The following is a 56,147-nucleotide window of genomic DNA, read 5'->3' as shown; positions in this document are numbered from 1 at the left end:
GTAGTCGGTAAAGCTCTTCATCTCGATCTCGATGCCTTCCTTGGCAGCGAGCTCTTTGAGCACGCCCCACTCCGGAAGCTCGGCGTCGGTGGTGCCGATGATGATGGGATCCTCGGCGGTACCAGCGGCGAAATCGGAGCTTGCAGACGAGCAGGCGACCAAGCTGGTAGCGGCAGCGAGGCTAGCTACAGCGGCTGCTACGAGACGGCGGATGCGCATGATTCGTCCTTTGCTAGTTAGTCAGTGAAGGCTGCTTAAACCTGCTCCTCGAGGCGGTCCAGAATCTCCTGGAGCTCCTCCTGGGAGCGGTCCACGGCCACGGCGGTGTCGCCGGAGGACTTCAGGACCGCGTCGGTGACCTTCTGGTCCTTCCACAGCTTGGCCAGCTCGTGGAGGGTTTCGTTATCGGCGTCGTCGGCACGCACGGCCCAGACGTTGATGTAGGGCTCGGCCTCGGTGGAGTCCGGGTCATCCTGAGCAACGGCAGACTGCGGGTCAATGCCGGCGCGCTCGAGGAAGGAGTTGTTGATAACGGCAGGCTTGCCCTCGCCGTACGCGGCCGGGGTCTGGGCGGCGTCCACCGGGGTGACCTTGACCTTGGATTTCTTCTCATCGATGTCCAGCGGGGTCGGGGTCAGCGGGCTGCCCTCCTTGAGGGTGACCAGGCCTTCCTGGACCAGCAGGCCGATGGCGCGGCCCTGGTTGGTGGAGTCGTTCGGGATGGCGACTTCCTGGCCCTCGACGTCACCGAGGTCCTTGTGGTCCTTCCAGTAGATGGCCAGCGGGTAGATCTCGGTAGCTGCCAGCGGGACGAGGTCGGTGCCGTTGCCCTTGTTGTATTCAGCCAGGAACTTCAGGTGCTGGAACTTGTTGGTCGTCAGCTTGCCCTGGTCCAGAGCCTGGTTCGGGGTGTTGTAGTCGGCGAAGTTTTCCAGCTTGACGTCGAAGCCGGCCTCCTTGGCCAGGTCCTGGAATACGGCCCACTCTTCCATGTTGGCGTCGGTGGTGCCGATGGTGATGGTGGAGTCCTTGGTAATGGCCTCACCGGAGTTCTCGGACTCGGCGGAGTCCGAGGAGCAAGCAACCAGGCCAGTTGCAGCGATGACGGCTGCCGAGGTGGCAGCAAGTACGCGACGGATGCTCATAGTGGGTTCCTAGTGTCCCTTCTTGGTTTGTGCGGCAAGTCGTATCACCGCAGGAGTATGCACTGCACGAAAAACTAGCAACGATTGAACCGCTTTGTCTATCCGAGTATTTGTTCAACGAAAACCTTGACTGGAATACATGTTCGAATATAGTGTGTGGGGCTATGAGGTTCAATGGGGGTGAGGCGCTGCCGTGGTCCCGGGTGGAGAGGATTCTCTCTGGCCGCCCAGGGCCCGTCCCGGTGCCGGTGGACCACCTTCCGGGGGCGGCAGAGGAGCCGAAGGCTGGGCATTCCGCCGTGCCCTTCGCGGAGCTGCATGCGGTGAGCTCGTATAGCTTCCTTCATGGTGCCTCCGAGCCGGAGGAGCTCGTGGCGCGCGCCGTCGAGCTGGGCCTGCGGGGGATTGCGCTGGTAGATAGGGATGGATTCTATGGCCTCATGAAATTTGCGGAGGCTGCTGCCAAGGTGGGGCTGCCCGCCGTCTTTGGTGCGGAGCTCAGTCTGGATCCGGCCCCGCTGACGGTCTTGGCGCGCACACCGGAGGGTTATCGGCGGCTATCCCGACTCATCGCCCGCGCCCACATGGAGGCGGGGGAGAAAGGGGCGGTGTCCTATCCTCCTCTGCCGGAGATCGGTGCGCAGCTGCAGGATGAATGCCTCTTCCTGGTGGGCTGGGAGTGGGCGGAGTATTTCGATCTTTTGGTCGATGGAATAAAAATAGACAGCATGGTTCTGGAGTATGCATGTACCCAGCTTCCGGAAGACGCGGACCATCACCTATTGCTGGATTCCTTGCCGGTTCCTCGCGCCATCGCTACCGCGCGCCCAGCTGCCGCCACACGGCAACACGCGCGGCTGGCCGGCGCCAAACAAGCCTTGTCCAGACGCCTCGCGCTTGCCGACGCCTCCCCCAACTCCCACCCCATGGGCTCGTCCTGGCTGCGCTCCGGGGAACAGATGGCGCAGCTGTTTCCAGACCGCCCGGAACTCATCGCGGAAACCGTCCGCGTCCTCGAGGAATGCAGCTTCACCTGGGAGGCGCTGGCCCCGAACCTCCCTGACTTCGACGTGCCGGAAGGCCATACCGAGATGTCCTGGCTAGAACACCTCACCTTCGAGCGCGCGGCAGCGCGCTATGCCACGCGGCCTAAGGAGATTCGGGAGCGGGCGTGGGAGCAGATGCGGTATGAGCTGGGCGTCGTTAAGCAGCTGGGCTTTCCCGGTTACTTCCTCATCGTGTGTGATCTCGTGGATTTTTGTAAACGGGAGAACATCCTGTGCCAGGGGCGCGGATCGGCGGCGAATTCGGCGGTGTGTTTCGCGCTGGGGATTACGAATGCGGAGCCGATTTCCGCGGGCCTACTTTTTGAGCGCTTCCTCTCCCCGGACCGCGATGGCCCGCCGGATATCGACATCGATATTGAATCGGGGCGGCGCGAGGAGGTCATTCAGTACGTCTATGCCAAGCACGGCCGCGAGCGCGCCGCGCAGGTGGCGAACGTGATTACGTACCGCCGCAAAGGGGCGTTGCGGGATGCTGCCCGCGCGTTGGGCTACCCGCAGGGTTCGGCCGATGCCTGGTCGAAGGGGATTGCGCCCGCGCCTTCGGACGTCGAATCCTTGGCCGAGCAGTTTATAGGGCAGCCGCGGCACCTGGGCATTCACTCCGGCGGCATGGTGCTGTGCGACCGGCCAATTGCGGATGTCGTGCCCGTGGAATGGGCGCGCATGGAAAACCGCTCGGTGCTGCAGTGGGATAAGGATGATTGTGCCGCGGCCGGGCTGGTGAAGTTCGACCTGCTGGGCCTGGGCATGCTCGAAGCCCTGCATTACATGATGGACTTGGTGGAGGAAAGCACCGGCAGGGTGGTCAACCTGTGGGAGCTGGACCTGGCTGACCCGGAAGTCTATGACATGCTCTGCCGCGCGGATGCGGTGGGCGTGTTCCAGGTGGAATCGCGCGCGCAGCTGAGCACGCTGCCGAGGCTCAAGCCGCGGGTCTTCTTCGACCTCGTGGTGGAGGTCGCGCTCATCCGCCCGGGTCCCATTCAGGGCGGGTCGGTGCACCCCTACCTGCGCCGCCGCGATGGCAAGGAGCCGGTGACCTATGACCACCCGGTGCTGGAGAAGTCCCTGGGCAAGACGCTGGGGATTCCGCTTTTTCAGGAGCAGCTCATGCAGATTGCGGTCGATGCCGCCGGGTTCAGCGGCGCGGAGGCGGATGACTTGCGGCGCGCGATGGGTTCGAAGCGCTCGCCGGCCAAGATGGCGGCGCTCAAGCAGCGTTTTTATGAGGGTCTGGAGGAGGCCAACGGGATTGTCGGGGAAGTGGCGGACAAGTTGTGGGCCAAGATTGTGGCCTTCGCCGCGTACGGCTTTCCGGAGTCGCACTCGCAGTCTTTTGCCTCCTTGGTGTACTTTTCGGCGTGGTTTAAGCGCTATTACCCGGCGCAGTTTTGTGTGGGCCTGTTGCGCGCGCAGCCGATGGGTTTCTACTCGCCGCAGTCGCTTATTCAGGACGCCCGCCGCCACGGCGTGGAGGTGCTGCCGGTCAGTGTCAACGAGTCGGGCCGCGAGGCGCGCGTGGTGGTGGGCGCGGACGGTCAAGCGCGCATCCGCCTGGGGCTTAGCCTCATCAAGGGATTAGGGAACAAGGCCGCCGATCGCATTGAGGCGGCCGCGCCGTTTGGCGACGTCCCCGATCTCTCCCGCCGCGCCGACCTCACCGTCGATCACGTGGAGGCCCTCGCGGTGGCGGGGGCCTTGGATGTCTTTGGGGTGGACCGCCGCCAGGCATTGTGGCAGGCGGGCGTGGCCGCAACGGAACGGGCGGGGATGCTGCCGGGGCTGTCTGCGATTGAGGCGCCGTCCTTGCCGGGGATGAGCGCTTTCGAGCTCATGGCGGCGGACGTGGCCAGCACCGGCGTGACCCACGACCAGCAGCCGATGGAGCAGGTGCGTGGGGCATTGCAGGCCCGCGGCATCCTATCGGCGGCGGATTTGCCGGGCGTGGAGGATGGCACCCGCGTGCGCATCGCCGGGGTGGTCACACACCGCCAGCGCCCGCAGACCGCGGCCGGTGTGGTCTTCTTCGGCCTAGAGGATGAGACCGGGCTGATGAACGTGATGGTTACGCCCGGCCTGTGGGCTCGGGATAAGGTGACGGCTCGGACGGCGCCTGCGCTCATCGTGCGCGGCATCGTGCAGAATGCCTCCGGGGCGGTCACCGTTGCCGCGGACCAGCTGGAGCCGCTGGCCTTCGGCGAGGCCCTTTCGCGCGGCTCGCGGGATTTCCGCTAAGAGGTTTATTCTTTTGAGATGAGCTCGTCGCGGTTCATCTTTCCCGCCAGGGAACGGGCCACCGAGAATGGCACCCACACCATGAGCAGCAGGATGATCTTGAGGTAGAGCTGGGACACGAACACGCCGTCCATGATGGGCATGGTTCGGGCACCCCAGGCGATAAGGCCAGTCACTGGCAGCAAGATGACGAGTGCTGCGAGGGAGAACTTGAGGCCGTCGTCGCGGGCTTCGACGTGCTGCTGCATTTAGTACTCATCGAGCTCCGTCGTGGGCAGGTCTGCGGCACCTATCGCTCCGCGCAGGCGGGCGGTCAGCAGCGCGGTGAGCAGCGTTCCGAGGCAGGCCACCATGAGTGAGGTAAAGGAGTCCCAGAACTGCAGGGGGAGGGACAGGATGATGAGGCAGGAGGAGAGATCGGCCAGGGTGATGTAGCGCTTGCGGGTCTTAACGGAATCGGGAATGGTGACGGCGGACATGAGCGAGTTAGTCCTTTCGGTAGATTTCGGAGGACATGGGAGTGAATTCGGTCCGGGAGAACACGGCTTCCACGGGTAAGTCAAAGACCTCGCAGATATTGAAGGCGAGATCCAGGCTTGGGGAGTGGTCGCCGCGCTCAAGTGCGCCGATGGTTTGGGGGTTGACCCCGATGGTGTCGGCAAGCTGTGCGCGCGTCATGTCCCGTTCAACGCGAAGCACGCGGACCCGGTTAAATAGTGGGCGGGTTGGCTTTTTCTTTGGGGACATGCACCACAGTGTTGTATAAACCCAACAACTTGTCAAGGGTTCATGTTAGTGTGTTGGCATGAACCCCGTATCCCCGTCACTCACGAAAGCCCGCTACATCACGAATTTGAGCTGGGACATTATCCTCGCCGCCCTCGCTGCCGCCGCAGCGTATTTCTGGTGGGATTGGCTCTATTGGGTCGCCGGCACGTTTCTCGTGTGGGCGCTCTACGAACTGTGGCTCATCCCCGCACAGGTCAAAAACTTAGGCTGGCAGGAAACCGCCGACGAACTACTGGTCACCCGCGGAAAAATCTGGCACACCTTCACCGTCGTGCCCTACGGCCGCATCCAGTTCGTCGACGTCACCGCCGGCCCCGTCGAGCGGGCGATGGGGCTGAAAAAGGTGAAGCTGCACACGGCGTCGCCCAGCAGTGACGCCACCATCCCTGGCCTCCTTGCTGCCGACGCCGACGCCCTGCGCGAGCGCCTCGCCGTTAAGGCCCGCGAGAGGATGAGTGGGCTGTGAAGGACCACGCGCTTATCGACGCCGACGGCTACACCCGCGTCCACCGCTTTACCCCGCTGTTGCGTTTTTGGTCGCTGATTCTGGCCTTGGTGGCCGTTCTCGCGGTGAACGTCAACGCCTCCATGGTGTCGGACGTTCTGTCCTACGTGCAGGGTGGGCACTTGGGTGAGGTCGGCCGCGGCACCCTGCTGGGCATCGGTGCCTTCGTGCTGGTGTGCACGGTGATTTGGCTCGTCTCCGGAATTTGGTGGCGCAAGCTGGGCTACAAGCTCACCGAGGATGAAATCGCGCTGCGCCACGGTGTCATCTCAACGTCTTTCCGTTCCGCGCGCTATGAGCGCATCCAGGCGGTGGATGTCGTGGAATCCATCATCGCGCGCCTATTGGGCTTGGCCGCAGTCCGTGTGGAGACCGCGGGCGGCACCTCCTCCGTCATCAAAATCGAGTACCTGACCAAGGCGACAGCGGAGGAGCTGCGCGCGGAGCTGCTGCGGCGCACAAATAAGGGGTCTGCCAGTGAGCCAGCGCCGGAAACTCCCGCCGCCTTGATTCCGGAGATTCCCATCCTGCGCACGATTGCCGCTGAGGCTTTGCGCCTGCCCACGTTGGTTACCGCACTCGTCATCGGCGGCCTGCTCTTCCTCCCCGGGATGTGGACCGCGCTGCTGCCTATCATCGTGGGCTTCGTGGGGCGGGTGTGGAGTCTGGTGGATTCCTCGTGGACGTTCACCGCGCTTCACGACGCCCCCGCCAACGCCCTCAACGTCTCCTACGGTCTTGCCGACCGCCGCCGCCAAACCATCCGCATCAGCCGCATCCACGGCGTGCGGGTGAGCCAGCCTTTCCTGTGGCGGCGCTTCGGCTGGTACGAGGTGCACGTCTCGGTGGCCGGGTATGGCGCGAAGGGCGGCGGCAAGCAATCAGGTTCCACGCGCATCCTGCCGGTGGGCACCCGCGAGCAGGCGCTGGAGTTGCTAGCCCTCATCTCCGATCTAGACCGCGCGCAGATTGAGGACTATGCGCGCCCCGAAGGTCACACCCAGCCCACTTATACCTCCCCGCGCCGGGCGACGTGGATCAGCCCCATCGACCGCAAGCAGCAGTCGGTGACGCTGGTGGAATCGCCTCAGCCCGTGACCATCGTGCACCGCGGCCGCATCAACCGCCGCGTCATGGTGATTGGCACCCCGCACATCCAAGAGCTCACTCTCAAGGTGGGGCCGTTGGGTCACCTCGCGGGTGTGCGCACCGTGCGCTTCGACCTTGTGGCGGGCCCAGTCAAGATGGCCGGCCAGGACCTCACGCCTGCCGACGCCTCCGCGCTCCTCACCCGCTTGCGCTCCCGCCGCCTTCCTGCCATGGAAGCCGCGCTGGGGCCGAGCAGCCTCCAGCAGGACCTTAAGCCCGGCGACGAAGCTTAAGCAGCACCGGTCCGCGGGTGTTGCTGGGGCCGGCACACGCCGAGGCCGCCGAACAGGACCCGCATCCGCCCGCGGGGCAGGAGCCGAGTGGCTCCATATCGAGCACCCCGCTGGCGGTGAGGTGGTCCAGGATGAGGTCCACCGTGCCGGGTTCCAGCCCGGTCTGCGCCGCGATGGCTACGCGCGAGCGCACACCGGATTCGATGGCTTGCTGCACGGCGTGAATGGGCGAGGCGGACACTAGATAAACACCCTCAGAATCTGGAAGGCCGCCACTGCCAGCACCCACGCGGTGGCCAGCTGAATGCCGAAACCGAAGAGCGTCCAGCGCCAGCCAATCTCGCGGCGCTGCGCGGCAATCGTGGCCACGCAGGGTGTGTAGGCCAGCAGGAAGAGCATGTAGGCCCACACCGCGGCGAGGGGATGGCCACCGGAGGCGCGGTTGAAATCTTGACGCACATGGTCACTGAGCGCGCTGTGGGATTGTTCCTCCGCGGAGGCGTCGGTGACGTCGTCGACGGCGTAGGTCTGCGCCCATGTCGAAATCAGCGCCTCCTTGGCCACGAAACCCGTGACCAGCGGACCAGCCAGGGACCACGAGTCGAAACCAGCCGGGGCAAAGGCCGGGGCGATGGTGCGCGAGACCGCGCCGTAGGCGGAATCCTCCGGTGCTGGTGGCTCGCCCAAGGTAGTCTCGTGCACCGCGGCCCCAACCGGGATGGCCATGAGCAGCCACACCACGACCACGGTAGTCACGATGATGCCGCCGGCGGTCTGCAGGAAGCCCTTCAAACGCGTCCACATCACGCTCAGCGCCAGGCGCACGGTGGGCAGCTGGTACGTCGGCAAGTCAATAACCAGCGCTTCTTCAGGCACCGCGCGCCACAGCGTCTTTCGCAGCGCCAAGCCAACGAGCACGAGCAACGCGATGGAGATGACGTACATGAGAAACACCACGCTGCCGGCGTGCTCTGGGAAGAACGTGGCCGAGAGCATGACGAAGACCACCAAGCGCGCCGAGCACGAGGTAAACGGGATGAGCAGCGCCGTCATAATGCGATGCCGCGGGCTTCCCAGCACGCGCGTGGCCGAGATCGCCGGCACGTTACAGCCAAAGCCCACGACAATCGGGATGAAGGCCTTGCCCGGCAGGCCGATGGCCCGCATAAGGCGGTCGGTCACCACCGCCGCGCGCGCCATGTAGCCGGAATCCTCCAGCACCGCCAAACACAAAAACATCAGCGCCATGAGCGGGGCAAAGGTGAGGACCATGCCGACGCCACCGATGAGGCCGTCGACAAGCAAGCCCGTAACGAGGGGGTGACCTAAGCCGATGGCCTCAAGCCCCGCCCGCGCCCAATCGCTCAAGGGGCCGGAGACCAACGCCTCCAGGCCATCCTGGAGGGGAGCGGCCACCGTGGTGGTGATCTGAAAGACCAGCCACATCACGGCAAGAAACAGCAGCGGACCCACGACTGGGTGGAGGGCCACCGCGTCGAGGCGGTGGGACAGGGGCGTCGCGTGCTCGACCTCGCTCACCGAGGCCTTCGCCGCCGCATCCAGCTCCGCAAAGCGGCCCTCCAGGCCGGTGTCTTCGCGCAGTTGCACGGGCTCAGCCGCCAGAGAATCTACAACAACCTCTCGCAGCTTCTCGACGCCCTCCCGCTTACGCCCATCAACCTCCACCACCGGGATGGAGGTGGCCTCAGCGAGCGCAACGGGGTCCACCGTTTGCCCCTGGTTGAGGGCCACGTCGGTCTTCGTCAGCGCGATGATGAGGCGGTAGGGCTGCTCCGCCAACTGGAGGGCCACGTTGAGGCCGCGCGCGACGGCGCTGGCATCGACGACCACGACGACGGCGTCGGGGCGCTCATCATCGGGGCAATCGATGAGCATGGCGCGGGTGAGCGCCTCATCGGGGCTGAGCGGATCGAGCGAGTAGGTGCCGGGGAAGTCGATGAGATCGGCGGTGGATTCACGCAGCTTCCACGCACCGCGGCTGACCTCAACGGTGGTTCCCGGCCAATTGCCGGTCTGCGCCTTCGCGCCGGTCAGAGCATTAAAGAGCGTGGACTTGCCGGAATTCGGAGAGCCGACGAGCGCGATGATGGGTGCTCCGGCAGGGGCTAGCGCGCCGCCCGGATCGCCGTGGCAGCTGGGTTTCGTGGTGGCCATGGTTTAGACCTCGATGGCTTGCAGTGTTGCCTTGTCGATGGCATAGCGGCAGCTGCCCACCGAGACAACGCGCGCGCCGCCGGCCACGCGCGGGCCCATGGTCAGCGTGGCGCCGGGGCGGATGCCCAGCTCGCCGAGGCGCACTGCCAAGGCGGCGTCACAGGTGCAGGAAATGCACTCGTTTCCCAAGGTGATGGTGCATCCCATGGGGATGGCGTCGGCGGTTTGCCGTGGGCACCCAGACAACTTCACGGTGAGCTCTCTTTCTCTAAAGCATTACCGTTATAGGTTAACCTAAGTAAATATAGGTCTGTCTAGTTTTTCGCCGCTTTCGGTTAGGTGATCCTCACCACGCGGCGCTCGAGGGCGCCGCGTTTCGTATGCGTTGCCTGAATTAGTTTGTCCAGCTGCTCACCTGGCGCAGCTTTTGGCGGTTCTTCAGCCGCGACTGGCCCAGCTTGCGGGACATGCGGTCCAGAATCTCAATGGCCTCCGTGATGTGCGGGCCCTTGTTGAGCATGACGCACTCCGCGCGCAGCGCATAGCCCGCGTCCGTGATTTCCGCGCGGGAGGGAAGCCCCGTCTTGGCCAGGGTCTCCAGCACCTGCGTGGCCATGATGACCGGGATATGTGCCGCCTCCGCGACCTTCATGATCCGCCCCGGCACCTGGACCATCTCCTCGAATCCCAACTCCACGGCTAAGTCACCGCGCGCAATCATGATGCCGAACTTGGCATGGCGCATGCCTTCCAGCAACACGCTTCCCAGCTGCTCATAGGCCGGCACTGTTTCAATCTTGAGCACGATGCCCAGGTCACGCACGCGCTGCGCCATCTCCTCGGACTCCTGCTCGGCGGCAATCTCCTCGAGCGTGTCATAGAGGAAGGCCACATCAGCTGGCGTGCGGATGAAAGAGACCGCCGCGATATCGCAATGCGTGGCCACAAAACGCAGTGCCTCGATGTCCTCTTCGGTGAGGCTGGGCAGCGGGACCTCGGTATCTGGCAGGTTGATTCCCTTATAGGCGGCCAGGTTGGTGCCGGTGGGCCCGGCGTGCTCCACGGTGATGACAGCCTCGCGCTCAGCGCCGTTGCCCCGCACCTTGCGGACGCGGCCGGAGATTGCGCCATCATCGAAAATCACCCGGTGACCCACCTCCAGCGCACCGACCACCTCCGGCAGCGTGCAGCCAATTGTGGTCACCTTGCCCTCGATAATGCGCGCCGGCTCCTGCGAAGTGCTCAGCACCAACTCCTCGCCGCGGTGCAGGCGAATCTTCTGCTCCAGTGCCGGAACCCCATGCACCTGCGTGGTGTCCCCGCCGTGGCTCAACACCGTTCCCTCGGCGAGGTAGCAGTTGCGATCGCCGTGCAGCACCGCCACGCCTGCTTCCGCGCTCTCCACGGTGAACACACGCGAGCGCCCGCGCGCTTCCGTGAAGCGCACCTCGCTGCCGGGGTGCAGGCGCGCCAACCACTCGTCATCCACCTCCAGCGCTACCGCCGGGCGGGCCGCGCTTGGCGACGCCTCCCCCGCCACCCCCTGGGCGCGGGTAGAGGAGGGGGCGTCGTGAAGCACGAGCGTTGCCGGGCTCAGCAGCTCACCTGCCGCGGTGCGCTCGCCGCGCACGCGAATGACCTGCGGACCCGGCTCGATGCTGCCGGTGCGGACCTTGGGGCCAGCAATATCGCAGGAAATCAGGATCTCGCGCCCCACCTCCTCGGCGGCGCGGTGGACGTGTGCCACCATCTTCTGCCAGGCATCCTGGCCATCGTGGGCGCAGTTGATGCGGGCTAGTTCCATGCCCGCGCGGGCGAAACCGAGGACCAGCTCATAGTCATCTGCGGCCTCGGTGGGAAGGGTCACCATGATGCGCGCGTGGGTGTCCTCCTGGGTGGGGCCGAGGAGGGCTTCGGTGTTGGCATCGAGGATATCGTCCGCGTCCGCATAGGCCGTGGCAATCGGTTGCACGGGGTAGGTCGGTGCGTGGCCATCGAAGGCGTCGAGCACGTTGCGCGCGGCGTGGAGGCGCTCAAGCACTGCGGGCTCCGGGTGGCTGAGGCTCGTGGCGCCCAACGCGGTGAGGCCTTCCTGGATTTCGACGGCGTCCTGGGAGCGCAATTCCATGTAGCGCACGAGGTTGACCGCGCCGGGGCGGTGGACGGGATCCACGCGCGCGATCTGCGCGGCGTGCGCGGCAGACGAAGCTTCGACGCGGGTAGTGAGGGAATCAAGAAGTGGGCGCAGGCTAGGCAAGGTGTCTCCTTCGTTGTGAAAGTCCACCCACATTGTGCCGCGACTTGTTAGACCGCGCCACGGAAGCGTTAGAGCTATCCGTGGATGGTCAGCCCCCAGTGATTAATGGCGCTGCCGATCTCCATGGCACCGAGAAGAGTCTTGTTGCTATCGGAGACGTTGGAACTGACACCTAGTGCCCACACACCAGAGTTATCAATTGCGAAGACCGCGCCGCCAGAATCGCCGCGATCAGAGATATTTCGAAAGTAGAACAGGCCGCCGTTGCCAATACTTTCAAACTCACCGCACGAGTACCCAGTCGTTGCACCGAGCCGACAAATCATCATGTTTCTTCGCTGAGCTTCCTGTGGTGTGATCCACCCTTGCATTGGTAGATCAAGCGGGAGGGAGGAGGTATAGCGAGCGTCACCGAGGAGTTCAATGAGGCCGATGTCAGTGCCGTAGATGCCTCCGTGGGCGTCCTCTTGGAGGTAAGACTCGACCATTTCTCCTACATACTCCCAATTATTCTGGGCATCCTGAACGTAAAACTGGTCACCCAGTTTGCCGCAGTGTCCCGCGGTGATAATGAATAAACGCTCTCCTCGGGAAGCTAGAAAACCTGTCGAGCACGTGCCATTTCTGGTCTCGTTGACAATTCTTCCGCCGGGGACGATTCCACCTGGCTGTTTTAGCCATTCCCAGTCAACGGAGTTGTGATAGTAAATGCCTCTGTTGTCATCGCGGCCGCTCTGTCCGGAAGGATCGTTGCCTGGGTCGATCGCGGTCCGCTGAACTGGTGGCTCTGCCAAGGTTTGTTGCTGGCTGGTCGTTACGGTGCTAGTAGAAATTGAGCCGCTTGTCGTCGCGGATGTCGAAACAGGAGCTGCAAGAATCTCAGATATTTCTGCGCCAGCGGAGTTTTCCTTGGTGCTTTCCGAGTTCGCTGTGGGCCCGGCATCTGTGTCAGAACAGCTGGAAATCAGCACGGCGGCACTGAGGACCGCGAGCAGACGGCACCGGCGGCTAAGAGAAGGGGCGGTGGTGAAGAGAGACATACAGAAACTTTCGGTAGCGAGGGCAGGAAACAAGCAGGCTGTTCACAGCTAATGGCGGTGTAGGTCAGGCCCAATGTTCCTCGCGACTGAATTTGTCTACACCGCGCCACGGAAGCCGAGCTGGCGCCAGGCCTCGTACACGGCCGTCGATGCCGCGTTAGACAGGTTCATCGAGCGCCTGGCCGGCATCATGGGGATGCGCACGCGCTCCGTTACGCGCGGGTGGAAGGCGTGTTCCTCAGGCAGGCCGGTTGGCTCGGTGCCGAAGAGGAGGACGTCCCCCTCCTGGTAGTCGATGTCCGTGAACCACTTATCTGTGTGGGTGGTGAAGGCGAAGACCCGCGCACCGGGCAGGGCTTCCATGCAGGCGTCGAAGTCTTTGTGGATTTTGAGATCCGCCAGGTCGTGGTAGTCCAGGCCCGCGCGCTTGAGGTGTTTGTCCTCGAAGTTGAAGCCGAGCGGCTCGATGAGGTGCAGGCTCGCGCCCGTGACGGCGGCGGTGCGGATGGCGTTGCCGGTGTTGGTGGGGATCACGGGGTTGTCGAAGACGATGTGCAAGCTGCTCATAGGCATCAGTCTAGGATGGTGGGCATGAGCGCTACCAAACTAGATGGCAACTTGTACCGCGACGAGATTTTTGAGGACCTGGCCCAGCGCGTGGCCGTCCTCAAGAAGAAGGGGATTACCCCGGGACTGGCCACGGTCCTGGTGGGCGATGATCCGGGTTCGCATTCCTACGTGAAGATGAAGCACCGCGATTGCGAGAAGCTCGGAATCAATTCGATTCGCAAGGACCTGCCTGGCGACGTTACCCAGGAAGAACTCGAGCGCGTCATCGAAGAGCTCAACAATGACGATGCTTGCACCGGCTACATCGTGCAGCTGCCGCTGCCGAAGCACCTGGATGAAAACCGCGTGCTCGAGCTCATCGACCCAGCCAAGGACGCCGATGGCCTGCACCCGATCAACCTGGGCAAGCTGGTGCTCAACGAGGACGCCCCGCTGCCGTGCACGCCGAACGGTTGCATCCACCTGCTGCGCCGCTTCGGCGTGGAGCTCGATGGTGCCAAGGTCGTGGTCATCGGCCGCGGCGTGACCGTGGGCCGCCCGATTGGTCTGATGCTGACCCGCCGCAGCGAGAATTCCACGGTGACGCTGTGCCACACCGGCACCAAGGACTTGGCCGCGGAGACCCGTGAGGCCGATGTCATCATCGCGGCCGCTGGCAAGGCACACATGCTCACCGCCGATATGATTAAGGAAGGTGCCGCGGTTCTCGACGTCGGCGTGTCCCGCGTCGACGGCAAACTCGCCGGCGACGTGGCTGAGGACGTCTGGGAGAAGGCCGGCTACGTTTCCCCGAACCCGGGCGGCGTGGGCCCGCTGACGCGCGCGTTCCTGGTGAGCAACATCGTCGAGCGCGCCGAAAAGCTCGCCGCTCAGTAGCGTGTGAAGTCGAGCGCTCGAGTAGTGAGTATGTCTGAGCAACCAGCACAGCCGCGCGGGAAAACTGCGCCGCCGGTGTCTTTATCGAACCCGCACGATGTGCACCTGAAGCCCTCGGCGCTGCCGCCGGCTCTTCAGTGGTTGGCCATCGGCTTGTTCGTGGCGGCGGTTGTGGTGTCGGGCTTCTATGCCGTGTTCGAGCACTGGCGCCGCGCCACGCTGCTGCTGGGCGGGGCGCTGGTGTGGCTGACGGTGGTTCGTCTGACCTGCGATTCCTCGCGGGTTGGCGTGCTCGCGGTGCGCTCCCGGCGCTTCGATGCCTGCTTTACAGGCATCTTGGGCGCGGCGATGGTGTTCATGGCCTTTTCCATCGACGCGCTTGGATCGTAACGCGTTTGGCTCCCGGAAAGAGCCAAACGGCTTCTTAAATGTAATACTCGTCGCCCACGTACGCAGGGCCCACGTCTAAGCCATTTGGCGCCGAGAGCAGCAGGAAGTTGCGCAGGATACGGTTCATCTGCCGGGTCTCCGTCAGAAAAGCATCGTGTCCCACGGGGGAGACAATCTTGGCCATCGCCAGCAGCTGGTTGACGTTGCGGGAGATGTGCTCCTGCTGGTGATAGGGGTAGAGGATATCCGTGTCCACGCCCACCACCATCGTCGGCACCTGGGAGGCCGCCAACGCCTTGATGAGCCCGCCGCGCCCGCGGCCGACGTCATGCCGGTTCAGCGCCTCCGTGAGAACCACGTAGGAACCCGCATCGAAGCGCTCGGTGAGCTTAGCCCCCTGGTAATCCAGATAGGAGTTCACCGCGAAACGCTGGTTGAGCTGGCGGTGCGGCCCCAAGGGATTCTCGCCTTGCTGTGCGGTAGCGCCGAAGCGCTCGTCGATTTCCTGCTCGCCGCGATACGTCAAATGCGCGATGCGGCGCGCCGCCGCCAAACCATCCCGCGGAGTCTTGTCCGTGAGGTAGTAATTTCCGCCATGCCAAAACGGGTCGCGCTCGATCGCGGAAATCTGCGCGGATTGGATGCCAATCTGCCAGCCCGAAGCCCTGGCCGACACCGCAATCACACACACCGCCGACACGCTTTCCGGGTGCAGCAAGCTCCACTCCAGAGTCCGCGCCCCGCCCATCGAGCCGCCGAGTACCGCGTGCACACGCGAAATACCCAGCTTCTTCAAGCAGTCGTGCTCGGCCTCCACCAAGTCCCGAATCGACAGCGCCGGGAAACGCCCGCCCCACGGCTTTCCATCCGGGTGCAGCGACTTTGGCCCCGTCGAGCCGTTGCAGCCACCCAGCGCATTGGTCGCGATAACGCACCAGCGCGTGGTGTCCAGGGCCTTGCCCGGGCCCACCAGGTCGGACCACCAGTCCGCCACGTTGGAATCCCCGGTCAGCGCGTGCTCGACCACCAAGACATTGTTGACGCCGTCCGGGTCGCCGGCGAAAGCGCCCCAGCGTTGGTAGGCCACGTGGGCGTCGGCAAGCACGGCGCCTGCTTCGGTGGTGAAGTCACCGATGGGGACGACGGCGAGCTCGCCTTCGGGCGCGAGCTCCGGGATGGCGCTAACCAATGGCCGCGAACCCACGCTCGAGGTCGGCGATGATGTCGTTGACGTCCTCAATACCGACGGACAAGCGCACCGTGGCCTGCGTAATGCCCGCGGCCTTGAGCGCTGCCTCATCGGACTGGGAGTGCGTGGTGGTCGCCGGGTGCACCACCAATGAGCGGGTATCGCCGATGTTGGCCAGGTTCGAGTGCAGCTTCAGCGCATCGATAAACGCCCACGCCTCCTCGCGGCCGCCGTCGATGTCGAAGGAGAGCACGGAGCCGGTGTAGTCATAGCCCAGCTTCTCCTTGGTGGCCTTGTACGGCGAGGACTCCAGGCCGGCGTAGTTGACCTTCGTGACCTTGGCGTGGGACTCCAGGTACTCGGCCACGGCCTGGGCGTTGGCATTGTGCTTCTCGACGCGCAACTGCAACGTCTCAATGCCATTCAGCGTCAGCCAGGCGTTGAAGGGGGAGATGGCGGCACCCGTATCGCGCAGCAGGCCGGCGCGCGCCTTGACGGCGAAGGCCGGCGCGCCCAAGTCGGCGTACTTGAGGCCGTGGTAAGCCTCGTCTGGGGTGACGAAGTAGGGGAAGACGGGCTCGCCGCCGCGCTCGACGGTCCAGTCGAAGGAGCCACCGTCGATGATGGCACCACCGATGGCGGAGCCGTTGCCGCTGTAGAACTTGGTGGTGGAAACCACGACGATGTCTGCGCCCAGCTCCAGCGGGCGGGCCAGCGCGCCGGTGGCGATGGTGTTATCCACGATGAGCGGGACCTGGTTCTTGTGCGCTACCTCAGCGATGGCGGGGATGTCGAGGACATCGGCGACTGGGTTGCCGAAGGTCTCGCCGTAAAAAGCCTTCGTGTTCGGCTGGACGGCGTCCTGCCAGGATGCCGGGTCGTCGGGGTTCTCCACGAGGGTGACATCGATGCCGAGGCGCTTCAAGGTCACGGTAAAGAGGGTGGAGGTGCCACCGTAGAGGCGCGGGGAGGTGACAATGTGGTCGCCGGCGGAGGCCAGGTTCAAAATGGCCGCGGTTTCGGCGGCCTGGCCGGAGGCGAAAGCTACGGCGGCGACGCCGCCCTCGAGGGAAGCGAGGCGCTCCTCCAGCGCGTCCTGCGTGGGGTTGGTCAGGCGGGTATAAATCGGGCCGGCATCCGAGAGGTTGAAGCGGTTGGCGGCGTGCTCGGCGTCGTTGAAGACGTAGGAGGTGGTTTGGTAAATCGGCACGTTGCGTGCGTTGGTGGAGCCGTCCAGGTTCTGGCCGGCGTGGAGGGCGCGGGTGGCAAAGGACCACTCGTTTACTGCGGAATTATCGTATTTGGTGCTCATGTCAGGAAAGGCTAGACCAAGCGGTTCAGTGCCGTTAGTGGTTTTCTAGAAACCGCAGGCAAGCCCGAGAATAAAAATAGACCGAGCGGTTGGTTCGGCTTAAATTTCGATGCTTTCACCAACCCGCAGGCGCCGATAGCCGCTCACCCCGGCGCGTTGGAGCATGCCGTCGGTGATCTGCTTGCCGGCGTCGGAAAGCACGGCGTCATGGATGGGAACCGTAAGCCGCGCACCGATGCGCATGGCGTAATCCGCGGCATCCGCCCCGCGCACCCACGGGCCGGCGATGGGGAGCAGGAGCACGTCTACCGTGAGTCCTTCCGAGACAACCCACTGGTCGCCGGGGTGCAGCACGCCGCCGAAGAAATAACCCAGGTTCTCCGGGCGCGGGATATTGGCGTGGATCTCCTCGTGGAGGCCGCCCACCGCGTGAATCTCAAGGCCCAGAACTGTAAACGTCTCTCCAGCATGCACGATGGTGCCGGAGCCGAGGGCGTCGATAGCCTCCCGCGTTCCCCACACCGGCAGGCCGCTCCCGCGCACGGCATCGACGTCGAGGTGGTCACCGTGTGCGTGCGTGAGCAGCACCGCTTCGGCGCCTTCGAGGCAGCTCAGGTCAGAGAGGGGACCGGGGTCGATAACGATGCGACCCTGGGGTGCCTCGACGGCCACGGCGGATTGTCCATGCAGAGAAATCTTCATAAACCCCACGCTAGCCAAAAGTAAAGGAATACAGCGAGAGGCCTTCGCTTATCTCCAACTCGATTGTTTCGGTGTGATTGTCAGGTTCCCGGACGAGATCCACCGTGCCGTCGTGGGTGATGTCGAAGGTGCGGACCGAACCATCGGCGCGGTGCACGCGAACCGTTCCTTGCCCTGATGCCACGAGTTGTACCCAGGCGGCGCGGTAGTTCAGTCGCAGCCGCGCGTGAGGTCCGGCGGTGATGGGCTGGTCGGCCAGCGTCCACGTCCCGCCCAGCGAATACTGACCTAACGGTGGCTCGCTCGTGGTGAACTGGTGCGTGCCGTCGCGGTAATCGGGGTTGGTGAAATACTGTGCGCGTGCGGTGCCGAGGTACGTCTCCGGTGAGCGCGGCGCACTGTGAGCATCGGCGGTCTCGATTGGTTCGGGTAGCTCTATGCTGGGGTCGCGCTCGAGGAGAAGCTCACGAATGAGGCGCTCGGTCTCGGCGTAGTCGCCCTCGCCATGGTGGGATTGGCGCAGCATGCCGTGCTTGTCGACGACATAGTGCGCCGGCCAGTACCGATTCCCAAAGTTCTTCCACGTGGCGAAGTCATTGTCTTGCGCCACCGGGTATTCGATTCCTTGCTCGCGGGCCGCGCGGCGCACGTTGGCTGCCTCGTGCTCGAAGGCATACTCCGGCGCGTGGATGCCGATGATGTCGAGGCCGTAGTCCTTGTAGTGCGCATAGAGCTTGGTCAGGTGCGTGTTGTTGCGCTGGCAGTTGATGCAGGCATAAGCCCAAAAATCGATGAGGGTGACCTTGCCGGAGGTGCGCGGATCGACGGGAGCATCCGTGTTGAACCAGCCGGTCAAGCCCGCGAACGTGGGCACGGGGGTTCCTTCGGCTGTGCGGGCGGCCTGTTCAACGGGCGTGGCGTCGGCGTTGATGCTGGGGAGCTTTTGCTGCAGCCAGGCGGGCGCGCCAAGCGAAATCGCACCGGCCATAGCGATCACCACAATGCCCGCGGTGATGCGCACCCCGCGCTGGTGGGAGCGGAAAGCATCGACGCGTTTGCCCACCTCGTTGCCGCCCAAAGCGAAGGCCAGCAGCGGGATGGCTACGCCGAGGGCGAAGGAGAGGCAGAGGGCGAGGATGTGGGCGTCGACAGTCCCAGTGGCGCCCGCCACGGAGATGGCGGCGAGTACAGGGCCGGCGCAGGGGACGAAGACAACGCCCATGGCCAAGCCGACGACGAACCCGCCTTTGCCGCGGGCCTTGGATTGCAAGCTGCCGGCTTTCGGGAGTTTCTGGAAAGGCCACTCAAGGATTTCTTGCACGCGGGGAAACACCATTCCCAGGCCCACGAGAACGAGCAGCGCGATTCCCACTTTCCACAGGATGTCGGCGGGCAGGCCCAGGGAATTGAGCAGCGTTGTGGCAAACAGCGTGACGAGGCTGAAACTTGTGACGAGTCCGCCGACGACCTGCCACGGCCGCCACCGTGAGCCGCCGCTAACGGCGAGGACCAGCGGCAAGACCGGCAAGATGCAGGGCGAGATGCCCGTGATAAGGCCACCGGTAAACCCGATGAACAGCGTTGATAGCATGCTGTACTCCTTCGCTTGGTGTGCGGTGTGGGTATGCAACTAGTTCGGAGCACGAGTGAAAAACGGATTGGTTTTAAATCCATCCAATCCGCATCGCGGGGCGGCTCCGAATAGTCAGATACAGGGTCCGGAAAGGCCGGACCCGAAGACCTGAAGAAGGAGTACCGAAATGAAGAAGCTTGTTACTACCGCCGCTGCACTTGCTGTTGCCGCCAGCGGGTTGGTTGCCTGCAACGACAAGAAGGAAGACATGGACATGATGCCCAGCTCGGAGATGATGGCCCCGAGCGAGGAAATGACTAAGTAAAAGTGCCATGTCCGCCCCGCTGCTGGAGGTAAGCTCAACACCCGTGCCTGCGATGTCCCCCAATGAACACGAGCGGCTGAACCGCCTTTTGGTTCAGACCGCTACCGCAGACAAGCATGCCTTCAGCGCGCTTTACGACGCCCTCGCGCCCACCGTGTACAGCGTGTGCCTGAGCGTTCTGCGCAATCCTGCCTTAGCCGAAGAGGTTGCCCAAGACGTCTTCGTTGAGGTCTGGACCTCCGCCGCGAAGTTTGACCCGCGACGGGGGAATGCTCGCTCGTGGGTGGGCAGGTTGGCGCATGGGAGGGCCGTCGATAAGCTGCGCAGCCATGTGGCCGCAGTACAGCGCGATGACCGCGACTCGAAGCTTGAGCACGCCACTTTTGCTGAGCCGATCGAAGACGAAGCCCTGAACAATGTGGAGGCTCACCTCCTGCGCCGGGCCGTCGACGAGATTGGGGAGCCGCATTCCACGGCGGTGGCCCTCGCGTTTTTCGATGGTTTGACGCATGCTGAGCTGGCAGAATCAACGGGAGTACCGCTGGGTACGGCGAAGACGCGCGTGCGCGACGGTGTTAAGAAGCTAAAAGCGATTCTCGAAAGGGAGGGGCGATGAGCAATACACATGAGTTTTCTGATGAGACTTTCGATGACTTCCTCGATTCCCTCCCCGAGGTCGAACCGCCGGCGCGAATGAAAGATGCCGTCTTTGCGGAAATTGGCGGTGGCGAAGCTGCCGAGGTCATCGAGCTTCCGCGCCGCCGTTGGCGGACCTTCGTGGCGGTGCCGGCTGCCGCGGCGGTCCTCGTAGTAGGCATGGTTGCCGTGCCGCCCTTGTTGCAGTCCGATGACTCGCAGAATCAGACGAGCGATAGCGCGCGGGTAGAGGCTGAATCGCCCGGCGAGAAGTCGATGCACGCCATCATGGGGGCAGAGGATCTCATGCAGGGCAACGCCGATGCGTCGGGCGCACAGCTGGATATCGTGTCTTCGGCGTCGATGGAGAAATCCGGCGCGATGGTGGATGGCCAGCCGCAGCTCGCCGATGGCATGGGCGCCCAGGTATGGGCAGTCAGCGCCGATGGCGGCATGGCTTCGGCGGGGGTCATCGGCCAGGACCCACACGATGGGGTATGGATGCCTTTCGACGGCGCGGCAGTCAAAGTCATGGTCACCGAGGAACCCGCAGGCGGCAGCGAGCAACCGACGGGCCGCACTCTTGCTACCGTGACCTTGGCAAGCGCCGGTTAGGGCTCAGTCTGCTAAAGCCTGCTTGATCAGCTCCAGCGCGGCGGCGAGTTCGACGTCGCTCAAATGCCCAAAGCCCAAGACCACGCCTTCCTCGGCGGGCGCGCCGCCCCAATAATCGCGCAGCGGGGTCAGCGTGAGGCCCAGATCGGCCGCGCGCTGGACGACGCCCTCCTCACACAACAACACCGCGTGGAGCCCGCCGTGGATGGGCAGAAGGGTAGCTGGGGTGTCTTCCAGCGCGGCTTGGACGAGGTCGCGGCGGCGCTTGTAGGCGCGGCGCATCCGCCCGGTATGTCGCCGCAGCGCACCGCTGGCCAGGTAGTTCGCCAGCGCCGCCTGGGGGATAGCGCCGACAGGCTGGCCGAAGATCTCCCGCACCTGATCCACCGCCGAGCGCAAGCTCGGCGGCACGACCAGGTAGCCGCAGGCAATCGACGGCGAAATCACCGAGGAAAACGTGCCCAGCAACACCGTGTGTTCCGGAGCGAGCGCGGTCAGCGCGGGCAAGGGCTGGCCGACGTAGCGCAGCTCGGAATCGAAATCATCCTCGATGATGAGCACGTCATTGCCGCGCGCCCACTCGACGAGCTCCGCGCGCCGGGCAGCCGGCAGCGAACCGCCATAGGGGTGCTGGTGGGAGGGGGTGACGATGAGAACGTCGAGGTCAACGGTGGGGACGGTGACGCCGTGGGCGTCGGTGGGGACGTCGACAAGCGTGTGCCCCAAGGCCTGGGGGATGCGGCGCAGGCTGGGGTAGCCGGGGGATTCCACGCCCACACGCAAATGGCCGCCCAGCGCGCGCAGCAGCACCGACAGCCCGTCGCGGGCGCCGGCGGTGATGACGACATAGGCCGGGTCGACGGTCAGCCCGCGCATGTGGCGCAGGTGCGCGGCCACCTCGCGGGGGAGATCGCCGGAAGAATCTACGGCGGCCTTGCGCCACGCCGCCCTCCATTCGGGGGTGATGATTCCGGCCGTATCGGGCAAACCGGGGGTCAACTCCACGCGCGGTGGGGCAGGGGAGGGCCGTGGCGCAGGATGAGGCTGCGGGGCGCGCCCGTGGGGCAGGTGCGGGTTGATGACGGTGCCCGATCCAACCGCCGCGGTCAGGTAGCCCTCGGCGGTCAATTGCTCATAGGCGGTAACCACGCTGCCTCGGGAAATGCCCAAATCGCGGGCTAGTGAGCGCGTCGATGGAACCTGCTCGCCGGGCAGCAGAATGCCCGCCGCGACTTGGGCGCGGAGGGCTTCGGCGATCTGCACCGGCAGCGCGCGCGTATCAGATGGGTCGAGGCGGAAAGACACGGCCCCATCATAAGTGGTCTAATTCAACACTCGGGAAATGGCTCTTGTCTTGGACCAATTTTCTGCGCCACTATGTGAGCCATGACTGAACAGAAGAATGAACAGGGACGCGCCACGACGCGCGTCAAGCGTGGACTAGCTGACATGCTCAAGGGCGGCGTCATCATGGACGTCGTTACCCCGGAGCAGGCACGAATTGCTGAAGACGCGGGCGCTTCCGCCGTCATGGCGCTGGAGCGCGTGCCGGCCGATATCCGCGCCCAGGGCGGCGTGGCCCGCATGTCCGATCCGGACCTCATCGAGGGCATCGTCAACGCCGTGTCCATCCCGGTGATGGCGAAGGCCCGCATCGGCCACTTCGTGGAGGCGCAGATTCTCGGCGAGCTGGGTGTCGACTTCATCGACGAGTCCGAGGTGCTCAGCCCCGCCGATTACGTCAACCACATCAACAAGTGGGATTTCGATGTGCCCTTTGTCTGCGGTGCTACCAACCTGGGCGAGGCCCTGCGCCGCATCACCGAGGGCGCGGCCATGATCCGCTCCAAGGGGGAGGCCGGTACTGGCGACGTCTCCGAGGCTGTCAAGCACCTGCGCACCATCAAGGGCGAAATCGCGCGCCTCCAGAACCTCGACCGCGACGAGCTCTACGTTGCGGCCAAGGAGCTGCAGGCCCCGTATGACCTGGTTGCTGAGGTTGCGGAGACCGGCAAGCTTCCGGTCGTGCTGTTCGTTGCTGGTGGTGTGGCTACGCCTGCCGACGCCGCCCTCGTCCGCCAAATGGGCGCCGAAGGCGTCTTTGTCGGCTCCGGCATCTTCAAGTCCGGCGAGCCCGCGAAGCGCGCGGAGGCCATCGTGAAGGCAGCGACCCTCTACGACCAACCGGCCGAGCTGGCTAAGATTAGCCGCGGCCTGGGCGAGGCCATGGTGGGCATCAACGTCAACGACATCCCCGCCCCGCACCGCCTGGCTGAGCGCGGCTGGTAGGACCTGTGCCCGCAGTGAAGAAGTCGGCGGACACGGCGCGACCACTCGTCGGCGTGCTCGCGCTGCAAGGCGGAGTGGAAGAACACATCGCTGTGCTGGAGAGCCTCGGCGCTGCAACGCGCCGGGTGCGCCTGCAACAGGATCTCGACGGGCTGGACGGAATCATTCTGCCGGGCGGCGAGTCGAGCACTATCGATAAGCTGGCGCGCTCTTTTGGCGTCGCTGAGCCGTTGCGCCGCGCCGTCGATGGTGGGCTGCCGGTCCTGGCCACCTGCGCGGGGCTCATCTACAGCGCCCGCGAGCTGGAAAACCCCGCACCGGGCCAGCAGACGCTGGGGCTTATCGACGTCACCGTGCGCCGCAACGCCTTCGGAAACCAGCGCTTCTCTGAGGAGCGCACCGTGCCGGTCGCGATGGAAGGCCAGAGGTCCGGCGAGCCTCTAGCCATCGAGGCGAGCTTCATCCGCGCGCCCATCGTTACCCGCGCGGGCGAGGGCGTCGAGGTCATCGCCACCGTGCCCCTCCCTGCACCTGACATCGAGGTCAGTGGTGAGGGAAGTGGTGCCGGGGCGCGAACTCGTCCTGCCGCGGGGCGCGAGGTGATTGTGGGCGTGCGCCAAGGATGCGTCACGGCGTTGAGCTTCCATCCGGAAGAAAACGGCGACTCGCGCCTCCACGCCGCGTGGCTCGCTTCCCTCGTTCGCTAACTAATTCTGCCCGGAAGCTCTTTCCTTAAATAACTATCGCTCAATAGTGATCTGGGATACATTGAGATGTGCCAGCTGAACACATCACGCCCAGAAAGGCACTTTGCCGTGAGCACACCCGCCCCTGAACAAGTCCGCGAAGATATCCGCTTCCTCGGCCGGGTGCTCGGCCGGGTCATCGCGCAGCAGGAAGGCGAGGACGTCTTCGAGCTCGTCGAATCGACCCGCCGCATGGCCTTCGACGTGGCGCACGGCGATGCCAAGCCCGAAGACCTCGTCGCCATCTTCCGCGACCTCGACATCACCAAGGTCAACCTCGTGGCCCGTGCATTCAGCTATTTCGCGCTCATCGCCAACCTCATAGAGGATCTGGATGACGAGTCTGTTGAGGCGCCCGTCTCCCTGCGCAAGACATTCGCCAAGCTCAAGGAAGAAGGCGTCACGCCAACCGACGCCGCCACCGTCATCCGCGGCGCGCACGTCGCCCCCGTTCTCACCGCGCACCCCACCGAAACCCGCCGCCGCACCGTCTTTGATACGCAAACCCGCATCAAGACTCTCCTCAAGGAATCACACCGCGGCGGCGACATGGCGGCAATCGAGAAGGAAATGTATCTGCGCATGACGCTGCTTTGGCAGACGGCGCTGATTCGCATCGCCCGCCCCACCCTCGAAGACGAGATTGACGTCGGCCTGCGCTACTACAAGCTGTCGCTGCTTGATCAGGTCCCTGCCCTCAACCGCGCAATTCGCCACGCCATGCGTGAGACCTTTGGCCAGCAGCTTCCCGATTCCCCCGTCGTCCGCCCCGGCTCCTGGATTGGCGGCGACCATGACGGCAACCCGTACGTCGATGAGCACACCCTGACCTATGCCACCCGCAAGGCCGCGGCGACGGTGCTCCAGTACTACGCCGACGAGCTCGGGGAGCTGGAGCGCGAGCTCTCCCTATCAGACCGGTATTCCTCCAGCTCCAAAGAGCTGGGCGCGCTTGCCGACGCCTCCCACAACGACGAAAAATCCCGCGTCGACGAACCCTACCGCCGGGCGATCTTCGGCATCCGGAAGAAGGTGCTGGCGAGGTTGGAGGGGGAGACGTCGCCAAGCGCCTATGCGTCGCCGGAGGAACTCAAGCGGGACCTGGACGTGATCGACCGCTCGCTGCGCCAATTCAACGATGACATCATCGCCGATGACCGCCTCGCCCGGCTGCGCTCGGCGGTGACCACGTTTGGATTCCACCTCTCGACGCTGGATATGCGCCAGAATTCGGAGTCCTTTGAGAACGTCCTCACCGAGATTTTCGCCGCGGCCACCATCACCCCGGACTACCGCGCGCTGGGGGAGGAGGAGAAGGTCGCGGTGCTCGTGCGCGAGCTGCAGACCAATCGGCCGCTGCTTTTCCCCGACGCTGAGAAGGGATTCAGCGAGGATACCGCGAAGGAGCTGGGCATCTTCCGTGCGGCGGCGCGCGCTGTGCGGGACTTTGGGCCGGAGTCGGTGTCGCACTGCATTATTTCTATGACGGGAACCGTCTCCGACATTCTGGAGCCGATGGTGCTACTCAAGGAGGTGGGCCTGAGCGAGGTCGATGTGGTGCCGCTATTTGAGACCATCGAAGATCTGAAGGCCGGCGCCGGCATCCTGGAGAAGCTGTGGCAGGTGCCCGTGTACCGCGAGCATCTGCGCTCGCGCGGGGATATCCAAGAAGTCATGTTGGGGTACTCGGATTCCAACAAGGACGGCGGGTATTTGCAGGCGAACTGGGCGCTATACGACGCCGAACTGGCCCTCGTTGAGCTCTGCGCGCGCCACGGCGTGGAGTTGCGGCTGGCGCATGGCCGCGGTGGGGCGGTGGGCCGGGGTGGTGGCCCGACGTATGATGCGATTCTGGCGCAGCCGAAGGGCGCGGTGTCGGGTTCGGTGCGTATCACCGAGCAAGGAGAGGTGATTTCTGCGAAGTACGGTGCGCCGGAGACCGCGCGCCGCCACTTGGAGGCGTTTGTTTCCGGAGCGCTGGAGGCATCGTTGTTGGATACCGAGCCGATTGCGGATCCGGAGCGCGCCTACGAGATCATGCGCGAGCTGGCGGCGTTGAGTGGCGTGGCCTACCGCCAGCTTGTCGACGACCCCGGGTTTATCGCCTACTTCACCCAGTCCACTCCGCTGCACGAAATCGGCGAGCTTAACCTGGGCTCGCGCCCGACCTCGCGTAAGCAGACCACCGCGATTACGGATTTGCGAGCGATTCCCTGGGTGCTGTCGTGGTCACAGTCCCGCACCAACATTCCGGGCTGCTTCGGCGTGGGCAGTGCGGTGACAGCGTGGGTTAAGCAATCCTCCAGTGGTGAATGTGGAGTAGGACTGGCCAGCGTAGAAGAAGTAAATGCCACTGCGGATGGAGCAGAAACCGGAAAGGCCGGAGTAAAAAGCGGCGATGGAGAAGTGGAGAAGCGCTGGGAGGAGCTGCGTGAGCTGTACCGTACGTGGCCTTTCTTCCGCTCCGTGTTCGCCAACATGGCGCAGGTCATGGCCAAGGCGGAGATGCAGCTGGCACGCCTCTATGCCAACCTGGTTGATGACAAAGAAACCGCGGACCGTATCTTCAGCCTGATTTCCGCGGAGTTTGAACGCACCCGCGAGGTCTACCTCAAGGTCACCGGCAACGCGGAGTTGGTCAGTGAGAACCAGCGCCAGGCGCGGTCGCTCAAGCGGCGCTACCCGTACCTGCTTCCGCTCAACGCCATCCAGTTGGAGCTGCTGCGTCGCTACCGCCGCGGCGACGATCAGTTCCTGGTGTCCAAGACCATCCAGGTCACGATGAATGGTCTCGCCACAGCGCTGCGTAACGCCGGCTAAACCGGCACGCTGAAGGCCCCGCGAGGAGGGGATTTCCTGCGGGGTTCGAGCACTACATGGCAGTGGCGGAATGCCTTCGCGGAAGGTTTAGTTGAAGTGTTAGTTGAAGGCGCTGGTGAAGACCGGAGCGGCGTCATAAGGTGGAATCCATGCCGTCCGCCCGCCGATGCGATCCATGCGGCCACGTGAGGGCGGGGCATCGGGGTCATCGTCGTTGACGCCGTTATGGTACGGACACAGCGGCACCAGGTTGAGGATGTTGGTGGGCCCGCCGCGGGCCCAGGCTTTGATGTGGTGGATTTGGCACTTCTCAAAGGGAACTTTGCAGCCCTCCCACGCACAGCACGGGTTCTCCGCAGCTAGGGCGAGGCGTTGTTTGGCCGTGGCGAAGCGCTGGAAACGAAACACATCGAGTGGGCCATGCTCGCGGCTGACCGCCACAATAACTCCCTTGTCCAGCAGAGCGCGCTCCACTAGCTGCGAGCCGGTCATCGTCGCGCCACTTGTTGTGCGGACGATGAATTCTTCGCCATCCTTGTCGGTATTGCCCTTGAGCAGCTCTGCGTAGTCATCGAGCTGCAGGACCGCCATGGTGGCAACCTCAGTTTTGACGCCACCGCCCTCCAGATTCTCCAAGAAACTCTCGCCGGGGCGTTCCTGGTCGATGCCTTCAAAGACACCGGTCAGCTGCAGCGAGTCCGCAGTTACCGTGAGGGTGGCCAGGCCATTGCCGTGCTGGGTGAGCTTGGCACGCTCGGCATACGTGCGGGGCTTGCGCATCTGACGCAGTCTCTTGCGCGCTACCTTTTCCACCAGCTCCGCGCTGGTCTGGCACAGCTCTACCCGCAAATCCCACGCTTTGTTATGGTCCCGGACTTTGGCAACGAAGTGCTCGATAAGCTGCAAGGTCACCAGCCCGTGCCCGCGCCGGCGGGCGGCTTCAACCGCCGTGCGCTGCTTCTTCGTCGAAGAGGTGTGCCCGAAGTAGGTGTGGTGGAGGGAGAGGAACACGGTGGCGTCGGCAGACGTGGCTCCGAAAGACACTAAGTCAGATTCAGACAGGCCCGCGCACTCGGCCACCAGGTCAATGGCGCGGCCGAGGGCGGCGAAGAACGTCTGAACTCTCATGAACCTCAGAGTAAAAGCGCCGCACCCTGCCAACAAGGGCGAGCTCCCGCCCGCCACGAAATCTGTGGATAACTTCTCGGGGGTGCTAAGCCAAGTTGTTCACTATATCGAGGAACTCTTCGGCATACGCCAGCTGCTTGGACAGCTTCTCGTAGCGCGTACGTGCCTCCAGTTGGACGCGAGCGACAGTCTCGCGCGCAGCCGGCGTGGAAGAATTAGCGGCCTCAAGAAATGAGCGCATATCTTCCAGCGAAAACCCCAGCGGCTTCATGCGGCGGACTAGCAAAATGCGGTGCAGATCCTCTTCGCTGTACAGACGGAAGCCTCCGGGGCTGCGGTGAGAGGGAGAGACTAGCCCGACGGAGTCGTAGTGGCGCAATGTGGGTAGTGAAATGCCGGTGCGCTCGGCTATCTCGCCGATTTTGTAGCCAGATTCAGCCATGGCTTTCCTCCTTAGGGACCATGTTTTGTCGCGCGCCTATGCAGCGGTTAAAGTTATGCAAGTCCAAAACCCTAAAGCTACTTGAGGGTTAAGCTCGGGGGATACGAACGACAGGATTGCTATGACTGAAACTACCACGGTCACTGAAGCGCCCATGGGTGTTGTGGCCTCCTTCCGCTATGCCTTTTCCTCAGCTACGCGACTGCGCATCGAGGTGTTGGCCGGACTAGCCGTTGCCTTGGCGCTGATTCCGGAGGCGATTGCGTTTTCCATCCTCGCCGGGGTGAGCCCGGCGGTGGGTTTGTTCTCTTCCGTGATTATGGCTGTGGTGATTGCCTTTACTGGCGGCCGCCCGGCAATGATTTCCGCAGCAACTGGTGCTATCGCCCTTGTAGTGGCACCGGTGGCACAAGACCACGGCCTGGATTATCTCGTGGCCACAGTCATGCTGGGCGGGGTGCTTCAGATTGTGCTCGCGCTGTTGGGCGTGCCCAAGCTGCAACGCTTTATCCCACGCTCCGTGATGCTGGGGTTTGTCAATGCGCTGGGTATTCTCATATTTACAGCACAGTTGGAGCACCTTATCGATGTGCCGTGGATGGTCTATGTTCTCGTCGTCGTGGGGCTCGGCATCATGGTGGGCTTTCCCAAGATTACTGCTGCGGTGCCAGCTCCACTGGTGACGATTGTTGTGTTGACAGCTGCGGTGGTTCTGGCGGGCCTTAATGTTCCGCGCGTGCGCGATATGGGCGATCTACCGACTTCGCTGCCGGCGCTGTTCTGGCCGAACGTGCCGCTAAATCTGGAGACCGTCAAGATTATTGCGCCGTATGCGCTGGCAGTGGCCGTGGTGGGGTTGATGGAATCGCTGATGACTGCCAAGCTTGTCGACGACATCACGGATACCCACTCCAACAAAACCCGTGAAAGCTGGGGACAAGGCGTGTCGAACATCGCTACCGGACTGTTCGGGGGAATGGGAGGCTGCGCGATGATTGGCCAGACCATGATCAATGTCCGCGAGTCCGGGGCGCGCACACGCTTGTCCACGCTGGTTGCCGGTTCTTTCCTACTAGTTCTCATCTTGGCGTTGGGGGACATTGTTGGCCAGATCCCAATGGCAGCGCTGGTAGCCATCATGATCATGGTTTCGGTAGGCACCGTGGACTGGCACTCAGTGCACCCGCGCACGCTAAAATTTATGCCGCTGTCGGAAACCGTGGTGATGCTGGTGACCATGGCTGGCACGTTGGTGACGCATAACCTGGCGGTCGGCGTAGTGCTCGGTGTGCTGGCAGCGATGGTGAGCTTTGCCCGCCGCGTGGCTCATTTGGTGCGAGTGGATGCTTCCGAGCTTGTCGACGGTGTACGGTCCTACCAGCTGCACGGACAGCTTTTCTGGGCGTCGTCGAATGACTTGGTGTACCAATTTGATTACACCGATGAGGCTGAGCACATTGTCATCGACCTCACCGGTGCCGAGGTGTGGGATGCTTCCACGGTTGCTACCTTGGACGGCATTACTAGCAAGTTCCACGAAAAGGGCAAGACCGTGGACATCGTCGGCTTAAACGGCCCGAGCCGGCATCGCTTGGAGCAGCTCACCGGACGCCTTGATGGTGGGCACTAGTGCCATCGGGGAACTAGGCACCGGCGAGGCCGCGGCGCTTGAGCAGCGGCGCGACGTCCTTGTCGCGGCCGCGGAATTCGCGGTAGGCCTCCGTGAAGTCGCGGGATGCGCCCTTCGACAGGATCACGTCGCGGAACTTTTGGCCAGCCGCGCGCAGGTCGGTCTGCTCCTTGAACCACTCGAAACCATCGGCATCGAGTGCCTCGGCCCAGAGATAGGAGTAGTAGCCCGCGGAGTAGCCACCGGCAAAGATGTGGTTGAAGTACGTCGAGCGGTAGCGCGGGGCGATGAGCTCGTTGTCCAGCCCGGCCGCGCGTAGGGCCTCGGCTTCAAACTCGGCGACGGCCTCCGGGGTGGCCTCTAGCTTGGCGGCGTCGGCAGCACTCAGGGAATGCCACGCGAGATCGATGATCGATGCCCCCAGATACTCCGAGGTGGCGAATCCCTGGCCGAATTCGGATGCGGCGGAAATGGCGGCGAGAAGCTCGTCCGGGATTGGTTCGTCGGTCTCCACGTGGCGTGCGTACTCCTTGACCAGTCTCTCATCGAGCGCCCAGTTCTCGTTGATCTGCGAGGGGAACTCCACCCAGTCGCGCGGCACGTTGGTGCCGGCGAAGGTGGGGTAGCGGACGTCGGAAAGCAAGCCATGCAGGGCGTGGCCGAATTCGTGGAAGACGGTGCGGACCTCGTCCATGCTCAGCAGCGGTTGGGAGCCGTCGGCGGGCTTGGTGATGCCCATGACGTTGACGATGACCGGCTTGCGCTCCAGCAGCCGGGATTGGCCCACGAACTCGCTCATCCATGCGCCTCCGCGCTTGGTGGGGCGTCCGAAGTAGTCGGTAAGGAGAAGGCCGATCCCCTTATCTCCGTGCGAGTCGATATCTACGTGCGGGACGTTTCCGTCCCGCACCTCCCAGACGCGAACCCCCTCCGCATAGCCCTCGAGGTCATCGCGCGGGATGACGGTGATGCCGTAAAGGCGCTCGGCGGCGGCGAAGACGCCCTTCTCCAGGACCTGGTCCAGCGGGAAGTACTTGCGCAGTTCTTCCTCATCGAGGGAGAAGTCGCGGGCGCGGACCTTGGATTCCCAATAAGGCCAGTCCGCAGCGTTAAAACCCTGGCCGTTGAGCGTTGCTTCCTCCGCGAGGAGCTTCTGCTCGCCTTCGGCATTGGCCGCGGCGGCGGGGGCGAGGTCGAAGAGCATGGTGCGGGCGGCGTCGGCAGTCGCGGCGGTTTCCTCGGCGATGACGTAGTCGGCATGCGTGGCAAAGCCCAGCAGCTCAGCGCGCTCGGCGCGCAGCTGGACGGCCTCGATGAGACCCGGGATGTTGTTCTCGGAGCCCCTGCTTGTCGACGCCCCATACAACCTCCCCCTCGCATCCTCCCGCGCCAGGCGGCTGAGCTCCGACTGGACGGTCGGCAGCTCTAGCGGAATGACGAAGCCCTCGCGGCCGAGCGCTTCGGCGTCGGCCTTGGCGGAGGCGATGCGCTCGGCGGGCAGGCCCTCGAGTTCCTCTTCGGTGAAGGAGACCGCGCGCTCGCGGGTAGACGCCATGAGGTTGCGGCCGAATTCTTCGGAGAGCGCGGAGAGACGCTGGTTGATCTCAGACAGGCGGGCCTTGCCGGCTGCGTCGAGGTCGGCGCCCTTGCGGGCAAAGGTGCGCAGGAGGTGGTCGTGGAGGCGCTGGCTTTCGGCGTCGTCGGCAGGCGGCGTGGCCTCCTTGATGCGTGCGTAGAGCACCTCGTTCTGGTAGAGCGCGTCATAGTGCGCGGACAGGCGCGGGTAGATGTCGGCGGCGATCTCCTCCATCTCCTCGGTGACGTCGGTGCCGGAGAGGTTGCCAAAGACCGCCATGACGCGGTCGAGGTCCTGGCCGGAGCGCTCGAGCGCCTCCACCGTGTTTTCCCACGTCGGGGCGGCGGGGTTGTCGGTGATGGAGGTGATTTCGGCGTCGTGAAGCGCGAGTGCCTCGTCGAAGGCGGGGCGGTAGTGCTCGACCTTGATCTCCGCAAACGGTGGGAGCTGGTAGGGCAGCGTGGAGGGAGTCAGCAGTGGGTTAGTCATAAGAAACTACCGTACCTATGCCTCCTGCTCTATGTGATGGCATTCACTAGTTTCTTCTGTCGTGGTGTGTGGATGAGGATGACATCGAGAACCAAGAACGCCGCCAAGGTGATTCCTAAGAGCGGCAGGAAGACGCCGACGGTGGCCGCGAATAGCGCGCCCAGTCCTGTGGTGGCCCAGGAGAAGTGGGCAGTCGGGAGGAAGCGCGGGCGGCGTTTCCACCACATGCAGTAGCCCAGCACCACGAGAGCGGCGGTGGCCAGCCCCAGTGCGAGCAGTGCAATCTGCAGTGGCAGCCCGAACATGATGCCCATGTGCAGGTAGATGCCCCAGCTGCTGAGTTTGCTAAACAGCGGCAGGCTGGAGAAAGGCTGCCGGTCGATGACCTCCCCGGTGGTGCCATCTACCGAAATTGCATCGGAGGTGGTGCGCCATTCCACCCACCGTTCGCTGACCTGCCAGGCGGAGTGGGCGTCCTCCGGCGGGTACAGGCGCAGCGGTCCGGTCAGTTCCTCGGCGCGGCCGGTGGCGAGGACACGCTCGGCGTCGGCAGCCACGCTCGTGCTTGCCGACGCTCCATGCCCTTCATGGCCTTCATGCCCGGTGTGCTCATGCGTTTCAGCGGTGGTGCCGTGCAGGGCGGTGTTGATGGGAGTGGCTTTCCAGTGCATGCGCTCGACGAGGGAATCGACGTTCCCGCCGGCCAGACCGGACCAGGTGATGCCGGTGGCAGAGAGGCCAAGCAGACCGATGAAGATCCACGCGCCAATAGTGGAGTGCAGGCGAGTGGCCTTCCAGCGGGCAGAGCGCTTGGGCTGCTGCTGCGCGGCGTTCGCGGTTGCTTTGTTCTTCGGGCGGCGGCGAATCCACCACATATAGAGGCCTCCACAGGCCATGACCCACAACCACGAAGCGGCTAGCTCCGAGTAGAGCTCACCGACCTTGCCCAGGTGGAAGCTTTCGTGCAGGGAGGAAATCCAGCGGCGCAGCGGCATCTCGCCTAGGCCCGAGTAGGTGGGGTAGTCCCCGATGACCTTGGCGGTTGCGGGGTCGATGAAGACGGTGCGCTGCAGGCTCTCGTCGATGCTTTCATCGGAGACCAGCACGCGCGTGGAATCCGTCGGTGTCGTGGCGGGCCAGACCTGAGTGACCGGCATGTCAGGGTGCTCGTGCTGCGCGGCCTGGATTTGTTCCTCCAAGCTCAGCGGATTCTCCACGGTAGGCACCGTCAATACGTCGTGGTAGACCACTTTCTCCAGGGTGGGTGCCATGGCATAGAGGCAGCCAGTCAATGCCGCGATGAGGATGAAGGGGCCGACGAACATGCCGCCATAAAAGTGGATGCGTTGAATGAAGGATCGCAGAGCCGTCCGACTCATAAGTAGTGCTCTTTCGGGGTCTATCGATTAGGGCCCCTGCTGAACGTTCGCGGGGCGTTCAGGAGGGGCGATGGACAGGTGCTGATATCAACTGCACTAGTAGTCGGAGGCGAGGGTTTCTCGGTTCCCAGGTATTGAAAAACTTTTTAACTAACTGGGGTCCTCGGCATGAAAAGGGCGAGAAATTCGCGAGATAAGGCGCGAGAAGCAAGAAACAGTCAAGAAAAAGTCTTCGCAGCTCAACGGGTAAAAATAGCGTCGCGGAGTGCTGTTTTAGGCCTGTTTGTGGTTAATGAAGCAAGAAAAGACCGCCTCGAACTCCGGGGAGGAGACGAAGCGGTCTTTTGTTAAGCGCCTAGCGCAGAATTACTTCTTCAGGCCATCAATGATGTCGTTGAAGGCAGCAACCGGGCGCATGGTCTGGTTGAGCTTCTCCTCGTTCGGGGCGTAGTAGCCGCCGAGGTCGACGGGGGAGCCCTGGACGTCGAGAAGCGCCTGCTCAATCTCGCTTGCCTTGGCCTCGAGGGCCTCAGCAACCGGCTTGAAGGCCTCGGCCAGCTCGGCGTCGTCAGCCTGCGCAGCCAGCTCCTTGGCCCAGTTGAGGGTCAGGAAGAAGTGGGAGCCGCGGTTGTCGTTCTCGCCCACCTTGCGGGACGGGGACTTGCCCTCATCCAGCAGGGTCTCGGTGGCCTTGTCCAGTGCAGCGGCCAGCACGCCAGCCTTGGCGTTGCCGTTGGTGTTGTGCTCGTGGCGGAAGGACTCAGCCAGAGCCAGGAACTCACCGAGGGAGTCCCAGCGCAGGTGGTTCTCCTCCTGAACCTGCTGGACGTGCTTCGGAGCGGAGCCGCCGGCACCGGTCTCGAACAGGCCGCCGCCAGCCATGAGCGGAACCACAGACAGCATCTTCGCGGAGGTGCCCAGCTCCAGGATGGGGAAGAGGTCGGTGTTGTAGTCACGCAGGACGTTACCGGTGACGGAGATGGTGTCCTCGCCCTTGCGGATGCGCTCGACGGAGGTCTTGGTCGCGGTGACCGGGTCCTCGATGGAGATGTCCAGGCCCTCGGTGTCGTGATCCTGCAGGTACTTGTTGACCAGCTCGATGAGGTTGGCGTCGTGGCCGCGCTCCGGGTCGAGCCAGAAGATGGCCTTCATGCCGGACAGGCGAGCGCGGTTGACGGCCAGCTTGACCCAGTCCTGGATCGGGGCGTCCTTGGTCTGGCAGGCGCGCCAGATATCGCCAGCTTCCACGTCGTGGGAGATGAGGGCCTCGCCCTTGGAGTTGCGGACCTCGACGGTGCCCGCAGCCGGGATCTTGAAGGTCTTGTTGTGGGAGCCGTACTCCTCAGCCTTCTGTGCCATGAGGCCGACGTTCGGGACGGTACCCATGGTGGTCGGGTCGTAAGCGCCGTTGGCCTTGCAATCCTCGATCACGGCCTGGTAGACGCCGGCGTAGGAAGAATCCGGGATGACGGCGAGGGTGTCCTGCTCCTCGTCGTTCTTGTTCCACATGTGGCCGGAGGTGCGGATCATGGCCGGCATGGAGGCGTCAATAATGACGTCAGACGGAACGTGCAGGTTGGTAATGCCCTTGTGGGAGTTGACCATGGCGAGGTCAGGACCGTCGGCAAGCGCGGCGTCGAAGGCAGCCTTGATCTCAGCACCGTTCTCCAGCTTGTCCAGGCCCTCGTAGATAGCGCCCAGGCCGTTCTCGCCATTGAGGCCAGCGGCCTCGAGCTCCTTGCCGTACTTCTCAAAGACGTCAGCGAAGAAAGCGCGCACCACGTGGCCGAAGATGATGGGGTCAGAGACCTTCATCATGGTGGCCTTGAGGTGAGCGGAGAAGAGAACGCCCTCTTCCTTGGCGCGGGCAACCTGCGCCTTGAGGAACTCATCGAGTGCCTTGGCGGACATGAAGGTGCCGTCGATGACCTCGCCCTTGAGGACCGGCAGCTTCTCCAGCAGGGTCTGCTCGCCCTCGGCGGTCTTCAGGACGATGGAGAGGGTGTCCTCCTCCGGCATGATGACGGACTTCTCGTTGTGGCGGAAGTCGTTAGCGTCCATGGTGGCCACGTTGGTCTTGGAATCAGCGGACCAAGCGCCCATCTTGTGCGGGTTCTTCTTAGCGAAGTTCTTGACCGCAATCGGAGCGCGGCGGTCGGAGTTGCCCTCACGCAGAACCGGGTTGACGGCGGAGCCCTTGACGGCGTCGTACTTCTCCTGAGCCTCTTCGTACTCCGGGAGATCAAAGCCGGCTGCCTGCAGCTCAGCGATGGCCTTCTTCAGCTGCACCAGGGAAGCGGAGATGTTCGGCAGCTTAATGATGTTGGCTTCCGGGGTCTTGGCCAGCTGGCCAAGCTCAGCCAGGGCGTCGGAAACCTTCTTGTCACCAAGGCGCTCCGGGAACTGGGCCAGGATGCGGCCGGCCAGGGAAATGTCGCGGGTTTCTACCTCGATGCCCGCGGTGGAAGCGAAGGCCTCCACGACCGGCTTGAAGGAGTAGGTCGCCAGCAGCGGCGCCTCGTCGGTACGGGTCCAGATAATCTTTGCCATGGTTCTCCTAAAGAAGTTGAAAACTGTTCAACCTCACAGGATACCTGTCTTATTTTCTCGCGGTGCCGGTCCCCCTGTGACTCGCGCCACCAGCGGGGCGGGGCTGTGTGATCGCTAGGGCCTTCTCGTCTGCGCGCGGGAAAGGGACTAAGGTACGCGCACGTGAATCTCCCGCACTCCGCTCCCCGCATCCAACGCCGTCCCGTCCCGCGCCAAACGGAAATCTCCTCAACCCGCCGCACCATCGTCATGATCGCCATGGCGCTGGGTGCCTTCGCCATCGGCACCACGGAGTTCACCTCGATGGGCCTGCTACCGCTCATCGCGGATGATTTCGGGATTACGGAAGACACGGCGTCGGTAGTCATCTCCGTCTATGCACTCGGCGTTGTCGTGGGCGCGCCGGTCATCGCTGCACTCACGGGCAAGCTCCCACGCCGCCGCCTCATTATCCTGCTTATTGGTTTCTTGCTCGTGGGCAACCTGCTCACGGCCTTGGCCCCGAACTACGGAGTTCTGCTGGTGGCGCGCTTCATCGCTGGCCTGCCGCACGGCGCGTACTTCTCCGTAGCTAACCTGGCGGCGGTCTCGATGGCACCTCCTGGCCGCCAAGGTTTTGCCATGTCGATGGTGGGCATGGGTCTGTCCATCGCCACCGTGATCGGTGTGCCCGCGGCCCAGGCCCTAGGCCAAGGATTGGGCTGGCATGCGGCGTACTTTTTGGTCGTGGCCATTGCGGGGCTGACGATGATCCTGCTCTTTTTCCTCTTCCCGCACATGACGCGCATGCCGCAAACGGATATGTTTACTGAGCTTGGCGCGCTGAAAAACAGCCAGGTTCTGCTCACCGTCTTCCTTGGCACCGTTGGCTTCGGCGGCATGTTCGCCGTCTACACCTACATCACGTGGACCATGACGGACGTCGCCGGCATGGACCCGAGCCACACGTGGATTGTGCTCATGGCCTATGGCATCGGCATGACGACAGGCAACGTCGCCGGTGGCTGGTTGGCGGACCGTAACCTGGAATTCGGCATCATTTTTGCCCTTATCTGCATGGTTAGTGTGTCGGTGACCTTCTACTTCGTGGCGCACAGCGCGTGGGCGGGCACGATTGTCTTTGGCGTCTTGGCCTTCTTCGGCTCCATCCTTGTGCCGTCGTTGCAGCTGCGCTTGGTCAACGTGGCGGGGGATGCGCAGACCCTCGCGGCGGCATTGAACCAGTCCGCCCTCAACATCGCCAATGCGGCGGGCGCGGCCATCGGCGGCGCAGTCGTGGGCGCGGGCTACTCCTATAACTCCACCGCGCTGGCCGGTGCGGGCCTGGCGGTGGCAGGCTGTCTCACCTGGGTTGTCACAATGTGGGACAAGCGCCGTCTAGCCCCTTCCGTGAAGATTATTGAACAGAGTTAGACTGTCCGGCATGAGTTTCACCATCGCCTCCGTCAACGTCAACGGCATCCGCGCGGCTTGCAAACAGCGCAATGAGAACAACCCAGGCATGAACGCGTGGCTGGAGACCACCCCGGCCGACGTCGTCCTCATGCAGGAGGTGCGTGCTAACCCCGAGCAGACCCAGAAGGCCCTGGCCCCGGCTCTGGAGGCCGGATGGAACCTGGTACAGGCCGAATCCGCCGCCAAGGGCCGCGCGGGCGTGGGAATCCTATCGAAGCACGCGCTTGGCGACGTCTCCGTAGGCTTCGGCTCCTTCGTCGAATCCGGCCGCTTCATCGCCGCCACCGTGGAAGGCGTGCGGGTGGCTTCCCTGTATTTGCCTTCCGGTGATACCGATTCCCCGAAGCAGGATGAGAAATACCTCTTCCTGGATGAATTCTCTGACGTTCTGGATGAGATGGCCGTGACCTACCCGGAGGCCGTCATCGGCGGTGACTGGAACATCTGCCACCGCGCCCAGGACCTGAAGAACAATAAGGCCAACGAGAAGAAGTCCGGCCACCTGCCGGAGGAGCGAGCCTTCATGGACCGCGTCTTCGGTTCTTTCCCGGATGAGCAGCCGCAGGACAAGAAGGGGCTGGGGGACTGGCTCGGCGTGGTGGACTACGAAACCAAGACCGCTTGGGAGGCGGCCAAGGATCCGCAGTGGTTTGACGTCGCCAGGCGCCTGCACCCGGCGGCGGATGGCCCCTACACGTGGTGGACCTACCGTGGCCAGGCTTTCAACAACGATGCCGGATGGCGCATTGACTACCAGGCGGCCACGAAGGCCATGCTGGAGCGCGCGCAGCGCACCTGGGTGGAGAAGGCGCCGACGGTGGAGGAGCGCTGGTCTGATCACTCTCCGCTTCTGGTCGAGTACAAGTAGCCCACTCCAAGTAGTGGTACGATAATCCCGTCTTAACGTCCTTTTCTATTTCGCAGGAGATGCTCATGACCCGCGCAATCATCTACTTTGTCCTCGGCGCTATTCTGCTTGCCCTGGGTATCTGGTGGTGGACCATCGTCGGACCGTCCTTTGCCTTCCTTGGCCCGATCGTCCTCCAGGGCGTTGGCGGCGCGTTCATGGTGGCCGGTTTCGCCGTCATGATGGACGTTATTAGCCCGACCTCCCGCAAGATTTAACCGACGCAGCGCCGCCCCAGCGGAGGCGGCAGAGTAGAGTGGTCAACCATGACTGACTCCACTTCTGCATCGAACTCCGCTTCCCGAGTCCTCTCTGGCATTCAGCCCACGGCGGACTCTTACCACCTGGGTAACTACCTCGGAGCGCTCAAGCAGTGGATTGACCTGCAAGACTCGCACGAGGCTTTCTACTTCATCCCGGACCTGCACGCCATCACGGTGGAGCAGAACCCAGAGGAGCTGCGCCACCGCACTGTGGCGGGTGCTGCGCAGCTGATCGCGTTGGGCATCGACCCGGCGAAATCTACCCTCTTCGTCCAATCCCACGTCCCCGCGCACGCGGAGTTGACGTGGGTTTTGCAGTGCCTGACCGGCTTCGGTGAGGCCTCCCGCATGACCCAGTTCAAGGACAAGTCTCAAAAGCAGGGCCAGGACCGCACCTCGGTGGGCTTGTTTACCTACCCCGTTTTGATGGCCGCGGATATCCTTCTCTATTCCCCGCACTACGTGCCGGTGGGGGAGGACCAGCGCCAGCACCTCGAGCTCACCCGCAACCTGGCGGAGCGTTTCAACAACAAGTACGGTGAGGTCTTCCGCGTGCCGGAGGCCTTCATTCCGGAAGGCTCGGCCAAGATTTATGACCTGCAAGAGCCGACGTCCAAGATGTCGAAGTCGGGGGCCAACCCGAAGGGCATCGTGAACCTGCTCGATGCTCCCAAGACCTCCGCCAAGCGCATCAAGTCCGCGGTGACCGATGACCTCGGCGTGGTGGCCTTTGACCGTGAGAAGCAGCCGGGCGTGTCCAACCTACTGGCCATCCAGTCCGCGCTGACGGGGGAGAGCATCCCGGATCTCGTGGACAAGTATGCCGGTCAGGGCTATGGCCACCTCAAGGTCGATACGGCCGAGGCGCTCGAGGCCTTCACCACTCCGCTCAAGGCTCGCTACGACGAGCTCATGGAAGACCGCGGCGAGCTCGAGCGCATCTTGGCCCAGGGCGCCGAGCGCGCTACGGAGATCGCCACCCCCCTCGTGGACAAGGTCTACGAGGCGGTGGGGTTCCTCCCCGCGCGTCGCGGCTGAGTTGGCTAGCATGATGAAGACTGTGTAGAGGTTTCTGTAATTAACTTTTAAGGGGAACGCCAGTGGCGCCAACGACTCGACCTGATGAGAAGAAGACCGATGACTACGGCATTGAGCGAGCTCACGCCGATGAACCGGGCGCGGTAGACAAAGTCCGTGAGAAGTCCGGCTTCATCGACCACATTATGAAGATGCTGGACCGCTACGGTAGCCAAGGCGGCAACCAGTTCGCGGCCGGAATTACGTATTTCTCGGTTCTAGCTCTCTTTCCCATCTTCATGCTCACCGTGGCCGCCGCCGCGACCGTGCTGGCGAACCGCCCCGACCTCATGCAGCAGCTGGAGGAGCAGATCACCAACGCCGTATCGGGCGATCTGGGTAATTCGATCACGGAGCTCCTGCACACCGCGATTGAGCAGCGCGGCGCAATGTACGGCATCGGTGGCCTGACCACCCTGTGGTCCGGGCTGGGGTGGATGAATAATCTGCGCATTGGTATTTCAGCGATGTGGATGCAGGATCCGACTGATGCCCCGGGCAATTTTGTCACCAAGAAGCTCAGCGACCTGCTGGGCCTCATTGGCCTGCTCGTGGCCATGATCATCGCCTTCGGCGTGACGGCAGCGGGTTCCTCCGGGCTGACCCAAAAGATCTTCGAGTGGGTCGGCATCGAGTCCTTCCCTGGCATGGGAGCGGTGCTTGTTATCGCCGGAATCGTGATTGGTCTTATCGCTAACTTCCTGGTCTTCTGGTGGATGGTGGCCTTCCTGCCGCGCACGAAGGTGCCCACCAAGTCGGGCTTGATGGGCGCGGCCATCGGCGCGGTGCTCTTTGAAGCCATCAAGCAGCTGTCCACCGTCATCATGTCCTCCGCGGCGGGAAACCCGGCTGGTGCCGTGTTTGGCCCGGTGATCGTCCTCATGGTGGTCATGTACCTGGTGTGGCGCGTCGTGCTCTATGTTTCCGCGTGGACGGCCACCACCGAGGAATCCCTGGAGCTGATGGTCCCGCCGGTTCCGGATCAGGCGGTTATCCGCGTCCGCAATGAGATCCGCCGGGGCCCGAACCCGGGCGTGACCTTGGGCGCCGGTGCCGCCCTCGGCGCGGCGGCCGCGGGCGCATGGGCCTTGCTGCGCCGAAAGTAGGCCGATGCTTCCAGTATCTTTCGCTCCGAACCTGTACGAACACTTCACCCTAGATTCGCGCGCGACCTCACGCGAACTCGGCGTGCAGCTGGCGGCTGCCGACGCCCGCCTCGAAGGCCTCGGCTACCTCCCCGAGGATGCGGAGCGCGAGGAGCTCGCCGTTGCCGCCCGCATCCTCTGCGAGCCTTCTTCCCGGGCAAGCTATGACCAAAAGGTAGAATCAGGCGCCCGGCTTACTTGGGCGCAACTGGAGGACTACGCGAATACCGGCCGCTGGGACGAAAGCCACCACGCTCCCGCGCCCGCGCACGACGCCCCGCGTGCAACCCCCGGCACCCGAGTGCTTTTGGCCGTCATCGACTACGTCATTGCGGCGATTGGTGTGTCCCTCTTACTTAGCGTCGGGGTGTACAACTCCGCTTTCAATGAGGTCTGGCTCACCAGCATCTCGGGCATCATCACGGTGGCCTATTACATCTGCTTCGAGGTCCTCGTAGGGGCAACGCCGGCGAAGCTGATAGCTGGATACACGGTGCGCGATGTCACCACCCGCGAGAAGCTCACCTGGCAGCAGAGCATTAAGCGCAATTGGTGGCGCGTGGCCTCCCTCGTGCCGCTTGTCGGCCCGCTCATTGCCTTCTTCGGAGCCCTCTACGTGGTGACCACGATTGGCCCGAAGAACGCGCTTCGCGGCCAGCACGACATCATGGCTAACGCCGAAGTAGTGAGAAAGTAGCCACCGCCACCACGAGGAGGGCGACGAGGCCCGCCACCAGCCACCCGATCCAGCCCTGCGAGTCCGCGAAGGAGGACGTCGCCGCCGGGGCCTCAGCGGTGGCGGTGGAAGAAGGCGTGGTAGGCGCTGTGCTGGGCTCCTGCGACTCCGAAGGCTCGTGCCTCCCAGCCGCGAAATCATCGAGCTGTCCCACGCCGTCGCCGGGCTGGACGTCGGAGGCTACGTCGAGAAGCATCTGCGCCTGCTCCCACGCGCGGAAACCATGCTCAACGGTCGTATCGAGGAGAACCGCCTGGAGGCGGCGCCCGCCGCGATTAATCGCGCCGACGAAGGTATGGTGCGCGTCCTCGGTATAGCCCGTCTTGCCGCCGATACCATCCGGGTCATTGAGGAAGAGCCCATTGTCGTTCCACAGCTCATAACCGGGCATGTCACCCCAGCCGGGAAACTCCACGTGCTCGGTATCGACGATGCGCGCGAAGGTGTCGTTGGCAAAAGCCGCGCGGTAGATCAACGAGATATCCGCCGCGGACGTCGACATGCCTGCCGCGTCCAAACCGGAGTAGCTCGCCGCCACCGTCGAGCGCGTGCCAATCTCCTGTGCCTTCGCGTTGACTTTCTCCAGCGCCTCCTCATCCCCGCCAACAGCCTGCGCGAGAGCGTGTGCGGCATCGTTGCCGGAGGCCATGAGAAGGCCCTGCAGGAGCTGCTCTACGGTATAGACCCCATCCGGGCCGAGGCCGACGGCGGAGCCTTCGACGGAGGCGTCGTCAAGCGTGGCGGTGATGCGTTGGTCCAAGGGAAGCTCCTCGATGACCACGAGCGCTAACAGTGCTTTGATGATGGAGGCCGGGCGGTAGCGCCCGTTGGGGTCCTTCATGGCGATGATCTCGCCGGTGTCCAGGTCACTGACCATCCACGCCGAGGCAACGACGTCCTTATTGACCCGAAAGCCGCGCGGTGCGGTGACACCGCAGGCCGCGCCCTCAACCGCGGGCAGGGGAGTGGGTGCTGCCTGGCCGGGAGCCAACCGCTCCGAGGTGGTCGTCGGCTCCTCAGGCACGAGGGAATGCGGGCACAAGTCAGTATCCGGCGCGGTGGTGCGCGTGGGCGATGATGACTCTTCCTCTTCTGCGAACGCTGGCGGCGTGGTGGCCAGAGCGATGGCGGTGAGGAGTGCGGGGACATGTTTCATAGCGTGCTTAATCCTAGACCCCGTCCTAGGATGAACCTCATGCATGACGCACCTCTGATTAGCCCTGAAAACAAAGATTCCGGCGCCGAGATTTTCGCTCGTCTGCCCAAAGTGACGCTGTTGGCGCCGCTGCCCACGGATGCATCCACCCCGGACGAGCTCCGCGCGGCCACGCACGCTGCTGTGCAGGCGCTTGCCGACGACCACGTGGTCTACGCCGAGCTCCGCCTGCGCCCCAGTGCTTTCCCCTTCGGCGCCGCCGAGGCGCTGGCTGCGGCGCAAGAGGGTCTTGATGTTCCCGGTATTGATGCGCGGATCATCGTGGAGGGCGATGCCAATAGCTGGGATGCCGGCGAGGCCGTTGCCGGTGCAGCGCTGACTGAGCTGTCCGCAGCGGAGAAGCTGCGTGAAAATTTCATTCCCTGGGAGCGGGACGTGGCTTCGTACGAGGATGCCGTGGCGGCAGTGCACGCCGGTGCGACGCGTCTGGTTCACGCAACAGATCTCATCGATGATTTCGGTGCCGACCTTGACGGCGTTCGCCCGGGCAAGGCCTCTGCGTGGGTGCGGGATCGCCGCATCGCGCTGACCTTTGCGCCGCTAGAGGAATTGCCCGCAGAGGAGCTGGCCGATCACCCTCTGCCGCTGCTACAGCAGCTCGGCTTTACCTGCACGGTGGCGGGCGAGAAGCTCAGCGATGTCTTCCTCGCCCTGAGCGAGACCTTCGGCTATGGCCTCGAGGAGTTCTTCGACCTCACCATCAAGGCCATTGAGAATTCCTTTGCTAGCGAAGAAGACCGCCAGCGCCTCATCGAGCAGGAGATCCTGCCCGCCTATGAGGAACTGGCGGATCCGGAATTCGCGGAAGACGCTTCAGATATGAGCGATTCCGATGCGGAAGAAGACAGTGAGTCTTCCGAGTAGAAGCTAGAAGCGGGAGAAACGCTTCGTCAGCATTTCCTCCAGGCCCTTCCAGGACTCCGCATGCTCGGTGTAGGGCTTGGAAGGAACGTAACCTGCGTGCTCGGTGGAGCCGAGCATGTAGCCCAGGTAGTCCTGGAAGCGCGGGTTCTGCAGCATATAAGAGTTGATGGAGTCATCACCGGCCCAGTCGGCGGCATCGGCGCAGACTTCGTAGCAGCGGCTCATCTGATCCGTATCGACGGCCTCCGGGCCCTTTTCAATGTCGCGCACGATGCCATTGAAGGTGTACTGGTTATCCGGGTGGACGGTGACCTCGAGCTCGCCCGCGTTCGCCGCGGCAACGACCTCCTCCCAGGTGGAGACCTTTGCTAGGTCATGGTCGTCGTTCTCCATGATCCAGCGCACGAGCACCTTGGAGCTGGGGAAGGTGAAGATCTCGCCCCACTTGCCCAGGAACACCGGCTTGCCGTTGAGGTAGGTGCGCAGGGTGTAGACCGTTCGCTGGTTGGCGGTGATCTTAATCGGGTCGATGCCTGCGGCTGCCCACGGGGAATTGTCGTAGGGATCGGCGGATTTCGCTGCCGCCTCGCGTTCTTCTTCGGCCTTCTTGCGTGCTTCTTCCGCGGCTTCGCTGGCGGCAGAGATGCGGGTAGCGGCATCCGCGGTTGCCTCCTGGCTGAAATCGGAGGAAGGGATGACCTTGACTACTTTGTCGAGGTCCTCGATGACCTCACGCCAGTTGCTATGAATAACGCGGCCTACGCCGGACCATTCGCCCATACCCTGGTCACCGGCATAGTGATCGGCTCCGCGGGCGGGGTTGCGCAAGATGGAATGCGAAGCGAAGAAAATAACGGTGTGCTCCGCGGCCCCGACCTCTGCCAGCGCGTGTGCAATTTCTAGGCAGCGTGCGACGGTGGACACGTTCTCGTGGCTGGGGCGGCCAGCCAAGTGCTTTGGCATGCCGATGAGGTCGTATACATGCTTCTTCTCCGGAACGACGCGGTCCGCCGCCTGGGAATTGAAAGCCTCCCACTTTGGGTGATCGAGCAGGTCGTGCTTCGAACCGGATTCGAGGAAGCACAGCATCTCGGCTTCGGTGTTAAAGAGCAAGACGGACTCGTCATCACCGAGGAAGGCCTGCCACTCGGAACCATTCTGGCGCCACTTCGGCGCCCAGAGGGTATAAAAATCACCCTCAGAAAGGGAGAGCTGGATGGGTACAATCGCGCGGGTGTTCATGGGCAAACAGTCTACCCTGTAGGCCTCCAGAACCCTTTGAAAGCCATCCCCATGTTGTTAGTACGCAGCGGATTGGTTTGCACAGGGCTGCCCGCTTCCACCATTTGTCCGCCGCCGGAGTACATGGCCACGTGCCCATCCCACACGATGAGGTCACCGGGCTGCAGTTCGTCTGCGCTTACCTGACGGCCCACGGTCTGGCTTTCTGCGGTGCGCGGCAGCTCCACCCCCGCTTGGCGCCAAGCCCATTGCGTCAACCCAGAGCAATCAAAGCTGCCATTGCCGGTACCGCCCCACCCATAGGGAGTCCCCACCTGGGACAGAGCGGCCTGTGCCGCAGCCTGCCCTTGCGTGGTTCCTTCGCTTGCGGTGGAGGACGCGGTGAGTGCGTGGCGCACCACGCCTTCCTCCTGCGGGCCGCGCACCGAGGGGCGAACAGCACGCTGGCCAATGGGTATGAGGGGAGCTGCTGCCTGCAGGAGCTCCCCAGCCAGCTGCTTGACGCGAAGCATCGCTTTGCCAACGTATTCCATGGCCAGGGCTTGCAATGCTGAACGCGCCGCAGCCTGTGTTGCAGGATTCGGGATGAGCAACCCGAGGGCGATAGGTAGTCCGCGCTGGAGAAGCTCGAAGCCCAGACCGATGAGGTCCCTGACTGTCGCCGCGATGAGCCCGCGGGCAGCATCCAGAGCGGAGCGGGCGGTGGAGAGATCCTCAGTGGCTTGGCGCGCAGTGTCTAACAACGCCCGTGGATCCCCATGCGCGATTTCCGCTAGCGGCCCTGCAGCAGTGAGATCGGGCACAGTGGGCAGGGAGACGTCGGGAAGCTGCGCCGGCTGAATCCGGGCAATGTGGGCGAGTGCTGACTCCAACATCACAGACCCCCGCACGCGTTCGCGAGAACACCATCGGCGTCTTCCGCTTCGCGGGCCATGCGGAAGCTGGAGTCCGCCACGGCGCCCGCATCCGCCCTGACCTGGGCAAGGCGGGCGGAAAGGTTCTCCATGGCGGTGTTAAAGGTTCCAGTGAAACCGCCCAGAACGGTATCGACCGGTAGCTCAGGAGGGGGAGTGGAGGAGGCCTGGGAGATGGCGGCAAGCTCATGCGCCAGCCTGCGGGTGTGTTCGGTGTCGATATTAAACGTGTGGAAGCTAGTCATGGCTTATTAGACTGTGCCGCCCGCTGATCGGTTCCCGGCCGATTCTTATACAGTGAAGGGCATGGATATCCACGTAGTAGACCACCCCCTCGCCGCCTCCCGGCTCACACTCATGCGCGATGCCCGCAGCGATAATGCCGCCTTCCGTGCAGCTCTGCGGGATCTTGGCACCATGCTTGTCTATGAGGCAGCGCGCGACCTGCCCGTCGAGCATTTTGATTGCGTTACTCCCGTTGCCACGGCGGAGGGCACCCGCCTGCAGGACCCGCCAATTATCGTGCCCATCATCCGTGCTGGACTGGGCATGATTGACCCGGCGCTGTCGATGATCCCTGATGCCCAAGTTGGCTTCATCGGCATGGCGCGCGATGAAGAAACCCATGAGCCGGTGCCTTACCTGGAGGCCCTGCCGGAGGATCTCAGCGGGCGTAGCGTCTTTGTCGTCGATCCGATGCTCGCCACGGGCGGTTCCCTCCTGCATTCCCTGAAGCTCCTCGCGGATCGCGGCGCCACCGATATCACCGCGATCTGCATGGTGTCCGCGCAGCCGGGCGTCGATGCGCTGGCCAACTCGGGGCTGCCGGTTCGCTTGGTTACCGCGGCGATTGATCCGGCCCTCAACGAGGACGCCTACATCGTGCCGGGGCTTGGCGACGCCGGCGACCGCCTCTACGGTCCCCGCAATATCGACCTGTAGCTAAGGTAGACCGCTTAGTATATCCGGCGTGTGACCTGCCCGGCTAACTGAACCGCATGGTCTAGTTGTAGACTCTTCCCAATAGGACACCACGGAGGAGGAAGCAGTGATCTCGGACTACGTCAGTGAGTGGTTCAGCAACCACCGCGCGGAGGTCATCGCGTGGCGCCGCCATATTCACCGCCACCCGGAGACCTCCAATAAGGAAGTAGAAACCACTCGCTTCCTGTCTCGCACCCTGCGTGAGTACGGTCTGGAGCCGCAGCTTTTCCCCGAAACCGGCCTCATGGTGGACATCGGGCCCGACACGGAACTCGGGCGCCTGGCCTTCCGCGCCGACATCGACGCGCTCCCAGTCACGGAGGTTACCGGCCTCGAGTACACCTCCGAGGTCCCCGGCGTCATGCATGCCTGCGGGCATGACATGCACACCACCATTGCGCTGGCCACGGCCTGTGCCTTGGCGGATCTCAACCACGAGCACCCGCTGGACTTCGGTGTCCGCGTCATCTTCCAACCCGCCGAAGAGGTCTGGGTAGGCGGCGCCACCGACGTCATCGAGTGGGGTGCGCTCGAGGGCGTGAATTCCATCTTTGCGGTCCACGTCGAGCCGAAGCTGCGCGTCGGGCGCATCGGCGTCCGCGCCGGGGCGATCACCTCCGCGACTGACGTCGTGGAAATCAACGTCTCCGGTCCGGGCGGGCACACGTCGCGCCCGCACTTGTCTGCGGACGTCGTCTATGCGCTGGGCAAGCTGCTGACGGACCTGCCGGGTTTGCTCTCGCGCCGCGTCGATCCACGCACCGGCACCGTCTTGGTCTTTGGTCAGGTGAATTCCGGCTATGCACCGAACGCGATTCCCGAGACCGGCTCGGTGTCTGGCACCATGCGCACGGCGGATATCGGGATCTGGCGCGAGATGCAAACGCTGTTCTCTGAGCTTGTGGAGCAAGTCCTGGCGCCCCTGGGTGTGGAACATGAGCTGGTCTATCACCGTGGGGTTCCGCCGGTGCTTAACGACGACGTCTCCACCGCCCTCCTCGCCAGCGCTGCCCAGGCCATCGACCCGCAAGCCGTGGTCCAAGCGCCGCAGTCCTCGGGCGGCGAGGACTTCTCCTGGTACTTGGAGAAGGTCCCCGGTTCCATGGCCCGCCTCGGTTGCTGGTCCGGCGAAGGCGAGCAGCACGATCTACATATGGGTGATTTGGCCCCCGATGAGAGGGCTATCGGCGTGGGCGTCAAACTCTTCGGCTCCGTGGCGGAACAGTTTGCCAACGTGGAGGATTAGTTTCCTAACTACTACACTGTGACAAGGATTTCCCAGAGTTCTTATAGGCAGATTTTTCAAAAAGGAGCGACAGTGTCACAGGAAGCCCCCCGCATCGTAATTATCGGCGGCGGCCCCGCAGGCTATGAGGCTGCGACTGCCGGCGCCAAGTACGGCGCGCACATTACGTTGGTTGAGGAACAGGGCCCCGGTGGCTCCTCCGTTCTCTTGGACTGCGTCCCGTCGAAGTCCTTTATTGCCGGCGCCAACATCCGCACCGATTTCCGCCGCGCGGATGATATGGGCCTGAACCACCAGCTCGGCTCGCTGAAGCTGAGCCTGGAGGCGCTTAACGGCCGCGTGCAGGCGCTGGCCGGCAACCAGTCCCGCGACGTGCGCGCGGGCCTGGAGAAGATCGGCGTCAAGGTCATCGATGGCCGCGCCGCATTCTCCGAGGACCAGCACGGCGTGAAGGGTGCCGCGCACAAGGTTGATGTCACCCACACTGATGGCACCACCGAAACCCTCGACGCGGACCTGGTCCTCGTTGCCACCGGTGCCACCCCGCGCATCTTGCCGGGCGCGCAGCCGGACGGCGAGCGCATCCTGACCTGGCAGCAGGTTTATGACCTCAAGGAGGAACCGGAGCACCTCATTGTCGTCGGCTCCGGCGTGACCGGTGCCGAGTTCGTTTCCGCCTTCGCGGAGATGGGCGTGCGTGTGACCATGGTGGCTTCTCGCGACCGCATTCTGCCGCATGATGACGCCGATGCTGCCGACGTCCTCGAGACCGTCCTGGCTGAGCGCGGCGTGGAGCTGGAAAAGAACTGCCGCGTCGAAACGGTCTCCCGCACCGAGGACGGCAACGTGGTGGTCAAGACCCAGGATGGTCGCGAGATCCACGGCTCCCACGTCATCATGTCCATCGGTTCCATCCCAAATACGAAGAACCTGGGCCTCGAGCACGTTGGCGTGGCTACCACGAAGTCCGGTCACATCGAGGTTGACCGAGTTTCCCGCACCAACGTTGCTGGCATCTACGCGGCGGGTGACTGCTCCGACCTCTTCCCGCTGGCCTCTGTTGCCGCGATGCAGGGACGCATCGCCATGTACCACTCCCTGGGTGAGGGCGTGTCCCCGCTGCGCTTGAAGACGGTCGCCACGGCCGTGTTTACCCGCCCGGAGATCGCTGCCGTGGGCTTTACCCAGGCGGAGATTGAGGCGGGCGAGGTTGCCGCGCGCACCATCACGATGCCGCTGAACACCAACCCGCGCGCCAAGATGCGCTCTCTGCAGCACGGTTTTGTCAAGCTCTTCTGCCGCGCCACCTCCGGCCGCGTTATCGGCGGCGTTATCGTCGCCCCGACCGCTTCCGAGCTCATCCTGCCCATCGCCGTGGCGGTAACCAACCAGCTCACCGTGAACCAGCTGGCGGATTCCTTCGCGGTCTACCCGTCGCTGTCCGGCACCATCACCGAGGCAGCCCGCCGCCTCGTTGCCCACGACGACCTCGAGTAGGCAGGCTCCAGCTCTGTTCTAGCTTCGGTTCGGTTTTATAAGCTCAGTGTGCTCACCGCATGCTGGGCTTCTTCCATGGTGAACCGCTCGCCGTAGTCGCTGGGGAGCTGCATAGGGGTTGGACATGAGAGAACCTCCTGCGTAGGTGAGAGACGAGAGCCCGGCGTGGTGCCGAACGAGTCTTATCTTGGCAAGCGGCCTGGACATTGCCGCAGGAAGTTCGAAAGCTTGGGCGGACTGTGGAAACTACGAGGTCGCGTAGGCCGAAACCGGAGTGGCATTGAGGTCGAGGCTGACGGAGCGCCCCGCCTGTGGGAAGGCGCGCTGCGGACAGGCCGGGCGTGGGCAGGCGGCGCAACCGGGGCCGATGGGGGTTGCCTCGGAAGGGGAGAGGTTGAGCGCATCGGCGTAAACCACGCGATCCGCCTGCGCGATATCGCAGCCCAGCCCCACGACGAATTCCTTGCGCGGTGTACCCCAGGCCTGAGCTTGGCCTTGGACGAAGCGCGCGATCCACAGGTAGGTGTGGTCATCGGGCATCGAGGCCACCTGGCGCGTGATGCGGTTTGGTGTTTCAAAAGCACGGTGGACCACCCACAACGGGCACGAGCCGCCGCTGCGTGCAAAGTGGAAAGCGGTGGAGGACTGGCGCTTGGAAATATTGCCCGCGCGGTCGGTTCGGATGAAGGAGAAAGGGACACCTTGGTGGTGGGGCCGCTGAAGCGTCGACAAGCGCTGCGCGGTGGTCTCGAAACCAGTGCCAAAGGATGCCGCGATCACATCAATGTCGTAGCGCGTCTCCTCCGCGGTGGTGAGGAGCTGCGTATAGGGCATGGTGACGGCCGCCGCGAAGTATTGGGCCAGTCCGTAGGTGCCGATGGAGCGGGCTTCGGCGCTGGGGAGTTCAGCCACGAGTTCCGCGCAGTGCTCTGGATAGGCCAGAAGACAGTACTGGAGCGCCATCTCGAAGACGAGCTGGGCTTCCGTGAGTCCTGCGCGCAGGTGCAGCTCGCGGTCGTGGAAGGTCCGTCGGCGCGGGGAGGCCGAGGAGAAACGTGTCGTAACACCGAACTCGTCCTGGAGGACTGAGGCCAAGCGCCCACGGCGCAGGACGCGGTCACCGAGGGAATCGGACAGCTCCTCGGCAGCTACGTCCAGGCTGTGAATGTAGTTGTGGGCGTCGTAGAAGAAGTCGCGGACCGCTTCGAAAGGGCCGGTTTCCGCGGGGGTGTGCGCGGCGGCGGCGACAAGCCGGGGGAGTAGCTCGGGGAAGCGCCCGCTTAAGTCGGTGAGCGTGGTGTCGGAGGCCTCGGGGAAGAGCTGACGCAGCTCGGCGAGCGCGCGCAGGTCGCGATCCCCCGCGAAGTAGGTGGCGTCAACGCCAAAGCGTTGCGTCAGCTGCATGAGGACGGTGACGGTGAGGGGGCGCTGGTCATTTTCCAGCTGGTTGAGATAGCTGGTGGACATCCCCAGTTGTTGTGCCATGGCCGCTTGGGTGAGTTTGCGTTCTTTGCGTAGTGCGTGGATTCTTGCCCCCGCGTAGTGCTTGCTCATTGTGTACGTCCTCCCAAAAAGCCGCCCCAACTGGTAATTACACAAGGTTTGCAAACAACGCAAAACCCTGCAACAGATAAACACAGTTTACACATGTGGCAGGCCACACGGGCGGGGGATAGTGTGATGGCTATCGCAGCCGTTGTTGTCTAGGAGGAAAACCCCGTTGATTAACCACGAAGTACGTACCCACAAGTCCGCCGAGAACTTCCCCATCGAAGAGCACCTGGCGTACAAGATTGCCAAGGTCGCAGCAGATCCCGTTGAGGTTCCGGCCGAGACCACCGAGATGATCATCAACCGCATCATCGATAACGCCTCCGTGGCCGTGGCCTCAGCCACCCGCCGCCCGGTGACCTCCGCCCGCGTCATCGCGCAGGCCCACCCGGCTCAAGAAGGCGGCGCCACCATCTTCGGCGTTGACGGCACCTACTCCGCCGAGTGGGCAGCCCTGGCCAACGGCACTGCCGTGCGCGAGCTGGACTACCACGACACCTTCCTCGCCGCCGAATACTCCCACCCGGGCGATAACATCCCGCCAATCCTGGCCGTGGCACAGCACAAGGGGCTGACCGGCAAGGAGCTCATCCGCGGTATCGCCACCGGCTACGAAGTCCAGGTCAACCTGGTCAAGGGCATCTGCCTTCACGAGTGGAAGATCGACCACGTGGCGCACCTCGGCCCCTCCGTCGCCGCGGGCATCGGCACCATGCTCGGCCTCGACGTCGACACCATCTACCAGGCCATCGGCCAGGCGCTACACACCACCACCGCCACCCGCCAGTCCCGCAAGGGCCTCATCTCCTCCTGGAAGGCCTATGCACCGGCGTTTGCCGGCAAGATGGGCATCGAAGCAGTAGACCGCTCCATGCGCGGCGAGGGTGCCCCGGCCCCGATTTGGGAAGGCGAGGACGGCTTCATTGCCTGGATGCTCCACTCCCCGGAGCGCACCTACACCGTCCCCCTCCCGGCTGAGGGCGAGGAAAAGCGCGCCATCCTGGACACCTACACCAAGGAGCACTCCGCGGAGTACCAGGCACAGGCCCCGATTGATATGGCCTTTGCCCTCAAGAAGACCTTGGCTGAGAAGGGCCTGAAGGTGGAGGACATTGAGTCCATCGTCCTGCACACCTCGCACCACACCCACTACGTCATCGGCACCGGCGCCAACGACCCGCAGAAGATGGATCCGAACGCCTCCCGCGAGACTCTGGATCACTCCATCATGTACATCTTCGCCGTGGCCCTGCAGGACGGCGAGTGGGACTACGAGACCTCCTACTCTGACGAGCGCAAGCACCGCCAGGACACCATCGACCTGTGGCACAAGATTTCCACCGTTGAGGACCCGGAGTGGACCCGCCGCTACCACTCCAACGACCTCAGCGAGAAGGCCTTCGGCGGCAAGGCCGTCATCACCTTCAAGGATGGCACCGTGATCGAGGACGAGCGCGCGGTGGCCGACGCCCACCCGCTCGGCGCCCGCCCCTTCGGCCGCGAGGAGTACATCAACAAGTTCAAGAAGCTCGCCGCCGGCAAGGTTTCGGAGGAGGAGCAGGAGCGCTTCCTCGCTGCCGCCCAGAACCTGGAAAACCTCACCGACCTGAGCGAGCTCAACGTTCGCCTCACCGACGAGGCTATCGCCACCGCACCCGAGACCCCGAAGGGACTGTTCTAAATGGCTGGCCTATTTGGCTCTACTATCAGCAATGCAGACAAGCGCAAGAGCTTCCGCGAGGCGCTGAACGCACCGGGAATCACCACGCTGCCGGGCGCCTTCAACCCGTTGACCGCGCGGCTCATCCAGGACATCGGCGGCTTCGGCGGCGTCTACGTCTCCGGCGCGGTGCTGGCTAATGATCTGGGCCTGCCGGACATTGGTCTCACCACCCTCACTGAGGTGGCGCAGCGCGCCGGGCACATTGCCCGCGCCACGGACCTGCCTGTGCTTGTCGACGCCGACACGGGCTTCGGCGAACCCATGTCCGCCGCCCGCACCGTCGCCGCGCTGGAGGACGCCGGCCTGGCCGGCTGCCACCTGGAGGACCAGGTTAACCCGAAGCGCTGCGGCCACCTCGATGGCAAGGAAGTGGTGCCGACGGATCTTATGGTTCGCCGCATTACCGCCGCCGTCAACGAGCGCCGCGATGAGAACTTCATCATCTGTGCCCGCACCGATGCCGCCGGCATCCACGGCATCGATGAAGCCATCGAGCGCGCCAAGGCCTACGCCGACGCCGGTGCGGACCTCATCTTCACTGAGGCCCTGTACTCGCCGGAGGACTTCGAAAAGTTCCGCGCCGCCGTGGATACCCCTCTGCTGGCCAACATGACCGAGTTCGGCAAGACCGAGCTGCTGTCCGCCAAGCGCATTGAGGAGCTGGGCTATAACGCCGTCATCTGGCCGGTGTCCACCCTGCGCGTGGCCATGGGCGCTACCGAAGAATTCCTCCGCGACATGCAGGAAACCGGCCTGCAATCCGAGGAATGGCTCGACCGCATGCAGCACCGCTCCCGCCTGTATGAGCTGGTGCGCTACGACGAGTACAACGCCTTCGACCAGAGCGTGTTCACCTACTCCAAGGACAGCTACAAGCCCACCTTCGACTAGGGCACACGGCCTGAAACTCACACTAGAACCCAATAAAAGGAGAAAACACCATGTCTGAAACCCCAGAAATCCGCAAGGGCCTGTACGGCGTCGTCGTCGATGAGACCGCCGTGTCCAAGGTTGTCCCGGAGACCAACTCCCTGACCTACCGCGGCTACCCGGTCCAGGAGCTGGCACGCTACTGCTCCTTCGAGGAGGTTGCTTACCTGCTGTGGAACGGCGAGCTGCCGTCCCAGGATGAACTGGTCCGTTTCTCCGCTCGTGAGAAGGCGCTGCGCCACCTGGACCGCCACCTCATTGACCTGATCACCTCCATGCCGAAGTCCTGCCACCCGATGGACGTTCTGCGCACCGCAGTCTCCTTCATCGGTTCCCAGGACCCGGAGGAGTACACCAAGGATTCCGAGCACATCCGCCGCACCGCGCTGGAGCTCATGGCGAAGCTGCCGACCATCGTCGCCCTCGATATCCGCCGTCGCCGCGGTGAGGGCTACATCGAGCCTTCCCGCAAGAAGGGCTTTGCGGAGAACTTCCTGTGGATGGTCTTCGGTGAGGAGGAAGGCTCGCCGGCCCTGTCGCGCTCCGATATTGAGGCCTTTGATAAGTCCCTCATCCTCTATGCTGAGCACTCCTTCAACGCTTCCACCTTCGCTGCCCGCGTGGTGACCTCCACGATGTCGGATACCTACTCCGCCGTTACCGCCGCCATCGGCGCCCTCAAGGGCCCGCTGCACGGTGGTGCTAACGAGGCCGTGATGAAGAACTTCCTGGAGGTCGGTGACCCGGCCAAGGCAGAGGAGTGGACGCTCAACAAGCTCAAGAACAAGGAGCTCGTCATGGGCTTCGGTCACCGCGTGTACAAGAACGGTGACTCCCGTGTTCCGACCATGGAGGCTGCCTTCCGCGAGCTGGCCAAGGACCACGGCCAGGAGCAGTGGGTGGAGATGTACGAGAAGATGGCCAAGACCATGTACGAGAACACCTCCATCAAGATCCAGCCGAACCTGGACTTCCCGGCTGGCCCTGCGTACCACATCCTTGGTTTCGACATTGAGTTCTTCACCCCGATCTTCGTGATGGCCCGCATCACCGGCTGGACCGCACACATCGTGGAGCAGAACGAGAACAACTCCCTGATCCGCCCGCTGTCTGCCTACAACGGCAAGGAGCAGCGCTCCGTTCCGCCGAAGCAGATCTAATTAGCGGTTGCGCTTGACGACGGGCGCTGCACGTGGCGAAGGCATGTCATGCCGACGCCACATGCAGCGCCTAATGCTATTGCGCCTGCGGCAACAAGAAGTGCATTCCAATCGATGGCAAAAGTGAGGCCATCTCCCATTGCGTAGACCATTCCGGCAAGCGGGAGGATTCCAGCGAGACAGCCAGTAATGATCGCGGCACATGCCAGTGTGGCCGTAGTGAGTACAACGATTCTTAGGTGCCAGGAGGAATCGAGGCCTAGTACTTTGAAGGTGGTCTCGATTGCTTCGGTAGCGCGAGCAAGTTGCCGCGAGAAAACAAAGGTTACGGCTAACGCGCTGAGAAGCGCGGCTGCCAAGCTGATATAGAATGCCCGCGGTGTCGAAGAAGTTTGAATCAGTGGCAGTAGTACGAGCTCGTGGGGGATATGAGCTTGTGCAGCGCTATCAAGAAAGCGCTTTTCTTGGTCTTCCTGGAGACCCGTAAAGACCCATTGTGTCCTACCTGCCGGTGCATCTAGATTTTGCGCCGTGGATGCGAGGATAAATCCTCCAGCTAGCTTCTCCCAGTGTGGCCCGAAGTCCATACTCAGCGCTGAAAGTGATGAGTGGCCTGAATTCTTGCTCGTGTTGATTGAAACGTGGTCTTGGTTGATGAATCTGTGATCGCGGACTAATGCCCCAGTCTTAAGGACTTCTTTTTCTGAGGCAGTAAGCTCTCGGTCTAAGAGTTGCTCTACGTTACGAACGGATTCGACGCTCAGTACGCCAAAAGTCCCCGACATCTCCGCGGGCATGTCCAGCGTGGCTTGGACATAAGAAACACGAACTGGGGCGGGCACGCCCAACGCAGTGGCTAGGTGCTGAACGGATTCAGCACGCGGGGAAAGCCCGTCATCTGTCTTCTCTAAAATGTGTGCCTGGTTTGGGGCGATCGTTGACGTCAAACTGTCATTCTCACTGGCTGTGAAGCTGGCTGACATCGAACTGCTAAACACGGCGGTTCCCATGCACAGGACCAACAACGTCAGACCCGTGCCAATAAGCTGCCGGTGCTTCTCTGCAAATCTTAGGGCCACGCCTGCTGGAGTGTAGGGCCGGCTGGTTCGCGGACAGCGTGCGAGAAAAAGAGAAAAGACGATGCACAATGCCACGGTTGGCAATGGCGCCCAGGTTTCGAACACGTCTGGCCCCAGCAGTGCTGAAGCGACCGTAAAGAGCGCGGCCACAAGGACAATAGCAATAGCACTCCAACGCAAGAATGATGCCGATAAGGCCGGCAGCGGGATGTCTTTCCAGAACGGATGCGGCTGGGTCGACGGCGCGGTGGCAACACCGCCAATCAGGAGTGCTGCTAGCGAGCTAGCGAGAAGATGTTATGTCCATAGGGTTTTTGGACATGGAG

At 63.4% G+C, this 56,147-nt stretch carries 53 protein-coding genes (1 of these 53 running past the window's edge); 25 read left to right on the top strand and 28 right to left on the bottom strand.

Annotation, left to right across the window (positions count from 1 at the left end):
- Positions 1-219: the 5' portion of a MetQ/NlpA family ABC transporter substrate-binding protein gene (locus tag HMPREF2792_RS02860; RefSeq protein WP_070530714.1), read on the bottom strand. The gene continues 687 nt to the left of window position 1, outside the view; only the first 219 of its 906 coding nucleotides appear in the window; the start codon lies at positions 217-219; its stop codon lies off the left edge, out of view.
- Between the two features lie 35 nt (positions 220-254).
- On the bottom strand, positions 255-1,145 hold the full coding sequence (locus HMPREF2792_RS02855; RefSeq protein ID WP_070530712.1) for a MetQ/NlpA family ABC transporter substrate-binding protein: 891 nt from the start codon (positions 1,143-1,145) through the stop codon (positions 255-257).
- Positions 1,146-1,309: 164 nt separating this feature from the next.
- Between HMPREF2792_RS02855 and HMPREF2792_RS02850 the strand changes: the two genes are divergently transcribed.
- Positions 1,310-4,447, top strand: a complete 3,138-nt coding sequence (locus tag HMPREF2792_RS02850; RefSeq protein WP_070530710.1) for an error-prone DNA polymerase — start codon at positions 1,310-1,312, stop codon at positions 4,445-4,447.
- Positions 4,448-4,452: 5 nt separating this feature from the next.
- On the opposite strand, the gene HMPREF2792_RS13235 is transcribed toward HMPREF2792_RS02850, so the two are convergent.
- Genes HMPREF2792_RS13235 through HMPREF2792_RS02840 form a run of 3 tightly spaced genes read right to left on the bottom strand, consistent with a single transcriptional unit; the run spans position 4,453 to position 5,194 of the window.
- A complete protein-coding gene (locus HMPREF2792_RS13235; RefSeq protein ID WP_232748444.1) occupies positions 4,453-4,695 on the bottom strand; it encodes a hypothetical protein in 243 nt (80 codons plus the stop codon).
- Positions 4,696-4,926 (bottom strand): hypothetical protein, encoded by a 231-nt coding sequence (locus tag HMPREF2792_RS13230; protein WP_232748442.1) that lies wholly within the window; start codon positions 4,924-4,926, stop codon positions 4,696-4,698.
- A 7-nt stretch (positions 4,927-4,933) separates the two neighbouring features.
- Positions 4,934-5,194 carry a helix-turn-helix transcriptional regulator gene (locus tag HMPREF2792_RS02840; RefSeq protein WP_070530708.1) on the bottom strand — a complete coding sequence of 87 codons (261 nt, stop codon included), beginning with the start codon at positions 5,192-5,194 and terminating at the stop codon, positions 4,934-4,936.
- Positions 5,195-5,252: 58 nt separating this feature from the next.
- Between HMPREF2792_RS02840 and HMPREF2792_RS02835 the strand changes: the two genes are divergently transcribed.
- Both HMPREF2792_RS02835 and HMPREF2792_RS02830 read left to right on the top strand, forming a co-directional pair.
- Positions 5,253-5,702, top strand: coding sequence for a PH domain-containing protein (locus HMPREF2792_RS02835; protein WP_070530705.1), 450 nt, complete (start codon positions 5,253-5,255; stop codon positions 5,700-5,702).
- The gene (locus HMPREF2792_RS02830) at positions 5,699-7,123 is read left to right on the top strand and encodes a PH domain-containing protein (RefSeq protein ID WP_070530703.1); all 1,425 of its coding nucleotides are present in this window, start codon (positions 5,699-5,701) and stop codon (positions 7,121-7,123) included. The genes HMPREF2792_RS02835 and HMPREF2792_RS02830 overlap by 4 nt, the downstream gene beginning before the upstream one ends.
- On the opposite strand, the gene HMPREF2792_RS02825 is transcribed toward HMPREF2792_RS02830, so the two are convergent.
- The 6 genes from HMPREF2792_RS02825 to HMPREF2792_RS02800 form a co-directional block, all read right to left on the bottom strand.
- Entirely contained in the window at positions 7,101-7,364 is a 264-nt protein-coding gene (locus HMPREF2792_RS02825; RefSeq protein WP_070530701.1) for a FeoC-like transcriptional regulator, read from the bottom strand. The two genes, HMPREF2792_RS02830 and HMPREF2792_RS02825, sit on opposite strands and share 23 nt — an antisense overlap.
- Complete coding sequence (feoB, locus tag HMPREF2792_RS02820; RefSeq protein WP_070530699.1) at positions 7,364-9,298, bottom strand: ferrous iron transport protein B; 1,935 nt, start codon at positions 9,296-9,298, stop codon at positions 7,364-7,366. The genes HMPREF2792_RS02825 and feoB overlap by 1 nt, the downstream gene beginning before the upstream one ends.
- Positions 9,299-9,301: 3 nt before the next feature.
- Entirely contained in the window at positions 9,302-9,550 is a 249-nt protein-coding gene (locus HMPREF2792_RS02815) for a FeoA family protein (protein WP_070521454.1), read from the bottom strand.
- A 142-nt stretch (positions 9,551-9,692) separates the two neighbouring features.
- The gene (locus tag HMPREF2792_RS02810) at positions 9,693-11,588 is read right to left on the bottom strand and encodes a pyruvate kinase (protein WP_070530696.1); all 1,896 of its coding nucleotides are present in this window, start codon (positions 11,586-11,588) and stop codon (positions 9,693-9,695) included.
- Positions 11,589-11,629: 41 nt separating this feature from the next.
- Positions 11,630-12,595, bottom strand: a complete 966-nt coding sequence (locus HMPREF2792_RS12960) for a chymotrypsin family serine protease (RefSeq protein WP_154762124.1) — start codon at positions 12,593-12,595, stop codon at positions 11,630-11,632.
- Positions 12,596-12,691: 96 nt separating this feature from the next.
- Complete coding sequence (locus HMPREF2792_RS02800; protein WP_070521448.1) at positions 12,692-13,162, bottom strand: tRNA (cytidine(34)-2'-O)-methyltransferase; 471 nt, start codon at positions 13,160-13,162, stop codon at positions 12,692-12,694.
- Between the two features lie 24 nt (positions 13,163-13,186).
- On the opposite strand from HMPREF2792_RS02800, the gene HMPREF2792_RS02795 reads away from it, so the two are divergent.
- On the top strand, positions 13,187-14,041 hold the full coding sequence (locus HMPREF2792_RS02795) for a bifunctional methylenetetrahydrofolate dehydrogenase/methenyltetrahydrofolate cyclohydrolase (protein WP_070530822.1): 855 nt from the start codon (positions 13,187-13,189) through the stop codon (positions 14,039-14,041).
- A 75-nt stretch (positions 14,042-14,116) separates the two neighbouring features.
- Positions 14,117-14,431 carry a DUF3017 domain-containing protein gene (locus HMPREF2792_RS02790; protein WP_083306374.1) on the top strand — a complete coding sequence of 105 codons (315 nt, stop codon included), beginning with the start codon at positions 14,117-14,119 and terminating at the stop codon, positions 14,429-14,431.
- A gap of 34 nt (positions 14,432-14,465) precedes the next feature.
- Here HMPREF2792_RS02790 and HMPREF2792_RS02785 read toward each other — a convergent pair whose 3' ends face one another.
- The 4 genes from HMPREF2792_RS02785 to HMPREF2792_RS02770 all read right to left on the bottom strand — a co-directional run bounded on the left by HMPREF2792_RS02785 (position 14,466) and on the right by HMPREF2792_RS02770 (position 19,225).
- Entirely contained in the window at positions 14,466-15,620 is a 1,155-nt protein-coding gene (locus HMPREF2792_RS02785) for a homoserine O-acetyltransferase MetX (protein WP_232748440.1), read from the bottom strand.
- On the bottom strand, positions 15,613-16,932 hold the full coding sequence (locus HMPREF2792_RS02780) for an O-acetylhomoserine/O-acetylserine sulfhydrylase (RefSeq protein WP_070530690.1): 1,320 nt from the start codon (positions 16,930-16,932) through the stop codon (positions 15,613-15,615). Before HMPREF2792_RS02780 ends, HMPREF2792_RS02785 begins: the two co-directional genes overlap by 8 nt.
- A gap of 99 nt (positions 16,933-17,031) precedes the next feature.
- Positions 17,032-17,634 carry an MBL fold metallo-hydrolase gene (locus HMPREF2792_RS02775; RefSeq protein ID WP_070530820.1) on the bottom strand — a complete coding sequence of 201 codons (603 nt, stop codon included), beginning with the start codon at positions 17,632-17,634 and terminating at the stop codon, positions 17,032-17,034.
- Between the two features lie 10 nt (positions 17,635-17,644).
- Positions 17,645-19,225 (bottom strand): redoxin domain-containing protein, encoded by a 1,581-nt coding sequence (locus HMPREF2792_RS02770; protein ID WP_070530687.1) that lies wholly within the window; start codon positions 19,223-19,225, stop codon positions 17,645-17,647.
- 169 nt (positions 19,226-19,394) lie between these two features.
- Between HMPREF2792_RS02770 and HMPREF2792_RS13135 the strand changes: the two genes are divergently transcribed.
- From HMPREF2792_RS13135 to HMPREF2792_RS02760, 3 genes are read left to right on the top strand one after another with little or no spacing between them, the layout of a single operon-like run.
- On the top strand, positions 19,395-19,532 hold the full coding sequence (locus HMPREF2792_RS13135) for a hypothetical protein (RefSeq protein WP_168164026.1): 138 nt from the start codon (positions 19,395-19,397) through the stop codon (positions 19,530-19,532).
- 7 nt (positions 19,533-19,539) lie between these two features.
- Positions 19,540-20,148: a sigma-70 family RNA polymerase sigma factor gene (locus HMPREF2792_RS02765; RefSeq protein WP_070530684.1), complete on the top strand. Its 609-nt coding sequence runs from the start codon at positions 19,540-19,542 to the stop codon at positions 20,146-20,148.
- A complete protein-coding gene (locus HMPREF2792_RS02760; RefSeq protein WP_070530682.1) occupies positions 20,145-20,783 on the top strand; it encodes an anti-sigma factor in 639 nt (212 codons plus the stop codon). The genes HMPREF2792_RS02765 and HMPREF2792_RS02760 overlap by 4 nt, the downstream gene beginning before the upstream one ends.
- A 3-nt stretch (positions 20,784-20,786) precedes the next feature.
- Here the strand turns inward: HMPREF2792_RS02760 and HMPREF2792_RS02755 are convergent, their stop codons facing one another.
- Positions 20,787-22,088: a MocR-like pyridoxine biosynthesis transcription factor PdxR gene (locus HMPREF2792_RS02755; RefSeq protein WP_070530680.1), complete on the bottom strand. Its 1,302-nt coding sequence runs from the start codon at positions 22,086-22,088 to the stop codon at positions 20,787-20,789.
- Positions 22,089-22,169: 81 nt separating this feature from the next.
- Between HMPREF2792_RS02755 and pdxS the strand changes: the two genes are divergently transcribed.
- The 3 genes from pdxS to ppc all read left to right on the top strand — a co-directional run bounded on the left by pdxS (position 22,170) and on the right by ppc (position 26,638).
- Positions 22,170-23,072, top strand: coding sequence for a pyridoxal 5'-phosphate synthase lyase subunit PdxS (gene pdxS, locus HMPREF2792_RS02750; protein WP_070521426.1), 903 nt, complete (start codon positions 22,170-22,172; stop codon positions 23,070-23,072).
- Positions 23,073-23,086: 14 nt separating this feature from the next.
- Positions 23,087-23,779, top strand: a complete 693-nt coding sequence (gene pdxT, locus HMPREF2792_RS02745) for a pyridoxal 5'-phosphate synthase glutaminase subunit PdxT (RefSeq protein WP_070530678.1) — start codon at positions 23,087-23,089, stop codon at positions 23,777-23,779.
- Between the two features lie 75 nt (positions 23,780-23,854).
- The gene (gene ppc, locus HMPREF2792_RS02740; protein WP_369821989.1) at positions 23,855-26,638 is read left to right on the top strand and encodes a phosphoenolpyruvate carboxylase; all 2,784 of its coding nucleotides are present in this window, start codon (positions 23,855-23,857) and stop codon (positions 26,636-26,638) included.
- A gap of 99 nt (positions 26,639-26,737) precedes the next feature.
- Here the strand turns inward: ppc and HMPREF2792_RS02735 are convergent, their stop codons facing one another.
- A complete protein-coding gene (locus HMPREF2792_RS02735) occupies positions 26,738-27,766 on the bottom strand; it encodes an HNH endonuclease signature motif containing protein (RefSeq protein WP_070530672.1) in 1,029 nt (342 codons plus the stop codon).
- Positions 27,767-27,851: 85 nt separating this feature from the next.
- A complete protein-coding gene (locus HMPREF2792_RS02730; RefSeq protein WP_070530670.1) occupies positions 27,852-28,208 on the bottom strand; it encodes a helix-turn-helix domain-containing protein in 357 nt (118 codons plus the stop codon).
- Between the two features lie 121 nt (positions 28,209-28,329).
- Between HMPREF2792_RS02730 and HMPREF2792_RS02725 the strand changes: the two genes are divergently transcribed.
- Positions 28,330-29,838 carry a SulP family inorganic anion transporter gene (locus HMPREF2792_RS02725; RefSeq protein WP_070530668.1) on the top strand — a complete coding sequence of 503 codons (1,509 nt, stop codon included), beginning with the start codon at positions 28,330-28,332 and terminating at the stop codon, positions 29,836-29,838.
- A 13-nt stretch (positions 29,839-29,851) separates the two neighbouring features.
- On the opposite strand, the gene HMPREF2792_RS02720 is transcribed toward HMPREF2792_RS02725, so the two are convergent.
- From HMPREF2792_RS02720 to HMPREF2792_RS02710, 3 genes are all read right to left on the bottom strand, one after another.
- The gene (locus tag HMPREF2792_RS02720; protein WP_070530666.1) at positions 29,852-31,903 is read right to left on the bottom strand and encodes a M3 family metallopeptidase; all 2,052 of its coding nucleotides are present in this window, start codon (positions 31,901-31,903) and stop codon (positions 29,852-29,854) included.
- Between the two features lie 29 nt (positions 31,904-31,932).
- Entirely contained in the window at positions 31,933-33,282 is a 1,350-nt protein-coding gene (locus HMPREF2792_RS02715; protein WP_070530663.1) for a PepSY-associated TM helix domain-containing protein, read from the bottom strand.
- 366 nt (positions 33,283-33,648) lie between these two features.
- Positions 33,649-35,832 carry an NADP-dependent isocitrate dehydrogenase gene (locus tag HMPREF2792_RS02710; RefSeq protein WP_070530661.1) on the bottom strand — a complete coding sequence of 728 codons (2,184 nt, stop codon included), beginning with the start codon at positions 35,830-35,832 and terminating at the stop codon, positions 33,649-33,651.
- Positions 35,833-35,994: 162 nt separating this feature from the next.
- Here HMPREF2792_RS02710 and HMPREF2792_RS02705 point away from each other — a divergent pair, with 162 nt between their 5' ends.
- The 6 genes from HMPREF2792_RS02705 to HMPREF2792_RS02680 all read left to right on the top strand — a co-directional run bounded on the left by HMPREF2792_RS02705 (position 35,995) and on the right by HMPREF2792_RS02680 (position 41,376).
- A complete protein-coding gene (locus tag HMPREF2792_RS02705; RefSeq protein WP_070530659.1) occupies positions 35,995-37,245 on the top strand; it encodes an MFS transporter in 1,251 nt (416 codons plus the stop codon).
- Positions 37,246-37,255: 10 nt separating this feature from the next.
- Positions 37,256-38,155: an exodeoxyribonuclease III gene (locus tag HMPREF2792_RS02700; RefSeq protein ID WP_070530657.1), complete on the top strand. Its 900-nt coding sequence runs from the start codon at positions 37,256-37,258 to the stop codon at positions 38,153-38,155.
- A 65-nt stretch (positions 38,156-38,220) separates the two neighbouring features.
- On the top strand, positions 38,221-38,412 hold the full coding sequence (locus HMPREF2792_RS02695) for a hypothetical protein (RefSeq protein WP_049157254.1): 192 nt from the start codon (positions 38,221-38,223) through the stop codon (positions 38,410-38,412).
- A gap of 48 nt (positions 38,413-38,460) precedes the next feature.
- Entirely contained in the window at positions 38,461-39,495 is a 1,035-nt protein-coding gene (gene trpS / locus HMPREF2792_RS02690) for a tryptophan--tRNA ligase (RefSeq protein WP_070530655.1), read from the top strand.
- A 62-nt stretch (positions 39,496-39,557) separates the two neighbouring features.
- Positions 39,558-40,640: a YhjD/YihY/BrkB family envelope integrity protein gene (locus HMPREF2792_RS02685; protein ID WP_070530653.1), complete on the top strand. Its 1,083-nt coding sequence runs from the start codon at positions 39,558-39,560 to the stop codon at positions 40,638-40,640.
- A gap of 4 nt (positions 40,641-40,644) precedes the next feature.
- The gene (locus HMPREF2792_RS02680; protein WP_070530651.1) at positions 40,645-41,376 is read left to right on the top strand and encodes an RDD family protein; all 732 of its coding nucleotides are present in this window, start codon (positions 40,645-40,647) and stop codon (positions 41,374-41,376) included.
- On the opposite strand, the gene HMPREF2792_RS02675 is transcribed toward HMPREF2792_RS02680, so the two are convergent.
- A complete protein-coding gene (locus HMPREF2792_RS02675; protein WP_070530649.1) occupies positions 41,351-42,571 on the bottom strand; it encodes a D-alanyl-D-alanine carboxypeptidase family protein in 1,221 nt (406 codons plus the stop codon). The genes HMPREF2792_RS02680 and HMPREF2792_RS02675 overlap by 26 nt on opposite strands.
- A gap of 39 nt (positions 42,572-42,610) precedes the next feature.
- Here HMPREF2792_RS02675 and HMPREF2792_RS02670 point away from each other — a divergent pair, with 39 nt between their 5' ends.
- Positions 42,611-43,495, top strand: coding sequence for an amidohydrolase family protein (locus tag HMPREF2792_RS02670; protein WP_083306372.1), 885 nt, complete (start codon positions 42,611-42,613; stop codon positions 43,493-43,495).
- 3 nt (positions 43,496-43,498) lie between these two features.
- Here HMPREF2792_RS02670 and HMPREF2792_RS02665 read toward each other — a convergent pair whose 3' ends face one another.
- From HMPREF2792_RS02665 to HMPREF2792_RS02655, 3 genes are read right to left on the bottom strand one after another with little or no spacing between them, the layout of a single operon-like run.
- Positions 43,499-44,737 (bottom strand): hypothetical protein, encoded by a 1,239-nt coding sequence (locus HMPREF2792_RS02665; protein ID WP_070530645.1) that lies wholly within the window; start codon positions 44,735-44,737, stop codon positions 43,499-43,501.
- An 11-nt stretch (positions 44,738-44,748) separates the two neighbouring features.
- Positions 44,749-45,612 (bottom strand): C40 family peptidase, encoded by an 864-nt coding sequence (locus HMPREF2792_RS02660; protein ID WP_070530644.1) that lies wholly within the window; start codon positions 45,610-45,612, stop codon positions 44,749-44,751.
- Complete coding sequence (locus HMPREF2792_RS02655) at positions 45,612-45,896, bottom strand: hypothetical protein (protein WP_070530642.1); 285 nt, start codon at positions 45,894-45,896, stop codon at positions 45,612-45,614. Before HMPREF2792_RS02655 ends, HMPREF2792_RS02660 begins: the two co-directional genes overlap by 1 nt.
- A gap of 61 nt (positions 45,897-45,957) precedes the next feature.
- Here HMPREF2792_RS02655 and upp point away from each other — a divergent pair, with 61 nt between their 5' ends.
- The 3 genes from upp (at position 45,958) to HMPREF2792_RS02640 (ending at position 49,378) form a co-directional block, all read left to right on the top strand.
- A complete protein-coding gene (gene upp / locus HMPREF2792_RS02650; RefSeq protein ID WP_070530640.1) occupies positions 45,958-46,593 on the top strand; it encodes a uracil phosphoribosyltransferase in 636 nt (211 codons plus the stop codon).
- 106 nt (positions 46,594-46,699) lie between these two features.
- Entirely contained in the window at positions 46,700-47,881 is a 1,182-nt protein-coding gene (locus HMPREF2792_RS02645; RefSeq protein WP_070530638.1) for a M20 family metallopeptidase, read from the top strand.
- Between the two features lie 72 nt (positions 47,882-47,953).
- Positions 47,954-49,378: an NAD(P)H-quinone dehydrogenase gene (locus HMPREF2792_RS02640; RefSeq protein WP_070530636.1), complete on the top strand. Its 1,425-nt coding sequence runs from the start codon at positions 47,954-47,956 to the stop codon at positions 49,376-49,378.
- A gap of 35 nt (positions 49,379-49,413) precedes the next feature.
- Here HMPREF2792_RS02640 and HMPREF2792_RS12830 read toward each other — a convergent pair whose 3' ends face one another.
- Positions 49,414-49,491, bottom strand: a complete 78-nt coding sequence (locus tag HMPREF2792_RS12830; RefSeq protein ID WP_227486149.1) for an Ltp family lipoprotein — start codon at positions 49,489-49,491, stop codon at positions 49,414-49,416.
- Positions 49,492-49,624: 133 nt separating this feature from the next.
- A complete protein-coding gene (locus HMPREF2792_RS02635; protein WP_070530634.1) occupies positions 49,625-50,932 on the bottom strand; it encodes a short-chain fatty acyl-CoA regulator family protein in 1,308 nt (435 codons plus the stop codon).
- Between the two features lie 166 nt (positions 50,933-51,098).
- On the opposite strand from HMPREF2792_RS02635, the gene prpD reads away from it, so the two are divergent.
- Genes prpD through HMPREF2792_RS02620 form a run of 3 tightly spaced genes read left to right on the top strand, consistent with a single transcriptional unit; the run spans position 51,099 to position 54,742 of the window.
- Entirely contained in the window at positions 51,099-52,610 is a 1,512-nt protein-coding gene (prpD, locus tag HMPREF2792_RS02630; RefSeq protein ID WP_070530632.1) for a 2-methylcitrate dehydratase PrpD, read from the top strand.
- Positions 52,611-53,543 carry a methylisocitrate lyase gene (gene prpB / locus HMPREF2792_RS02625; protein WP_070530630.1) on the top strand — a complete coding sequence of 311 codons (933 nt, stop codon included), beginning with the start codon at positions 52,611-52,613 and terminating at the stop codon, positions 53,541-53,543.
- 50 nt (positions 53,544-53,593) lie between these two features.
- Entirely contained in the window at positions 53,594-54,742 is a 1,149-nt protein-coding gene (locus tag HMPREF2792_RS02620) for a bifunctional 2-methylcitrate synthase/citrate synthase (RefSeq protein ID WP_070530628.1), read from the top strand.
- Here HMPREF2792_RS02620 and HMPREF2792_RS02615 read toward each other — a convergent pair.
- A complete protein-coding gene (locus tag HMPREF2792_RS02615) occupies positions 54,739-55,971 on the bottom strand; it encodes a hypothetical protein (RefSeq protein ID WP_232748438.1) in 1,233 nt (410 codons plus the stop codon). The two genes, HMPREF2792_RS02620 and HMPREF2792_RS02615, sit on opposite strands and share 4 nt — an antisense overlap.
- Positions 55,972-56,147: the final 176 nt, after the last annotated feature.

Origin of the sequence: Corynebacterium sp. HMSC068H04 (genome assembly GCF_001811255.1) — a bacterium.
Classification (GTDB): domain Bacteria; phylum Actinomycetota; class Actinomycetes; order Mycobacteriales; family Mycobacteriaceae; genus Corynebacterium; species Corynebacterium hesseae.
The sequence above is the reverse complement of the archived record's forward strand: the minus strand, read 5'-3'. Positions and strand labels throughout refer to the sequence as shown.

Excerpts from the sequence above, each read along its gene's own strand:
- HMPREF2792_RS12960 (WP_154762124.1), bottom strand. The coding sequence starts at position 12,595 with ATGTCTCTCTTCACCACCGCCCCTTCTCTTAGCCGCCGGTGCCGTCTG.
- HMPREF2792_RS02835 (WP_070530705.1), top strand. The coding sequence starts at position 5,253 with ATGAACCCCGTATCCCCGTCACTCACGAAAGCCCGCTACATCACGAAT.
- HMPREF2792_RS02720 (WP_070530666.1), bottom strand. The coding sequence starts at position 31,903 with ATGACTAACCCACTGCTGACTCCCTCCACGCTGCCCTACCAGCTCCCA.
- HMPREF2792_RS13230 (WP_232748442.1), bottom strand. The coding sequence starts at position 4,926 with ATGTCCGCCGTCACCATTCCCGATTCCGTTAAGACCCGCAAGCGCTAC.
- HMPREF2792_RS02620 (WP_070530628.1), top strand. The coding sequence starts at position 53,594 with ATGTCTGAAACCCCAGAAATCCGCAAGGGCCTGTACGGCGTCGTCGTC.
- HMPREF2792_RS02695 (WP_049157254.1), top strand. The coding sequence starts at position 38,221 with ATGACCCGCGCAATCATCTACTTTGTCCTCGGCGCTATTCTGCTTGCC.
- HMPREF2792_RS02680 (WP_070530651.1), top strand. The coding sequence starts at position 40,645 with ATGCTTCCAGTATCTTTCGCTCCGAACCTGTACGAACACTTCACCCTA.
- HMPREF2792_RS02850 (WP_070530710.1), top strand. The coding sequence starts at position 1,310 with ATGAGGTTCAATGGGGGTGAGGCGCTGCCGTGGTCCCGGGTGGAGAGG.
- HMPREF2792_RS02670 (WP_083306372.1), top strand. The coding sequence starts at position 42,611 with ATGCATGACGCACCTCTGATTAGCCCTGAAAACAAAGATTCCGGCGCC.
- upp (WP_070530640.1), top strand. The coding sequence starts at position 45,958 with ATGGATATCCACGTAGTAGACCACCCCCTCGCCGCCTCCCGGCTCACA.
- HMPREF2792_RS12830 (WP_227486149.1), bottom strand. The coding sequence starts at position 49,491 with ATGCAGCTCCCCAGCGACTACGGCGAGCGGTTCACCATGGAAGAAGCC.
- HMPREF2792_RS02810 (WP_070530696.1), bottom strand. The coding sequence starts at position 11,588 with ATGTGGGTGGACTTTCACAACGAAGGAGACACCTTGCCTAGCCTGCGC.
- HMPREF2792_RS02840 (WP_070530708.1), bottom strand. The coding sequence starts at position 5,194 with ATGTCCCCAAAGAAAAAGCCAACCCGCCCACTATTTAACCGGGTCCGC.
- HMPREF2792_RS02700 (WP_070530657.1), top strand. The coding sequence starts at position 37,256 with ATGAGTTTCACCATCGCCTCCGTCAACGTCAACGGCATCCGCGCGGCT.
- HMPREF2792_RS02795 (WP_070530822.1), top strand. The coding sequence starts at position 13,187 with ATGAGCGCTACCAAACTAGATGGCAACTTGTACCGCGACGAGATTTTT.
- HMPREF2792_RS02675 (WP_070530649.1), bottom strand. The coding sequence starts at position 42,571 with ATGAAACATGTCCCCGCACTCCTCACCGCCATCGCTCTGGCCACCACG.
- pdxS (WP_070521426.1), top strand. The coding sequence starts at position 22,170 with ATGACTGAACAGAAGAATGAACAGGGACGCGCCACGACGCGCGTCAAG.
- HMPREF2792_RS02635 (WP_070530634.1), bottom strand. The coding sequence starts at position 50,932 with ATGAGCAAGCACTACGCGGGGGCAAGAATCCACGCACTACGCAAAGAA.
- HMPREF2792_RS02855 (WP_070530712.1), bottom strand. The coding sequence starts at position 1,145 with ATGAGCATCCGTCGCGTACTTGCTGCCACCTCGGCAGCCGTCATCGCT.
- HMPREF2792_RS13235 (WP_232748444.1), bottom strand. The coding sequence starts at position 4,695 with ATGCAGCAGCACGTCGAAGCCCGCGACGACGGCCTCAAGTTCTCCCTC.
- HMPREF2792_RS02660 (WP_070530644.1), bottom strand. The coding sequence starts at position 45,612 with ATGTTGGAGTCAGCACTCGCCCACATTGCCCGGATTCAGCCGGCGCAG.
- feoB (WP_070530699.1), bottom strand. The coding sequence starts at position 9,298 with ATGGCCACCACGAAACCCAGCTGCCACGGCGATCCGGGCGGCGCGCTA.
- prpB (WP_070530630.1), top strand. The coding sequence starts at position 52,611 with ATGGCTGGCCTATTTGGCTCTACTATCAGCAATGCAGACAAGCGCAAG.
- HMPREF2792_RS02655 (WP_070530642.1), bottom strand. The coding sequence starts at position 45,896 with ATGACTAGCTTCCACACGTTTAATATCGACACCGAACACACCCGCAGG.
- HMPREF2792_RS02780 (WP_070530690.1), bottom strand. The coding sequence starts at position 16,932 with ATGAGCACCAAATACGATAATTCCGCAGTAAACGAGTGGTCCTTTGCC.
- HMPREF2792_RS02730 (WP_070530670.1), bottom strand. The coding sequence starts at position 28,208 with ATGGCTGAATCTGGCTACAAAATCGGCGAGATAGCCGAGCGCACCGGC.
- HMPREF2792_RS02735 (WP_070530672.1), bottom strand. The coding sequence starts at position 27,766 with ATGAGAGTTCAGACGTTCTTCGCCGCCCTCGGCCGCGCCATTGACCTG.
- HMPREF2792_RS02725 (WP_070530668.1), top strand. The coding sequence starts at position 28,330 with ATGACTGAAACTACCACGGTCACTGAAGCGCCCATGGGTGTTGTGGCC.
- HMPREF2792_RS02775 (WP_070530820.1), bottom strand. The coding sequence starts at position 17,634 with ATGAAGATTTCTCTGCATGGACAATCCGCCGTGGCCGTCGAGGCACCC.
- HMPREF2792_RS02800 (WP_070521448.1), bottom strand. The coding sequence starts at position 13,162 with ATGAGCAGCTTGCACATCGTCTTCGACAACCCCGTGATCCCCACCAAC.
- HMPREF2792_RS02710 (WP_070530661.1), bottom strand. The coding sequence starts at position 35,832 with ATGGCAAAGATTATCTGGACCCGTACCGACGAGGCGCCGCTGCTGGCG.
- HMPREF2792_RS02760 (WP_070530682.1), top strand. The coding sequence starts at position 20,145 with ATGAGCAATACACATGAGTTTTCTGATGAGACTTTCGATGACTTCCTC.
- HMPREF2792_RS02665 (WP_070530645.1), bottom strand. The coding sequence starts at position 44,737 with ATGAACACCCGCGCGATTGTACCCATCCAGCTCTCCCTTTCTGAGGGT.
- HMPREF2792_RS02770 (WP_070530687.1), bottom strand. The coding sequence starts at position 19,225 with ATGCTATCAACGCTGTTCATCGGGTTTACCGGTGGCCTTATCACGGGC.
- HMPREF2792_RS02765 (WP_070530684.1), top strand. The coding sequence starts at position 19,540 with ATGTCCGCCCCGCTGCTGGAGGTAAGCTCAACACCCGTGCCTGCGATG.
- HMPREF2792_RS13135 (WP_168164026.1), top strand. The coding sequence starts at position 19,395 with ATGAAGAAGCTTGTTACTACCGCCGCTGCACTTGCTGTTGCCGCCAGC.
- HMPREF2792_RS02715 (WP_070530663.1), bottom strand. The coding sequence starts at position 33,282 with ATGAGTCGGACGGCTCTGCGATCCTTCATTCAACGCATCCACTTTTAT.
- trpS (WP_070530655.1), top strand. The coding sequence starts at position 38,461 with ATGACTGACTCCACTTCTGCATCGAACTCCGCTTCCCGAGTCCTCTCT.